This is a genomic window from Rhodococcus sp. NPDC003382 (assembly GCF_053589135.1).
This window is the reverse complement of sequence record NZ_JBSFRH010000047.1, coordinates 1-50,709: the sequence shown is the minus strand read 5'-3', so window position 1 is coordinate 50,709 and position 50,709 is coordinate 1. Positions and strand designations below refer to the sequence as shown.

General features: G+C 68.5%; 44 protein-coding genes and 1 pseudogene. 26 read left to right on the top strand and 19 right to left on the bottom strand.

All coding sequences use genetic code 11. The features are described 5' to 3' along the window. Positions 1 to 299: 299 nt before the first annotated feature. A complete protein-coding gene (locus tag ACWDUD_RS25005; protein ID WP_450111041.1) occupies positions 300 to 1,493 on the top strand; it encodes an aminotransferase family protein in 1,194 nt (397 codons plus the stop codon). A 20-nt stretch (positions 1,494 to 1,513) separates the two neighbouring features. On the opposite strand, the gene ACWDUD_RS25000 is transcribed toward ACWDUD_RS25005, so the two are convergent. Next, complete coding sequence (locus ACWDUD_RS25000) at positions 1,514 to 1,777, bottom strand: hypothetical protein (RefSeq protein WP_197254644.1); 264 nt, start codon at positions 1,775 to 1,777, stop codon at positions 1,514 to 1,516. A gap of 113 nt (positions 1,778 to 1,890) precedes the next feature. On the opposite strand from ACWDUD_RS25000, the gene ACWDUD_RS24995 reads away from it, so the two are divergent. Beyond that, positions 1,891 to 2,580 carry a hypothetical protein gene (locus tag ACWDUD_RS24995; RefSeq protein ID WP_248674755.1) on the top strand — a complete coding sequence of 230 codons (690 nt, stop codon included), beginning with the start codon at positions 1,891 to 1,893 and terminating at the stop codon, positions 2,578 to 2,580. Here ACWDUD_RS24995 and ACWDUD_RS24990 read toward each other — a convergent pair. Further along, positions 2,560 to 3,249, bottom strand: coding sequence for a PhzF family phenazine biosynthesis protein (locus tag ACWDUD_RS24990; RefSeq protein ID WP_450111038.1), 690 nt, complete (start codon positions 3,247 to 3,249; stop codon positions 2,560 to 2,562). The genes ACWDUD_RS24995 and ACWDUD_RS24990 overlap by 21 nt on opposite strands. A gap of 83 nt (positions 3,250 to 3,332) precedes the next feature. Between ACWDUD_RS24990 and ACWDUD_RS24985 the strand changes: the two genes are divergently transcribed. Together ACWDUD_RS24985 and ACWDUD_RS24980 are read left to right on the top strand one after the other, a co-directional pair. After that, the gene (locus ACWDUD_RS24985; protein WP_197254638.1) at positions 3,333 to 4,253 is read left to right on the top strand and encodes a hydrogen peroxide-inducible genes activator; all 921 of its coding nucleotides are present in this window, start codon (positions 3,333 to 3,335) and stop codon (positions 4,251 to 4,253) included. A 69-nt stretch (positions 4,254 to 4,322) separates the two neighbouring features. Further along, complete coding sequence (locus ACWDUD_RS24980; RefSeq protein ID WP_450111037.1) at positions 4,323 to 4,700, top strand: VOC family protein; 378 nt, start codon at positions 4,323 to 4,325, stop codon at positions 4,698 to 4,700. A gap of 9 nt (positions 4,701 to 4,709) precedes the next feature. Here the strand turns inward: ACWDUD_RS24980 and ACWDUD_RS24975 are convergent, their stop codons facing one another. Beyond that, a complete protein-coding gene (locus ACWDUD_RS24975; RefSeq protein ID WP_450111036.1) occupies positions 4,710 to 5,255 on the bottom strand; it encodes a twin-arginine translocation pathway signal in 546 nt (181 codons plus the stop codon). After that, positions 5,252 to 5,947, bottom strand: a complete 696-nt coding sequence (locus tag ACWDUD_RS24970) for a hypothetical protein (RefSeq protein ID WP_450111035.1) — start codon at positions 5,945 to 5,947, stop codon at positions 5,252 to 5,254. The genes ACWDUD_RS24975 and ACWDUD_RS24970 overlap by 4 nt, the downstream gene beginning before the upstream one ends. 896 nt (positions 5,948 to 6,843) lie before the next feature. Between ACWDUD_RS24970 and ACWDUD_RS24965 the strand changes: the two genes are divergently transcribed. Further along, entirely contained in the window at positions 6,844 to 7,446 is a 603-nt protein-coding gene (locus tag ACWDUD_RS24965; RefSeq protein ID WP_231611186.1) for a hypothetical protein, read from the top strand. Positions 7,447 to 7,533: 87 nt separating this feature from the next. On the opposite strand, the gene ACWDUD_RS24960 is transcribed toward ACWDUD_RS24965, so the two are convergent. The 3 genes from ACWDUD_RS24960 to ACWDUD_RS24950 are packed head-to-tail and all read right to left on the bottom strand — an operon-like array spanning position 7,534 to position 10,074. Then, on the bottom strand, positions 7,534 to 8,907 hold the full coding sequence (locus ACWDUD_RS24960; RefSeq protein ID WP_450111034.1) for a cytochrome P450: 1,374 nt from the start codon (positions 8,905 to 8,907) through the stop codon (positions 7,534 to 7,536). A gap of 55 nt (positions 8,908 to 8,962) precedes the next feature. After that, a complete protein-coding gene (locus ACWDUD_RS24955) occupies positions 8,963 to 9,154 on the bottom strand; it encodes a ferredoxin (protein WP_197254630.1) in 192 nt (63 codons plus the stop codon). A gap of 59 nt (positions 9,155 to 9,213) precedes the next feature. Continuing rightward, positions 9,214 to 10,074: a mycofactocin-coupled SDR family oxidoreductase gene (locus ACWDUD_RS24950; RefSeq protein WP_450111033.1), complete on the bottom strand. Its 861-nt coding sequence runs from the start codon at positions 10,072 to 10,074 to the stop codon at positions 9,214 to 9,216. A gap of 586 nt (positions 10,075 to 10,660) precedes the next feature. Here ACWDUD_RS24950 and ACWDUD_RS24945 point away from each other — a divergent pair. From ACWDUD_RS24945 to ACWDUD_RS24920, 6 genes are all read left to right on the top strand, one after another. Beyond that, positions 10,661 to 11,497, top strand: coding sequence for an SDR family NAD(P)-dependent oxidoreductase (locus ACWDUD_RS24945; protein ID WP_450111032.1), 837 nt, complete (start codon positions 10,661 to 10,663; stop codon positions 11,495 to 11,497). A 214-nt stretch (positions 11,498 to 11,711) separates the two neighbouring features. Next, positions 11,712 to 12,359: a TetR/AcrR family transcriptional regulator gene (locus ACWDUD_RS24940; RefSeq protein WP_450111031.1), complete on the top strand. Its 648-nt coding sequence runs from the start codon at positions 11,712 to 11,714 to the stop codon at positions 12,357 to 12,359. A 50-nt stretch (positions 12,360 to 12,409) separates the two neighbouring features. Beyond that, the gene (locus tag ACWDUD_RS24935) at positions 12,410 to 12,604 is read left to right on the top strand and encodes a ferredoxin (protein WP_197254618.1); all 195 of its coding nucleotides are present in this window, start codon (positions 12,410 to 12,412) and stop codon (positions 12,602 to 12,604) included. Between the two features lie 26 nt (positions 12,605 to 12,630). Continuing rightward, on the top strand, positions 12,631 to 13,872 hold the full coding sequence (locus tag ACWDUD_RS24930) for a cytochrome P450 (protein WP_248674761.1): 1,242 nt from the start codon (positions 12,631 to 12,633) through the stop codon (positions 13,870 to 13,872). Between the two features lie 93 nt (positions 13,873 to 13,965). Beyond that, the gene (locus tag ACWDUD_RS24925) at positions 13,966 to 15,135 is read left to right on the top strand and encodes an amidohydrolase family protein (RefSeq protein WP_197254615.1); all 1,170 of its coding nucleotides are present in this window, start codon (positions 13,966 to 13,968) and stop codon (positions 15,133 to 15,135) included. A gap of 51 nt (positions 15,136 to 15,186) precedes the next feature. Then, the gene (locus ACWDUD_RS24920) at positions 15,187 to 17,634 is read left to right on the top strand and encodes a CoA transferase (protein ID WP_450111030.1); all 2,448 of its coding nucleotides are present in this window, start codon (positions 15,187 to 15,189) and stop codon (positions 17,632 to 17,634) included. A gap of 64 nt (positions 17,635 to 17,698) precedes the next feature. Here the strand turns inward: ACWDUD_RS24920 and ACWDUD_RS24915 are convergent, their stop codons facing one another. Beyond that, positions 17,699 to 18,901 (bottom strand): cytochrome P450, encoded by a 1,203-nt coding sequence (locus ACWDUD_RS24915; RefSeq protein ID WP_450111029.1) that lies wholly within the window; start codon positions 18,899 to 18,901, stop codon positions 17,699 to 17,701. A 271-nt stretch (positions 18,902 to 19,172) separates the two neighbouring features. Between ACWDUD_RS24915 and ACWDUD_RS24910 the strand changes: the two genes are divergently transcribed. From ACWDUD_RS24910 to ACWDUD_RS24870, 9 genes are all read left to right on the top strand, one after another. Further along, positions 19,173 to 19,778, top strand: a complete 606-nt coding sequence (locus tag ACWDUD_RS24910; RefSeq protein ID WP_197254611.1) for a TetR/AcrR family transcriptional regulator — start codon at positions 19,173 to 19,175, stop codon at positions 19,776 to 19,778. 298 nt (positions 19,779 to 20,076) lie between these two features. Next, positions 20,077 to 20,790 (top strand): MlaE family ABC transporter permease, encoded by a 714-nt coding sequence (locus ACWDUD_RS24905; protein WP_231611185.1) that lies wholly within the window; start codon positions 20,077 to 20,079, stop codon positions 20,788 to 20,790. Between the two features lie 6 nt (positions 20,791 to 20,796). After that, positions 20,797 to 21,642 carry an MlaE family ABC transporter permease gene (locus ACWDUD_RS24900; protein WP_248674763.1) on the top strand — a complete coding sequence of 282 codons (846 nt, stop codon included), beginning with the start codon at positions 20,797 to 20,799 and terminating at the stop codon, positions 21,640 to 21,642. Positions 21,643 to 21,652: 10 nt separating this feature from the next. After that, a complete protein-coding gene (locus ACWDUD_RS24895; protein WP_450111028.1) occupies positions 21,653 to 22,903 on the top strand; it encodes an MCE family protein in 1,251 nt (416 codons plus the stop codon). Then, positions 22,903 to 23,925 (top strand): MCE family protein, encoded by a 1,023-nt coding sequence (locus ACWDUD_RS24890; RefSeq protein ID WP_450111027.1) that lies wholly within the window; start codon positions 22,903 to 22,905, stop codon positions 23,923 to 23,925. Before ACWDUD_RS24895 ends, ACWDUD_RS24890 begins: the two co-directional genes overlap by 1 nt. 1 nt (position 23,926) lies before the next feature. Continuing rightward, positions 23,927 to 24,958 (top strand): MCE family protein, encoded by a 1,032-nt coding sequence (locus ACWDUD_RS24885; RefSeq protein WP_450111026.1) that lies wholly within the window; start codon positions 23,927 to 23,929, stop codon positions 24,956 to 24,958. Continuing rightward, positions 24,955 to 26,199, top strand: coding sequence for an MCE family protein (locus ACWDUD_RS24880; protein ID WP_450111025.1), 1,245 nt, complete (start codon positions 24,955 to 24,957; stop codon positions 26,197 to 26,199). Before ACWDUD_RS24885 ends, ACWDUD_RS24880 begins: the two co-directional genes overlap by 4 nt. Further along, a complete protein-coding gene (locus tag ACWDUD_RS24875) occupies positions 26,196 to 27,329 on the top strand; it encodes an MCE family protein (RefSeq protein WP_450111024.1) in 1,134 nt (377 codons plus the stop codon). The genes ACWDUD_RS24880 and ACWDUD_RS24875 overlap by 4 nt, the downstream gene beginning before the upstream one ends. Further along, positions 27,329 to 28,798: an MlaD family protein gene (locus ACWDUD_RS24870; protein WP_450111040.1), complete on the top strand. Its 1,470-nt coding sequence runs from the start codon at positions 27,329 to 27,331 to the stop codon at positions 28,796 to 28,798. Before ACWDUD_RS24875 ends, ACWDUD_RS24870 begins: the two co-directional genes overlap by 1 nt. 26 nt (positions 28,799 to 28,824) lie before the next feature. On the opposite strand, the gene ACWDUD_RS24865 is transcribed toward ACWDUD_RS24870, so the two are convergent. The 5 genes and pseudogenes from ACWDUD_RS24865 to ACWDUD_RS24845 all read right to left on the bottom strand — a co-directional run bounded on the left by ACWDUD_RS24865 (position 28,825) and on the right by ACWDUD_RS24845 (position 35,826). After that, on the bottom strand, positions 28,825 to 29,508 hold the full coding sequence (locus ACWDUD_RS24865) for a LysR family substrate-binding domain-containing protein (protein ID WP_450111039.1): 684 nt from the start codon (positions 29,506 to 29,508) through the stop codon (positions 28,825 to 28,827). Positions 29,509 to 29,721: 213 nt separating this feature from the next. After that, a pseudogene (locus ACWDUD_RS24860) lies at positions 29,722 to 31,047 on the bottom strand (amidohydrolase family protein); the annotation flags it as partial. 3 nt (positions 31,048 to 31,050) lie between these two features. After that, positions 31,051 to 33,555, bottom strand: coding sequence for a DEAD/DEAH box helicase (locus tag ACWDUD_RS24855; protein ID WP_248676609.1), 2,505 nt, complete (start codon positions 33,553 to 33,555; stop codon positions 31,051 to 31,053). 92 nt (positions 33,556 to 33,647) lie between these two features. Beyond that, positions 33,648 to 34,685, bottom strand: coding sequence for an alpha/beta fold hydrolase (locus tag ACWDUD_RS24850; protein WP_248676608.1), 1,038 nt, complete (start codon positions 34,683 to 34,685; stop codon positions 33,648 to 33,650). Positions 34,686 to 34,884: 199 nt separating this feature from the next. Then, on the bottom strand, positions 34,885 to 35,826 hold the full coding sequence (locus ACWDUD_RS24845; RefSeq protein ID WP_197250962.1) for a proteasome assembly chaperone family protein: 942 nt from the start codon (positions 35,824 to 35,826) through the stop codon (positions 34,885 to 34,887). Between the two features lie 137 nt (positions 35,827 to 35,963). Between ACWDUD_RS24845 and ACWDUD_RS24840 the strand changes: the two genes are divergently transcribed. Beyond that, positions 35,964 to 36,722 (top strand): sensor domain-containing protein, encoded by a 759-nt coding sequence (locus ACWDUD_RS24840; RefSeq protein ID WP_248676607.1) that lies wholly within the window; start codon positions 35,964 to 35,966, stop codon positions 36,720 to 36,722. Positions 36,723 to 36,896: 174 nt separating this feature from the next. After that, entirely contained in the window at positions 36,897 to 38,018 is a 1,122-nt protein-coding gene (locus ACWDUD_RS24835; RefSeq protein ID WP_450111023.1) for a DUF4192 domain-containing protein, read from the top strand. A gap of 2 nt (positions 38,019 to 38,020) precedes the next feature. Here ACWDUD_RS24835 and galE read toward each other — a convergent pair whose 3' ends face one another. Together galE and ACWDUD_RS24825 are read right to left on the bottom strand one after the other, a co-directional pair. After that, positions 38,021 to 39,016, bottom strand: coding sequence for a UDP-glucose 4-epimerase GalE (gene galE / locus ACWDUD_RS24830; RefSeq protein WP_450111022.1), 996 nt, complete (start codon positions 39,014 to 39,016; stop codon positions 38,021 to 38,023). A gap of 53 nt (positions 39,017 to 39,069) precedes the next feature. Then, on the bottom strand, positions 39,070 to 39,756 hold the full coding sequence (locus ACWDUD_RS24825; RefSeq protein WP_450111021.1) for an iron dependent repressor, metal binding and dimerization domain protein: 687 nt from the start codon (positions 39,754 to 39,756) through the stop codon (positions 39,070 to 39,072). A 102-nt stretch (positions 39,757 to 39,858) separates the two neighbouring features. On the opposite strand from ACWDUD_RS24825, the gene ACWDUD_RS24820 reads away from it, so the two are divergent. Then, a complete protein-coding gene (locus tag ACWDUD_RS24820) occupies positions 39,859 to 41,133 on the top strand; it encodes an acetoin utilization protein AcuC (protein ID WP_450111020.1) in 1,275 nt (424 codons plus the stop codon). Continuing rightward, positions 41,126 to 43,873: a bifunctional acetate--CoA ligase family protein/GNAT family N-acetyltransferase gene (locus tag ACWDUD_RS24815; RefSeq protein ID WP_450111019.1), complete on the top strand. Its 2,748-nt coding sequence runs from the start codon at positions 41,126 to 41,128 to the stop codon at positions 43,871 to 43,873. Before ACWDUD_RS24820 ends, ACWDUD_RS24815 begins: the two co-directional genes overlap by 8 nt. 97 nt (positions 43,874 to 43,970) lie before the next feature. Here the strand turns inward: ACWDUD_RS24815 and ACWDUD_RS24810 are convergent, their stop codons facing one another. The 3 genes from ACWDUD_RS24810 to ACWDUD_RS24800 form a co-directional block, all read right to left on the bottom strand. Next, positions 43,971 to 44,933: a sigma-70 family RNA polymerase sigma factor gene (locus ACWDUD_RS24810; protein ID WP_450111018.1), complete on the bottom strand. Its 963-nt coding sequence runs from the start codon at positions 44,931 to 44,933 to the stop codon at positions 43,971 to 43,973. Positions 44,934 to 45,128: 195 nt separating this feature from the next. After that, positions 45,129 to 46,607: a DUF7782 domain-containing protein gene (locus ACWDUD_RS24805; protein WP_450111017.1), complete on the bottom strand. Its 1,479-nt coding sequence runs from the start codon at positions 46,605 to 46,607 to the stop codon at positions 45,129 to 45,131. A gap of 77 nt (positions 46,608 to 46,684) precedes the next feature. Further along, on the bottom strand, positions 46,685 to 47,053 hold the full coding sequence (locus ACWDUD_RS24800; RefSeq protein ID WP_197256697.1) for a DUF3099 domain-containing protein: 369 nt from the start codon (positions 47,051 to 47,053) through the stop codon (positions 46,685 to 46,687). Between the two features lie 58 nt (positions 47,054 to 47,111). On the opposite strand from ACWDUD_RS24800, the gene ACWDUD_RS24795 reads away from it, so the two are divergent. Beyond that, on the top strand, positions 47,112 to 47,348 hold the full coding sequence (locus ACWDUD_RS24795) for a DUF3039 domain-containing protein (RefSeq protein ID WP_197256695.1): 237 nt from the start codon (positions 47,112 to 47,114) through the stop codon (positions 47,346 to 47,348). On the opposite strand, the gene ACWDUD_RS24790 is transcribed toward ACWDUD_RS24795, so the two are convergent. Next, a complete protein-coding gene (locus ACWDUD_RS24790; RefSeq protein ID WP_450111016.1) occupies positions 47,321 to 48,697 on the bottom strand; it encodes a YhjD/YihY/BrkB family envelope integrity protein in 1,377 nt (458 codons plus the stop codon). The two genes, ACWDUD_RS24795 and ACWDUD_RS24790, sit on opposite strands and share 28 nt — an antisense overlap. A gap of 218 nt (positions 48,698 to 48,915) precedes the next feature. Between ACWDUD_RS24790 and ACWDUD_RS24785 the strand changes: the two genes are divergently transcribed. Continuing rightward, positions 48,916 to 50,640 carry a DEAD/DEAH box helicase gene (locus ACWDUD_RS24785; RefSeq protein ID WP_450111015.1) on the top strand — a complete coding sequence of 575 codons (1,725 nt, stop codon included), beginning with the start codon at positions 48,916 to 48,918 and terminating at the stop codon, positions 50,638 to 50,640. The last annotated feature ends 69 nt before the right edge of the window (positions 50,641 to 50,709 follow it).

Below are 50,709 nucleotides of genomic sequence, written 5' to 3'. Positions count from 1 at the left end.
GGTGTGGGACACGGTCGAGCCCGCAACATCGCACGATGGTGTGGTGGGTAGCCGTGAGGGACGTGGATCTTCACCGCCTGCCACGCCAGTGGCAGAAAGTATCAGATTTACGTAGACGCTTCCGGGGACTCGATGCCGAGTACGTTGACGGAGAACCGGAATCCGGTCATGTGTTCCAGCGTGGCGCACGCATGTCCCGCGCGCCAGAATCGTTTGCCGGTACGTACGATGGCCGACGGGCACCGAACGGACGTGGACAGGAGTGGATCGTGGGCGCGTTGTGGCACGGATTTGCCGACATGGGCGCGATCGAACGCGACGGAGCGTTCGTCGTCGCTCGCGGTGAGGGCGCCTACATCTGGGACGACGCCGGCACCCGCTACCTGGACGCGACCGCGGGCCTGTGGTTCGCGAACATCGGGCACGGCCGCACCGAGATCGGCGAGGCCGTGGCCGCGCAGCTCGCAAAGGTCGCGCACTACTCGAACTTCGGGGATCTCGCGCTCGAGCCGACGGTCGCGCTCGCCGAACGACTCTCCGCGATCGCGCCCGTCCCGGACAGCAAGATCTTCTTCACCTCCGGCGGCTCCGATTCGATCGACACCGCCGCGAAACTGGCCCGCCGCTACTGGCAGGAGATGGGCCGGTCCACCAAGACGCTGCTCGTCGGACGGCAGAAGGCGTATCACGGCATGCACATCGGTGGCACGTCGCTGGCCGGGATCCCCGTCAACGGCGAGGGCTACGGGCAGTTGTGGGACGACACCGCGACGGTGCCGTGGGACGACGCGAAGGCGCTGCTCGAGCTCATCGAGTCCGTCGGTGCGGACACGATCGCCGCGTTCTTCGCCGAACCGATCATCGGCGCCGGTGGGGTGTACCTGCCGCCGGAGGGCTACCTCACCGAGATCCGTGACATCTGCCGCGACCACGACATCCTGTTCGTCGTCGACGAGGTGGTCACCGGATTCGGCCGCATCGGTGGATCGTGGTTCGCGTCGTCACGGTTCGATCTGCAGCCCGACATCATGACCACCGCAAAGGGTCTGACGTCCGGCTACCTGCCGATGGGCGCCGTGTTCGTCGCTCCGCGGGTGGCCGAGCCGTTCTTCGCCGGTGGGGTGTGGTGGCGCCACGGCTACACCTACGGCGGACACGCGGGGTCGGCCGCGGCGGCCCTGGCGAACCTCGACATCCTCGAGAACGAAGGGCTGCTCGACGAGGCCGCGCGGCTCGAGACCACATTGCACACCAAGCTCGCACCGCTCGCGGATCACCCCCGCGTGGCGGAGATCCGCAGCGGTCTCGGTGCGGTCGCCGCGGTTCAGCTCGCCGACCCGACCGAGGCGCCGGGATTCGTGAAGGCGCTGCGCGCACAAGGTATTTCGGGTCGCGCGGCGGGTCAGGGTGCGATGCAGATCTCGCCGGCGTTCGTCATGACCGACGAGCAGGTCCAGGATCTCGTCGACGGATTCGCGGTCGCACTCGGCTGACCTGCCCCAGGGCCGATCCGTCAGCGGCGGCGAAGCAGCCGGCGCAGTGCCCGGCGCAGCCGGGTGACCGGTGTCGCCGGAATCTCCGTCAGCGGTACCTCGCCCGCGGAGTCGTGCGCGGCCGTCGCCTGCGCATACCGCTCGTGCAGCACCGAGCGCACCTCGTCCGGCGTGTAACCCCGCCGCTTGCGTTCGGCACGCACCGCGACCGCGCCGGTCGCCGCGACGCCGACCACACCGGCCAGTCCGACCAGCTTCCACCACTGCCTGCCCCGAAGTGCCATGGCCCCGACCCTAAGGGACGACGATGTCTGTCGTCCGGCCCACCCGCCTACCCGGCCACCCCGGCCGGACCGGTCGCGGGAGCCGGTCACCGTGGCATGGAAGGCTGTCGGGCATGGAGCACAGCGCGACACGATCCCGGATCACGCTCGACGAGGCGGTGGCGATCACACGCACCGGTGACCTGTGGATCTTCCGGGGCAGCAGCGGAGCCGACCGTGCGATCCAGGCGTTGACGAACGCGCCGGTCAATCACGTCGGGATGGCGGTCGTCCTCGATGACCTGCCGCCGCTGATGTGGCACGCCGAGCTCGGAAAGAGCCTGCCCGACATGTGGACCGGCCGGCACCAGCGCGGCGTGCAGTTGCACGATCTGCGCGGTGCGGTGCAGGTGTGGAGCGCCCGGTACGGGCAGCGGGGCTGGCTCCGGCAGATCTCCACGCAGATCAGCCCGGAGCAGGAGGACCAGTTGCTGCGGTCGATCGCGCGGCTCGACGGCACGCCGTTCCCGTCCACCGCGAAACTGACGGGCCGCTGGTTCGCCGGTCGCCTGCCGCGGCTCCGGAAGCCGTCGGACGTGGGCATCGAGAGCGCCTACTGCGCCGAGGTCGTCGGTATGACGATGGAGGAGATGGGGCTGCTCGAACAGCGGCGGCGGGGCAGCAACTGGTACGACCCGGGTCGGTTCTGGAGCGGGGACCGCCTTCCGCTGGCACCCGGAGTCGAGTTCGGGAGGGAAATCGAGGTCCTCCTCAGCGAGGAGGATCTCGCGGCCGGGCGGCGGTCAGCGGGCGAGGGAGCGTGACTCGCAGCGTTCGACGCGACCGCCGACCTCGACGCGCCCGTCCGACAGCCAGCCCGTCCGGATCCGCGATCCGCGTCCCTGGGTGATGTCGAGGTCCCGGCCGAGGTGGGCGGTGAGCCGGACCGCGGCGGCTCCGGTCGCCTCGTCCTCGGGAATGCCGAACGCGGGTGCGAACATCCGCGCCCGGACGGTTCCGGCCGTTTCCCCGGTCCAGGCCCACACGTACCACTCGGCTGCATCGGCGAAGTCGCCGGAGCTGCACCGGTCCACGTCTTCTGGGGCCGGCCGCTGATCGAGTACGAACGGCGGTGCCCAGTCCGCACGCGCACCCACCCAGGTGACATCCCCGTCGTAGCGCACCGCGACCGGCCCGGCCGGGACCTCGAGGGTGTCGATCGGGGTTCCGCGATCGCGGAGCCACCAGGACAATCCGACCGTGGGGTGACCGGCGAACGGAAGTTCCTTCGCGGGAGTGAAGATTCGGGCCTGGGCGCGCGTCCCGCCGGGTCCGGGCGGTCGGACGAAGATCGTCTCGCTGTAGCCGAGTTCGGCCGCGATCCGCTGGCGGTCGGCGGCGTCGACGTCCTGGTCGAGCACGATGCCGAGTGGGTTGCCGTGTTCTCCGCGGTCGTCGGTGAAGACCCGGACGACGCCGACCTGAATCGTCATGGAGGAAACAGTAACCCCCGGTGTATTCGTTCGTCGCGACCAAGTCTAAAGGGAAATCTATCGGTCGGGATATACTCATAGGCGTGTCCGATCAGCAGTATCAGCCGACCCTGTCGCAGCTCCGTGCCTTCGTCGCGGTTGCGACCCACCGTCACTTCGGGACGGCGGCTGCCCGCCTGCACGTGAGCCAGCCGACGCTGTCCCAGGGTCTCGCGGCCCTGGAATCCGGTCTCGGCGTGCAGTTGATCGAACGCAGCACCCGCCGCGTGCTGGTGACTCCGGACGGTGCGCGCCTCCTGAGCCAGGCCAAGGCCATCGTCGACGCGGCCGACGGGTTCGTCGCCGCTGCCGCGGGCGTCACCGATCCGCTGACCGGACCACTGCGTCTCGGCCTGATTCCCACCGTGGCGCCCTACGTGCTGCCGACGCTGCTGCCCGAACTGCGGACCCGCATGCCGTCGCTGTCGTTGCACGTCATCGAGGACCAGACGGCCCGGCTGCTCGAGTCGCTGCGCGCCGGGACCCTCGACGTCGCGGTGCTCGCGCTACCGTCCGGATCGACCGGCCTGATCGAGATACCGCTCTACGCCGAGGACTTCGTGCTCGTCGTCCCCCCGGACCACGCGCTCGCCGGTCGGGACGACGTACCGCTGACCGTGCTCGACGAACTCCCGCTGCTGCTCCTCGACGAGGGGCACTGCCTTCGGGACCAGACTCTGGACCTGTGCCGCTCCGTGGACGCGCATCCGCTCTCCGGCGACACCCGGGCGACCTCGCTCGCCACGGTCGTGCGCTGCGTCGCCGGCGGACTCGGCGTCACGCTCATTCCGGCGTCGTCGGTCGCGGTCGAGTGCGCCACCGGCGATCTCGCGGTCGCGCGGTTCGCCGAACCGGTTCCGGGCCGCACGATCGGCCTCGTGTTCCGTTCGTCGAGCGGGCGCGCCGAGGACTATCGCGCGCTCGCCGATGTGCTTCGGGAGGTTGCCCCGGAGGGGGTCCGGTAGCGAGGCGCCGGAGCGCTCCCTTCTGCCGAACAGCTGCGGTCCGGCGGCGCGGGGGAGCACCATGGCGGCATGTCACGCCCCGAGATCGGTCTGCAGGTGTTCGTGCTCGACACTCCCGACCCGCGCGGTCTGGCCGCGTTCTACGCCGCGCTGCTGGGCTGGGAACTCGATTCCGACGCCACCGACGACGACTGGGTTCAGCTGCGGGCACCGGCCGGAGGGGGACTGGCGTTCCAGCGGGCACCCGGACACGTCCCGCCGAGTTGGCCCGCCGAGACCGTACCCCTGCGTGCCCACCTCGACCTGCAGGTCACCGACCTCGAGGCCGCGGAACGCTGGGCGCTGCAGCACGGCGCGGTCCGCGTGATCGGACCGAATCCGAGCCCGACGTTCCGCACCTACCGCGACCCGGGTGGCCATGTGTTCTGCCTCGTCGTCACCGGATGAGCAGACCGGTCACACCGGATCGAACGCGGAGATGAGCCACCTGCCGTCGACCTCGGTCAGCGACACGAGCACGCTGCTCGACATCGCCGTCGGGTCGGGCCTGTCGGCGCTGGTGGTCACCTGATTCGTGAAGACCAGCACGGTGGCCGCATCCGCCTGCAGGTCCGAGACCGCCGCTCGCACCACCGAGGCGGTCGCGGTCACCGACTTCTCGCGCGCGGCCGGCGCGACGACCCGATCGGTGAAATCCGTGTAGTACGCGAGGAAGTCCCCGGTCAGATACGACTTGGCGGTCTCGAGATCCGCGTCGATCGTCTCCGGAGAGTAGGACAGCAGTGCCTCCGATCCGGCGGTGGCAGCATCGAGCGCCGCGCGCGCCACGTCGTCGCCGGTGCGGGCATCCGTCCGGTACAGGCCGACGTACAGCCCCGACGCGACCGCGACGGACACGATCGCGAGAAGCGGCAGCACCGTCCGTCCGGAGACGAGCCGCCGCAGCGTCCCGGCCGGGGTGCTCGCGCGGGCGGCGGAAGGATCCTCGAAGTCGTTGTTCACGGCACGAACTCCACTTTCGACATCTTCAGCCGATCACCGTCACGGATGACGGTCACGCTGAGCCGCCACACCCGCGGCTCCTGATCGGCACCGGCCGCGTTGGTCACCTTCGAGGTCGCGGCGACCAGCACGACCGCGGAGTCGTCGGTCATCGACTCCACCGCGGCCGCGTCGACCGTGCCCTCGGTCGCGACATTCGACTGCTCGATGACGTCGACGAAGTCCTGGGCCCGGTTCCGGAAGTCGTCGTGGAACTCACCGGTCGAGTTGTCGAGGACCCGCTGAACATCGGCGTCGGCGTTGTCGAAATCGAGCGTGGTCAGGGTGACGACACCCTGCCGTGCCGCTGCCTCGAACTCCGCCGCGCGGCGGTCTCGATCGCTCGCCCCGGCGTGATGCCGGAGCATGTAGGCGCAGGCCACGACGGCCGTGCAGATCACCGCGCTCGCGGCCACGGCCGCGAGAGTCCGTCGGCGGCCGCCGGATCCTGTGCACCCAGCGTCGGTCGATACAGCTTCGGTCGATACAGCCTCGGTCCCTTCGCCGGAGTCGTCCGAACCGGCCGTGCGCGCCTGCCGACGAAGGCGCGCGGCGCGAGCGCGAGCTTCGGCTGCGACCGCTTCGGCTTCGGCTTCCTCGGCGGCGAGGAGCAGGGACTCGGCGTCGGTCGACGACGGCGCGCGGTCCGGCATGTGTACCTCCTTGGCTCGAGTACCGGGCTCGCTTCGAGCATCGTGCGATCCTCGGCTCGGCACGGGCGTTCCGCCTGTACGCTTCCGCATTCTCGGGGTCGGCGTCAACGTCCGGCCCCAGGGATGTGTCTCGCCGACATCCCACATGTCAGCACGAAATGATCCGGAACGCACGGGGAATCGCACTCGTGCTGTGATGTGCCACAGTCGGGGACGGTCCCATCGGATACCGGAACGCGCACCGATACGCGAATATTATTGGACAGCAACGTGATCGGGCATGAATCTCGGTGACCGAGATGCGACCGCCCGCCCGGTTCCGTCATTCGGCTGTGGGTGCGTGTCGAAAGTGTCACTGCTGTAGTTCTATTCGTGGGACGTCGGTGTCGAACGAGTGGGCGACCGTCCGGACATGGTCCCTCTGCGAACCGGCCCGCGCAGTGGCCGATGTGCCGCCGGGCGGAGGGTGGTCGAGTTCCGGTCTGTCCGCGCTGCGCCGGCGATGGGCATCGTTGCCGCTTTCGAACGCTCGTAAAGCGTTGTTGCGGGCTATGGTTGGAGCTTCAACCTTGCCCGGGAGCCGGCCTGGTATGCGACCGGGTCGGCTCGGCCGCGGGCGTGACGAGGTGCCGAAACAGTCTCGAATGAGACCCTTGTCACATCTGTCAAACCAACCTACTGTGTGTTTACTAGGTTCTCGGTCCGCAGGGGGTTGCCGTGCCACACCGTTGTCGTGCGACGCGCACGGGGGTGCGCGTGTCGCCGAGGACCGGCGGGGATGCAGTTCGGAAGTACCCGGGACACCGAGGTCGATGGAGTGCGCTGCGTCTGTCGGCAGGCGTCGGACCGTTCGGTCGTCACGGTAATTCGGTCTCGTCAGGCAGAAAGGAACTTCCATGACAGCTCGGCAGTTCGACACGGCTCACCGGAAGGGCTCGGGGGGCGAGGGGTCGGGAGAGAACGGGTCGTCAGGGGAATCCGGAACCGTCGACTCTCGATACCGCCTCGACGTCGTCGCGCTGAACACTGCGGACGTCGTCCGGTTCGCCGGCGGTTGGCTGTTCGATCGCGTCATGGCCGGATGGAACGTCACGGTCTTCGTTCAGGATGCATCGGATCCGCGCCCGTTGCGGATCCTGGGGGTGGGCACGGGTGATCTCGAATCCGTCCTGACGACTCGCCGCAAAGGGTTGTACCCGCACACCGTCGCCGTCGAGGCGGACCTGTACAGCTCGGACACCCGGGTCCGGGACGGGGTCCACGCCGCTCTGGGGCACCACCCCACGGAAGTGACGCTGTGGGGCGATCGCATTCCGCCCGAGCTCGACAGCGAGGTGCGGCTCGTGCAGCACCGCCTGAGTCTGGCTGCGAGGGCGTTCAAGGCCCAGGCGCTCGTCGCGGCAGGCGCGAGCGCAACCGACGTGGCCGCCGCCGAGACGTTCTGCACCGGACGGCTGTCGCGGCCTCGCGTGCGATCGGACCTTCTGCCCGCCGGGTGATTCCCGCCCGCCGCCGTCGCCTCGACCATCTCCGGAGGAGTGGTCGAGGCGACGACGGCAGTGTGCTTGTTCAGTCCGGACGGTTGATCACTGCGGGTCACCGATCTTCGCCGCGTCGCGGCGTACCGTCACCGGCTCCGCGAGACGCTGCTCGTCGCACAGACGCTGGAGCTTCTCGAGCGTTTCGTCGAGGCCGGGACCCAGCTGTGGTCCCGGCGTGAAGGTGGCCGGCAGATTGCGCATGCCCTGGATGACGCCGATCGTCTCGTAGTGGACGGTGCCCTCCGGATCACACCGGTAGTCGGGCATGCGATCGAGGACCGCGGTCACCATCGACTTGAACACCGTGCGCGCCACATTGGACCCGATGCACCGATGGATCCCGAGTCCGAAACTGAAGTGGCGATTGGCCTTGCGGTCCATGATGATTCGGTTCGGCTCGGGGAACAGGGACGGGTCGCGGTTGGCCATCGCCCAGGACAGCCACAGACGCTCACCTTCCTTGAACTCGGTGCCGGCCGCTTCGAAGTCCGCCGCGATCGTGCGTCCGTCACCGGGGGCGGGGGTGAAGTAGCGCAGGAACTCCTCGGTCGCGGAGTCGAGTAGAGAGTCACGTTCGCGGCTGAGTTCGTCGCGCTGTTCGGGATTCTGGGACAACCATTCGAGGGCGTGCGCGGTGAGCGCCGTCGTGGTGTCGAAACCGCCGCCGATGATCAGCCCCAGCATCCCGAGCAGTTCGAGGTCGGGTGCGGGCTCACCGTCGATGCGCAGTTCGAGGAGCGCGTCGACCAGTCCCGGCCGCGGATTCTGGCGGATCTCGTGCATGTTGGTGAGCAGGTCCAGTCCCATCGCCCGGTGCATCTCGGCGACGCGCGGGGCGTCGGGCGAATTCTCCGGTGTGTACACCGCCGCGTGGACCGGTTCGCTGTAGATCGACCACTGCTTCAACGGAATCCCGAGCATCGCCAGGGTCAGCACCGCAGGCACGACATTGGCGAGGTCGTCGACGAAGTCGATGCGGCCCTGCTCGATCTTCTCGTCGAGGCTCGCGCGGACGACCTCGTCGATGAACGGCTTCCACCGCTGCACCGCGGCCGGCGACAGATAGGGATTGAGCACCGAACGGTATTCGCGGTGTTCGGGGTCGTCCATCTCCAGGATGCCGCCGCGCACGAGTGACGCGCGCTGGGCGGTCGGGATCGAGATGCCCTTGTAGCCCTTGCGTTCGTTGTTGATGTCGTGATCGTTCGAGATGTGCGGGCAGCGGGCCAGTTCGAAGACCGCGGCGCTGCCGGCCGCGACCCAGTGGCCGTCGTAGGTGTCCGTCCAGGCGACGGGGCAGGTTTCGTGCATCTCCTGGGTGATCGATTCGAACCGATGCCGGTACTCGGGTGTGTGGCGGTCGAATTGGTATCGGTTCTTCTTGCGATCTTCGTCGGTGACGATGTTCTCGGTGGTCACGGTGTGGCTTCCCTCGGTTGGTCGCGGTTCACGGCGCACGTCTGTTCGGGCGGGGTCAGGAGATGGAGACGGCTTGTTCGGGGCACGATCGTGCCGCCTCGCGCACCTGCTCCTCCTGATCGGCCGGGACCCGGTCGTACACCGCGGACGCGTGACCGTCGATCTCACTCAGTTCGAAGGCGCCCGGGGCGCTCATCGCGCAGAGCGTATGACCCTGGCAGCGTTGCGAATCGACTTTCACCTTCATTGACCTGTCCTTCGAGTTGTCGTGAATCCGTGCCCCGCAGGGGAGATGAGCAGGGGAGATCAGACGTGGTAGTCGTACCACTTGAGGTAGCCGCCGCCGTCCACCCGCAACTGCACACCGGTGACGTAGCGGGCTTCCTCGGAGACGAGGTAGACGATCGCGTTGCTGATGTCCTCGGGTTCGACGTACGGGATGCGCATCGCCTGCTGGACCCCGAAGGCCGGTTCGGCATCCGCGCGGGTCGGGTGCTCGAGGTCGGGACGGAAGGAGCGGTACATCGGCTCGCTCTGCAGCATCGCGGTGTTGCAGTTCGTCGGGTGGACGACGTTCGCGCGGATGCCGCGCGGCGCGAGGTGGGTGGCCAGGTCGTAGACGTAGTGCGTCAGTGCCCGCTTCGAGTGCACGTAGGCCATGCCGCCCAGGTCGGCGCCCGGGTTATCGACCTTCGAGGTGTCCATGAGGGCTGCCGTCGACCCGGTGGCGACGATGGCGGCGCCGTCGCCGAGATGGGGGAGCGACACCTGGATGGCATTGATCGTGCCGATCAGGTTGGTATCGATGACATCGCACCAGGCCTGGATCTGAGGCTCACCCTTCATTCCTGCGACGCCGGCCTGCGCGACGACGATGTCGAGCTTCCCGAACTCGGCGATGCCGGCGTCGAGCGCCGCACGCAACTGCGCCACATCGCGTACATCCGCCTGCGCGGTCACGATTCGGCGTCCGGTCTTCTCGACGAGCCGGGCCGTTTCCTCGAGATCCTCCGGGCGGGCCATCGCGTACCCGATCGTCGGGATGTCCTCGCACAGGTCGACGGCGATGATGTCCGCGCCCTCTTCGGCCAGGCGAACCGCATGGCTCCGGCCCTGTCCGCGCGCGGCGCCGGTGACGAACGCAACCTTGCCTTCAACTCGTCCCACGATCTTTCCCTCCTGTGTCTGTGGTCTCGCGGGCCGTCGGCCGTGGCGCCGGACGGAACCGGAGGATGCTGCTCGGTGTCGGTCGTGTGCCCCGAGAAATGCGGATGTCCGCCGCGCGGTCGTGAAAGGAATCTGTGTGGGGCATGCCCCGGTTGAATCGCCTTTGCCTCGGAACAGAATGATAATTCCGAGTGACGAGAATCATACTCTGCATACGGGAGCTCGGGCAAGGATTCGGACATTCGTCCCCGTCCGGGTTCGGCGGCGGAGTCCGAAATATGGCCGGTCCCACATTCGTTCGCGCAGCGAATGGTCTCGGTGGCGTGGAAGCGGAAGGTCGCGCCGTCGACGGTCGAATGTCTGCGAAAGACCGGATTCCCCGTTCCCCGGAACATTCTTTCCCGTACCCTCGCGGCCGGTGGGGCTCTGCGTCGCGTCCAGGGATCGATGCAGGTGGAATTCGCCTCCGGCGCCGGCGCATGTCAGCGGCGTTGCGGTCTCGGCGATGCGAGGTGCTCCCGAGGTGGTCGGATCGCTGCGAATGTGCGTCCAGGGCGCTCTTCCGAATCGAAAGGGAATCGAATCGATGGTCAACGAACTGACCGGCAAGGTCGCCGTCGTCACCGGTGGAGCATCGGGGATCGGCCGCGCGATCGTCGAGCGGTACGTCGCCGAGGGTGCTCGTGTGGTCGTCGCGGACGTGGAACGTGAGCGCGCAGAGGAGCTGGTCCGAGCCTGTGGCCCGGCGTCGGTGTTCCGGTACACCGACGTCGGGGACGTCGAGCAGGTCGCGGCCACGGTCGAATTCGCGATCGAACGCTTCGGCAAACTCGACGTGATGTGCAACAACGCCGGCATTCCGGGCAAGATGCACAAGAGTTTCCTTCACGACGACCTCGCCGACTTCGGCAGGGTCATGGCAGTGAACCTGCTCGGTGTCATGGCAGGCACTCGGTACGCGGCGTCGTTCATGGCCGAGCACGGCGGCGGGTCGATCGTCAACATGTCCTCGATCGGCGGGATCCAGGCCGGGGGTGGCGTGATGACCTACCGGGCGTCCAAGGCCGCGATCGTCCAGTTCACGAAGTCGGCGGCGATCGAATTGGCGCAGTACGACATCCGTGTCAACTGCATTGCGCCGGGCAGCATACCCACGGCCCTGCTCACCACGTCCATGAGTGCGATGGCCGACGAGCGCAGTGAACGGCTCACGCGCGCAGTTCGTGCCTCGATGCAGACGGATCGGCCGCTCGAACGGGACGGGACCCCGGAGGACGTCGCCGAAGCCGCGCTGTATTTCGCCGGGGATCGCTCGCGTTATCTCACCGGGACGGTGCTTCCCGTCGACGGTGGCACCACCGCGGGAAAACCGTTGCGCAGGAAGCCTGCTCCCGCACCGGCCGCTCCCACGCCGACGTCCTGAGCGGAGACCGGCGGGAATCACGCCTGCGGATCGGCAATTTAAATCAACTGCTTGACTTAACCGTGCCCGTCGGATTTACTGTGACGGGGATCACGGGGGATGGGATCGAGGGGCCACCCGAGTGATGGCTCGGGTGGCCGCCCCCGATCGCAACGTCCTCACCCGGAACGAGAGCCGACGCCTCGCTGGGTGGGGCACACAAGGAGCGGATGCGATGACCACCGCGAATCGAACAGCTCGCGCCGAGCGTGTCAGCGCGACCCGGGGGGCGATTCTCGCGGCCGCCGAGCGGTTGTTCGCCGAGCGGGGCATCGCGTCCGTCTCCAACCGGCAGATCAGCGAGGAAGCCGGACAGGGCAACAACGCCGCTGTCGGATACCACTTCGGAACCAAAGCCGACCTGGTCCGGGCCATCGTGCGCAAGCACAACGCGCACGTCGAACGACTCTGCCATCAGATGGTCGCGCAGGTCGGCGACTCCGCCGATGTGCGGGACTGGGTGACCTGCCTGGTGCGCCCGCTGACCGAGCATCTCGATTCGCTCGGAAATCCCACGTGGTACGCACAATTCAGTGCACAGCTCATGCCCGACCCCGCGTTCCGTGACGTGGTCTCGGAGGAGTCGCTGACCTCCCGGTCACTGCTGACCATCATCGCGGGACTGGAACGGTCGTTGCCGGACCTGCCGCCCGACGTCCGCCGTCAACGCTTCGCGATGGCCCGCCTGCTCATCGTGCACACGAGCGCCCAGCTCGAGCGCACCCTCGCAGACGGTGGCACCGGCTCCGACTGGACCGCGACCGGCACCAGCCTGATCGACGCGATCACCGGCCTGTTGCTGGCACCCGTCACGACCGGCTGACCTCCGGTTTCGGGCGCCACCGCCCACACGTACCCACGAAGGAAGACGCCATGAAGGTCTACGTGGACCAGGACAGATGCATCGCCGCCGGGCAGTGCGTCGCGCACGCCGACGAGGTGTTCGACCAGCGGGAGGACGACGGCATCGTCGTGTTGCTCGACGACAGCCCTTCGGAGGACCTCGCCGACGGTGTGCGCGAGGCCGCGTCGATGTGCCCTGCACTGGCCATCCGCATCGAGGAATGACCCCACGACCGATCACGAGGAGCGCGATGTCCGACACGCTGGCAGGACCCGAAAGCGTCACAGCCGCAGACATTCCCGAGTATCCGATGGACCGGGCCGCGGAATGCCCGTTCGCTCCTCCGCCGCAGGTGCTGGACATGGGCGCGCAGCGCCCGCTCAGCCGGGTCCGTATCTGGGACGGCAGCACGCCGTGGCTGGTCACCGGCTATGCCGAACTCAAGGAGCTGATGTCCGATCCGCGCGTCAGCGTCGACGACCGCAAGCCGGGCTTCCCGCACTGGAACGAGGGCATGCTCTCGACGGTGCACAAGCGCCCGCGCTCGGTGTTCACCTCCGACGGGGAGGAACACACACGCTTCCGGCGGATGCTCACCAAGCCGTTCACGCTCAAGCGGGTCGACGCGCTGCGCCCCGCGATCCAGCGGATCACCGACGAGCACATCGACGCGATCCTCGCCGGCCCCCAGCCCGCGGATCTCGTCACGGCCCTCGCACTCCCGGTTCCGTCCCTGGTCATCAGTGAGATGCTCGGTGTGCCCTACGAGGACCACGAGTTCTTCCAGGCACACGCCACGATCGGAGTCGACCGGTACGCGACCGCCGAGCAGGCCGCCGAAGGCCGGACCGGGCTGGCGAAATACCTCATCAAGCTGATCGAGGCGAAGATCGACGCACCCGCCGAGGACGTCGTGTCCGAACTCGGCGAACGCGTCCGGGCCGGGGAGATCAGCATGAAGGAGGCTGCGCAGCTCGGCACCGGGCTGCTCATCGCCGGGCACGAAACCAGCGCCAACATGATCGCTCTCGGCACACTGGCGCTGTTGCGCAACCCCGAGCAGCTCGCCGTCGTCCGCGACACCGACGACAAGAAGGTCCTGGCCAACGCGGTCGAGGAACTGCTGCGCTACCTGAGCATCATCCAGAACGGACAGCGCCGCGTCGCGGTCGAGGACATCGAGATCGCCGGCGAGACGATCCGCGCGGGGGAGGGCATCATCGTCGACCTCGCACCGGCCAACTGGGATGCCAAGGCGTTCCCCGAACCGGACAAGCTGGATGTGCACCGGCCGGCTCGCCTGCACGTCGGGTTCGGGTTCGGGCCGCACCAGTGCGTCGGACAGCAGCTCGCGCGGGCGGAGCTGCAGATCGTCTACAGCACGCTGCTTCGCCGTATTCCGACTCTGCGCCTGGCGATTCCGTTCGAGGACGTCGAATTCAAGCACGATCGTCTGGCGTTCGGCGTCTACTCGCTGCCGGTCGCGTGGTGATCACCGGTCCGGTCCGACGAAAACTCGACGGGCATCACGCCGATGTCGCGTCGCGAAATGTGTGAACCAATCGATCCGAAACGGAGGGTCACGATGCCGGTTCCGAACACGAGCTCGTTGCTGTATCCGCCCGAGGGATTCGGTCCACCGAAGGACCGGCGCGGTCACGCCGCGGGCGGGGTGGGATTGCCCGCCGGGACGAAGGTCTTCTCGGCCGACAACCACATCTCGCTCGCCGACGACATCTTCTTCGAGCGATTTCCCGAAGAAATGAAGGACCGGGCGCCGCGCGTCTGGTACGAGGAAGGCGCGTACCAGCTCGGGCGTAAGGGAAAGTCCTTCCTCCCGGGCGATTTCAGTCACGTACTCATGCAGTACGACCCGCTGGACGGGTCCGGAAGCACGAACCTCGAAGCCCGGATTCGAGATCTCGGCGAGGACGGCATCGACGTCGAGCTCGCCTTCCCCAATGCGCTCCTCGCGCTGTTGTTCTACCCGGACAAGGAAGTTCGCGAACTGTCCTTCCGGATATACAACGAATACATCGCCGAGCTGCAGGAGCGGTCGAACGGCCGGTTCTACGGGGTCGGACTCGTCAACTGGTGGGACGCGGACGGTGCCCGGCGCACGCTTGCCGAACTGAAGTCCCTCGGCCTGAAGACCTTCCTGCTCCCACTCTCGGCGGGCAAGGACAACGACGGCAACCAGATCGACTACGCCAGCACCGCGATGATCCCGGTCTGGGACGAGATCGAGGCGTCCGGGGTTCCGGTCTCGCACCACATCGGCGAAGCGCCGCTGTCGAGCCCGTGCGAGGTCAACAGCGTCGCGGTCGGCATGATGCACAACGTCGCCCCGTTCCGGGAGATGTTCGCCAAGTACATCTTCAGCGGCATCATCGATCGTCATCCGGCACTGCGGATCGGCTGGTTCGAAGGCGGGATCAACTGGGTGCCGGCCGCCATCCAGGACGCCGAGCACCTGCTCGCCTCGTTCCGGCACATGCTCGACCGTCCCGTCGAACACGACATCCGGCACTACTGGGACGAGAACATGTGGGCCTCGTTCATGGTGGATCCGCTGGGACTGTCGATGGCCGACGAGATCGGAATCGACAAGATCATGTGGTCGTCCGACTACCCGCACAACGAGAGCACGTTCGGATACTCGGAAAAGTCTCTCGCCGCCGTCGTGGACGCGGTCGGCCCGGACGCCGCGGCCCGCATCGTCAGCGGGAACGTGATGGATTTCCTCGGTCTGTGACGGTGCCCGAACGGCCCAGTGTGTCGAGACCGAAGGAGGACCGAGGGATTCGTGGACGGGAACGATGAAGGCGAGGCCGGCTCGGCACCGCTGAGCGGATACGTCGTGGTCGAGTTGTCGACCGGCATTGCCGGTGCCTACTGCACGAAGATGCTGGTCGACGCCGGCGCCGACGTGGTGAAGGTCGAACCACCCGGCGGCGATCCGCTGCGGACCTGGAGCGCCTCCGGCGCCCGGATCGAATCCGGCAGCGACGGAGCCCTGTTCGCGTTCCTCGCGGGAGGCAAGCGCAGCGTCGTCGCGGACCCCGACCTGGAGGACGACCTCGACACGATCCACGCGCTGCTCGAGACCGCGGACGCGGTGGTGTGGTCACGTGAATCGGCGGTCGCCGAACACCCGTCGCTGCGACCCGAGCAACTCCGGCAGGCGTATCCGCACCTGACCGTCACCGCGATCACCCCGTTCGGTCTGGACGGCCCGTGGAGCGACCGGCCGGCCACCGAATTCACCGTCCAGGCGTGGTCCGGCGGGATCATCGGGCTCGGGCGCGGTGCTCCCGACCGCGCACCGGTGCACATCGGCGGCAGGATCGGGGAATGGCTGACCGGTGCGACGGCCGCGGCGGCCACGCTGGCATCGCGGGCACGCACCCGGCTCACCGGCGACGGAGAACTCGTCGACGTGTCCATGCTCGAAACCGAGATCCTCTGTCTCACCTACCATCCGGTCTCGTTCTTCGACGGACTCGATCGCCCGTTCCGCACCGAGCGGCGGCTGACCGTTCCCGGGGTGGCCACCGCGCAGGACGGTCTGGTCGCGCTGGGGTGCGGAACCGCGCAGCAGTGGTTCGACCTGTGCGTCATGGTGGGGCACCCCGAATGGATCGACGAGGAATCACCGCTGTCCATCACCGAACAGGCCATCAAGATGGCCCCGGAGATCCGGGCGTGGATCGCGGAGCGGTCCGTCGAGGAGATCCTCGACTTCGCCGCGGCCCTGCGGATTCCGAGCGGTCCGGTCGGCAACGGGGAGAACGTCACCGGAATCGATCACTACCGCATCCGGGGGACGTTCACGGACAACCCCCGCGGAGACTTCGTCCAACCGGTTCGCCCGTACCGCATCGAGCCCGGCGCGTTGCCCGGACCGCGACCGTCGCCCGCCCTCGGGGAACACACGCGGGATCGGCGCCTGCGAATCGGGACGCCGCGGCCGGCGGACAACGGCGCCGCCGGTTCGGCCGGCTCTCGTTCGGTTCGGCCGTTCGACGGCCTGCGCGTGCTGGACATGACGAGTTTCTGGGCCGGACCCTCCTGCACCCACGTCCTCGCGATGCTCGGCGCCGACGTCATCCACCTGGAATCGGCGTCGCGCCCGGACGGTACCCGGCTGATCGCGGGAGTGCCGGTCTCCGAGGACGACTGGTGGGAGAAGTCGCCGATCTTCGCCGCCCTGAACACCGGCAAGCGGAGCCTGGCCCTGGATTTCCGCACCGAACGTGGTCGTGAGGTGCTCCGCCGGCTGATCGCGACGTGCGATGTGATCGTCGAGAACTACACCCCACGTGTACTCGACCAGATCGGGCTGGACTTCGACACGGTTCGTGCCCTGCGTCCGGACGCGATCCTGGTTCGCATGCCGGGATTCGGCCTCGACGGTCCGTGGCGCGACAACCCGGCCTTCGCCTACGTCATCGAGGACAGTTCGGGCCTGAGCTGGCTGACCGGTCATCGCGATCAGAATCCAGTGGAGCCCTATTCGGTCGGCGATCCGAACGCCGGTGTCCATGCGCTCGTGGGGTTGCTCGTGGCGCTCGAACAACGCCGCCGCACCGGTGAGGGCGCACTGGTGGAGGCACCGATGGTCGATGCGGCGCTCAACATCGCCGCGGAGCAGGTGATCGAGTTCTCCGCGTACGGAACGCTTCTCGAGCGTGACGGGAATCGTGGTCCGGTCGCTGCGCCGCAGAACCTGTACCGGACCGAGGAGCTCGACGAGTTCGGGCGACCCGACTGCTGGGTGGCCGTCGCGGTCGAAACCGACGAACAATGGTCGTTCCTGCGTACTGCGCTGGGCGATCCCGGGTGGGCGGCGGATCCCCAGCTCGGCACCGCCGAGGGGCGGCGTCGCCACCACGATCTTCTCGACGACCAGCTGGCGCGGTGGTGCCGGAGCCGGACGGCGGACGAGATCGTGGAGGTGCTGTGGGGTGCCGGTGTGCCGGTGGCGAAGGTGATGCAACCGCACCGGCAGAGCGAGATACCGCAGCTCGCGCACCGGGGATTCTTCGAAGAACTCGACCATCCGGTGTTCGGCACGGCGCGGTACAGCACGATGGCGGCGCGATTCTCGGAAGGGCCGACCGACGTCCACGTCCGCCGCGCACCGCTGCTCGGCGAGCACAACCACGAGATCCTTGCCGAACTCGGATTCGACGACGGGGCGATCGTCGCGCTCGAAGACGACGGTGTCCTCGGGCGCGCACCCGTGTGGTGACAAGACGATGAACCCCGGGCACGACGAAACGCCGCCGGAACCGGCAGCGTTCCGCGGCCGGACGTCAGGGAACGAAGGTGGGCAGAGTGTCCCAGCCCCGCACCGTCGATGTCGGCGACAGCGCGGCGTTCGCCGCGTCGACCTCCCACTCGGGGAAACGCTTCAGGATCTCCTCGAGCGCGACCCGGCCCTCGAGCCGCGCCAGTGCCGAACCGAGACAGAAATGCGTGCCGACACTGAAGGTCAGATGCCGACGGGGCTCGCGATGGATGTCGAATGTGTCGCTGTCGGGACCGAACTGGCGGTGATCGCGGTTGGCGGCGCCGATCAGGAACATCATCACGCTGCCCTCGGGAACGGTGGTGCCGTGGAACTCGACGTCCCGGGTCACGTACCGCGCGACATGCGGTGCCGGCGGCTCGAACCGCAGCAGTTCCTCGATGGCCTTGGGGATCAGCGTCGGATCCTCGACGAGCTGTCGTCGCTGGTCGGGGTGTTCGGCGAGCACCTTGCCGGCCCAGCCGATGAGCCGCGTGGTGGTTTCGTTGCCGGCCCCGGATACGACGTTCACGTAGGTCAGGAGTTCGTCCCGGGTCAGCCGACGAACCGTTCCGGTCTCGTCCTCGAACTCGACCTCGAGCAATTCGGTCATGATGTCGTCCGACGGATGCTCGGCGCGCCAGTCGATGTATGCGCCGAAGATGTCGCCGCTGACCATGCCGTCGGATGCGGCCTTCATCTTGCCGCCTTCCTCGGTCCGCATCTGCTCGTTCGCGAAGTCACGGATCGCTTCCTGGTCCTCCTCCGGGATGCCCAGGAGCATGCCGATCGTCCGCATCGGCATCTGTGCGCCGATGTCGGCGACGAAATCGAGCCGGCCCGATCCGACATGGGGGTCGAGCGCCTCGGCGCAGAACTGGCGGATTTTCGGTTCGAGTGCCTGGATCTTGCGCGGAGTGAACATCCGCGCCAGCAGTTTTCGGTGGATGTCGTGGATCGGCGGATCCTCGAAGAGCAGCACGCCCGGCGGAATCGCGATGTTCGCCTTGATGAGTTCGAGAATCGCACCGCGAGCGGAGCTGAACGTCTGGTAGTCGACGAGTCCCTGGTCGACGTCCGCGAAGCGGCTCAGCGCATGGAAATCGTGGGTTTCGTTGTAGTAGAGGGGCGCTTCTTCGCGGATACGCTTGAACATCGGGTAGGGATCGGCATTGATCTCGCCGTCGTACGGGTCGTATCGAATGTCGCTGGCTGCGCTGGTCGTCACAGGTCTACCACCTTTCGGAGGATTCGTATTCGCGTGCGCGCTGGGCAGGACTGCAGTCGGAACGATCTCATCGACTGCTACCAGTGTCGGGCTCCGAGTCTTGCGATGCAAGCATTATTCTCTGATTCTGAGAGTAGAATTCTCATCCAGCACCGGATCGGGGCGGGGAGGCCTGAAAGGTGTGAGACGACAACGATTTCGGAATGCAGCGTTTTCGGAGTGCGGCATTCCCGTGATCCCCCGTGGGTCCGACCATCGACCGGAGGGTGCTGTGCAGGTCACGAGGTCCTACGACGCGCTCCTGTCCAAGGGGGAGGATCGCCGGCTGCAGATCGTCGCCGCCGCGCAGCGCATCCTCACGCGCAACGGCTGGCGCGGTACGACGCTCGCGCAGATCGCACAGGAGGTCGGGGTCACCCCCGCCGGTCTGCTGTACCACTTCTCGTCGAAGGAGCAACTGCTGCACGCGGTACTCGACGCGCGTGACGCGGACGATCACGCGCGCGCCGATCCGGCCGGGGATCTGGCCGAGGAGATCCGGAAGACGGCCTGCCGCATCGAACAGTCGCCGGAGCTGGTGGGGACGTTCGTGGTGATGCTGGTCGAGAACCTGATGCCGGACGCACCTCTGCACGGTCGACTGCTCGACAGGTGGCGCCTGTCCGTCGACATCGTCGCCGAGACGATTCGCACTCACCAGCGTTCGGGTCGGTACCGGGATGACATCGACGCGTCGGTGCGGGCGGTCGAGATCATCGCGTTCATCAACGGAATGGAGATCTCCTGGCTGCTCGATCGGACGATCCCGCTCGGTGACGTCTTCGCCGAGTACTCCCGTTCGCTCGATCGGGATCTTGCCGCGGTCGTGGTGAAGTGAGCGCCGGACGCTGTCACCGCAGCGGTGCAGTTCGTGGGATCAGTTGTGCGCCACAAGCGTTGCTCGCAACTCGCGTAACCTCGGTCCTTGAGTTCTGACGAATCAACTGTAAGCTTTACGGCAATCGAGAATATCGTTCGCAGATGGGGCAAAGATGCGATCCGAAATCAGAGAATCATCCTGGGAACGGGGTGTCTCCGGCGCGCCACGAGAGTGGCCTGTGCCGAGCGGATGGGTACGCGGCCTCCTCTCGGGCGATCGGTCGGGTCCGGTTCGTGCGGTCGGGGGACTGTTCGCGATGTCCGCCGACGCGGTGAAGTTCTTGTTCCGCAGGCCTTTTCAAGCACGTGAGTTCCTGGAGCAGTCCTGGTTCGTCGTCCGGGTGTCGCTGCTGCCGACGCTGCTCGTGGCGATTCCGTTCACGGTGCTCGTGAGCTTCACACTCAACATCCTCCTGCGCGAGCTCGGCGCCGCCGACCTGAGCGGGGCGGGTGCGGCTTTCGGTGCGGTCACGCAGGTCGGGCCGATGGTGACCGTGCTGATCGTTGCGGGCGCGGGAGCGACCGCGATGTGCGCGGATCTCGGCTCGCGCACGATCCGCGAGGAGATCGACGCTATGGAGGTTCTCGGAATCGACCCCGTCCAGCGGCTCGTCACACCGCGGATGCTCGCGTCCGGTCTCGTGGCGATGCTGCTCAACGGACTGGTCTGCATCATCGGGGTGATGGGCGGCTACACCTTCTCGGTGTTCGTCCAGGACGTCAATCCCGGAGCCTTCGCCGCCGGAATCACCCTGCTGACCGGCATCGACGAGGTGATCATCTCCTCGGTCAAGGCGCTGCTGTTCGGTCTCATCGCCGGACTGGTCGCGTGCTATCGCGGGCTGACGGTCTCGGGCGGTGCGAAAGCGGTGGGAAACGCCGTGAACGAAACGGTGGTGTACGCGTTCATGGCACTGTTCGTGGTCAACGTCGTGGTGACGGCCATCGGAATCCAGCTGACGGCCAGGTGACGACACGTGCCTCCGAGTTCCGAGTACGCGCGCACGGTCGCCCTGCTGCGGCGTCCCGTCGACGGACTCGGCCGGGTCGGCGATCACGCGATCTTCTACGTCCGTGCTCTCGTCGGCGCCCCTGTCGCGGCCTGGCGCTATCGACGGGAAACCCTGCGTCTGATCGCCGAAACCAGCATGGGCGCAGGAACTCTCGCGGTGATCGGCGGGACCGTCGTCATCGTCGGGTTTCTCACCCTGGCGACCGGCGGCACCCTCGCGGTGCAGGGTTACAGCTCGCTCGGGAACATCGGTATCGAAGCGCTCACGGGCTTCCTCTCCGCGTTCATCAACGTGCGGATCTCCGCGCCGGTCGTCGCCGGGATCGGTCTCGCCGCGACCTTCGGTGCCGGCGCCACCGCGCAACTCGGCGCGATGCGGATCAACGAGGAGATCGACGCACTCGAATCGCTGGGCATCGAACCGATCGCCTACCTCGTCGGCACGCGCATCGTCGCAGGCCTGATCGCCATCACCCCGCTCTACGCACTGGCCGTCGTCGCCTCGTTCCTCGCGAGCCGATTCACCACCGTGTTCCTGCTCGGTCAGTCCGCCGGACTCTACGACCACTACTTCGCGACGTTCCTGAATCCGATCGATCTGCTGTGGTCTTTCCTGCAGGCGTTCCTCATGGCGTTGACAATCCTGTTGATACACACGTACTTCGGGTTCTTCGCCGCCGGTGGGCCCTCGGGCGTCGGTACCGCCGTCGGGAACGCGGTCCGCACGTCGCTCATCGCGGTCGTCTCGGTCACCCTGCTCGTCTCGCTGGCGGTCTACGGCGCCAACGGCAACTTCAACCTGTCCGGATAGCGAGGTGGAAATGGGACCGAAGGTGCTCCGGCCCCTCGCCGGGCTCGCGGCGATCGCGGTGCTCGCCGGCATCGTCGCCGGTGCGGCCGCCCTGTTCGACGGGCGTTTCACCGGCAGTGTGCCGGTCACGGTGCTCTCGCCCCGCGCCGGGCTGGTGATGTATCCCGACGCGAAGGTGAAGATGCGCGAGGTGACGGTGGGCAGGGTGGACTCCGTCACGGCCCGTCCGGACGGCCTGGCCGAGATCACCCTCGCGCTCGATCCCGCACAGACGCAGGCGATCCCGTCGAACGTCTCCGTCGACATCGCGTCGACCACCGTGTTCGGAGCGAAGTTCGTGCAGTTCCTCCCGCCGGCCGACCCGTCTCCGGTGCCCCTGCAAGCGGGCCGGGTTCTCGAATCGGAACACGTCACCGTCGAAATCAACACCGTCTTCGAACAACTCGTGAACGTCCTCGACCGGATACAGCCGGAGAAGCTGAACGAGACTCTCGGCGCGGTCGCCGCCGCGATGAACGGTCGCGGCGACCGGTTCGGGCAGATGCTCGTCGACCTCGACTCCGTCCTCGGCGCGATCGAACCGGCCCTGCCCGCGCTGGTCACGGACCTCGCGCTGGCGCCGGCGGTGGCTTCCACCTACGCGGACACCGCACCCGACCTGATCACGACCGGTGCGAACGCCGCATCCATCGGCGACACCGTCGTCGACGAGGAACACAATCTCGACGCCTTCCTCCTCGGGATGATCGGGCTGTCCGACGCCGGGCAGCCCGTGCTCGCCCGGAATCGGGACGGGCTGACGACGCTGCTCGATCTGCTGGTGCCGACCACTACACTCACCGACGAGTACAACGAGGCGCTGACCTGTTCCCTGACGGGCCTGGCCTTCCTCGCCGATTCGAAACCGGTGGACGTGGAAGGGCTCGGCTTGTCCGCGAACTTCCTGTGGGGCACCGACCCGTATCGGTATCCGGAGGACCTGCCGAAGGTCGCCGCCTCCGGTGGACCCCAATGTTCGGTCCTGCCGGTGCCATACGAAGGCCGCCCGCCGTTCGTGGTCGCCGACGTCGGTGCCGACCCGTTCGATTCCGGACGCCAGGCGGTCACCGTCGAAGGGCTGTCGGAGGCGCTGCTCGGGCGGGTCGCCGGACCGGCAGAGCCGGATCCGGCACCCCCGGTACCGTTCGGCATCCCGGCCCTGCCGAATCCGATTCCCGCCCTGCCGAACCTGTTTCCCGCGCTACCGGACCGGGGGCCGTGATGAGTACCCGGAACGGCCCGATCCTCCGATTCGGCGCCTTCGCCGCCGTGATGCTGGCGCTGTCCGGCCTCCTCGTCCTCGTCTTCGGGGAATACCGGACCGGCGCGACGACCATCTATTCGGCGGTGTTCGAGGATTCGTCGGGCCTGCGCTCCGGCGACCCGGTGCGGATCGCCGGTATCCGCGTCGGCACCGTCTCCGACGTGGCGTTGCGCGACGACCACTCGGTCGCGGTGACATTCGACGCGGACCGCGAACTCGTGCTCACCACCGGCACAACGGCGGCGGTTCGGTACCTGAACCTGGTGGGGGACCGCTACCTCGCGCTCCACGAAGGACCGGGGTCGACGCAGATTCTCCCCGCCGGCGCCGAGATCCCGGTCGAGCAGACCGCACCGGCCCTGGACCTCGACCTGTTGCTCGGCGGATTCAAACCCGTCATCGACAGCGTCGATCCGACCGAGGTCAACGCACTCACCTCGTCGTTGCTGCAGATCCTGCAGGGTCAGGACGGCACCGTCGAGTCACTGCTGGCGCGGACGTCCTCGTTCTCGAACGAACTCGCGGCGAACAGCGAGCTCGTCCAGAGCCTGATCGACAATCTGAACCGGGTGATGACCACGCTGTCCGACAGCGGCGGCGATTTCACCGCGACGATCGACCGCCTCGAACGGCTCGTGGGCGAACTGTCGGCGGAACGCGACCCCATCGGTGCCGCGATCGAAGCCCTCGACACCGGCACGGCGTCGATGACGGACCTGCTCACGCAGGCACGGCCCCCGCTCGCGGGCGCCGTCGACGAACTCGCGCGGCTCGCACCACTTCTCGACGACGACAAGCAACGTCTCGACTCCGCGCTCGAGAAAGCTCCCGAGAACTTCCGCAAGCTCGTGCGGGTCGGCGCGTACGGAAACTTCATCCAGTACTACATCTGCGCCATCTCGGTGCGGGTGACCGACGAGAACGGCGAGACGGTCCAGTTGCCGTGGATCGAACAGGACTCGGGAAGGTGCGCTCCCTGACATGCTGCGCTATCGATCTGCCAACCTGATCCGGAACGGCATCATCGGGACCGTCCTGATCACGTGCATCCTGCTCGTGGGGCTGCAGGCGCAGGCGTTCGTCACGGCGGCGACCACACTGCCGTACCGCGCGAGATTCGTCGAAGCCGGTGGGCTCCGGGCCGGCGACGACGTCGTCGTCTCCGGTGTCGAGGTCGGCACCGTGTCGAAGGTGTCGCTGCTCGACGGTGATGCGCTGGTCGAGTATTCCGTCGATTCGTCGGTGCGGCTCGGATCGGCCACCACCGCCCACATCAAGACCGGCTCGTTGCTCGGCAAACGGATCCTGACACTGGTGTCGGACGGGCCGGGCCTGCTGCGCCCGAACGAGGTGATCCCCACCGACCGCACGTCGTCGCCGTATTCGCTCACCGATGCGGTCGGGGACCTGACGACGAACGTGTCCGGCATCGACACCGACGCGGTGAACCGCTCCCTGGACCTGCTGTCCACGACCCTCGAGCGCATCGAGCCGCAGCTGGGCCCGACCTTCGACGGACTGACGGAACTGTCGCGCTCGCTCAACGACCGCAACGAGTCCCTGCGCGACCTGCTCACCGCGACGCGCGATGTCACCGGCATTCTGGCCGACCGCAGCGCGCAGGTGAACACCCTGATCCTCGACGCGAACACCCTGGTCGCCGTCCTCGCCGAACGAAGGCAGGCGATCGTGGACCTGCTCGCGAACACCGCCGCGGTGTCCGAGCAGTTGTCGAGCCTGGTCGCCGACAACGAGGCCGAACTGGCCCCGACGCTCGACCGGCTGAACTCCGTCGCGGCGCTGCTCGAGGAGAACCGGGACAACATCGCCGCGGCGCTGCCCGGACTCGCGAAGGTCGCACTGACCCAGGGCGAGGCCGTCTCCGGCGGCCCGTTCTACAACGCGTTCGTCGCCAACCTCGTCGACGGGCACATGATCCAACCGTTCGTCGACCAGGCCCTCGGCGTCGATCCGCCGGCCGTGTTCCCCGTCCCCGGTCAGGAGCCGCGATGACACGCCGCACGATCGTTCTGCTCGCCGCAGCCGTTCTCGTCTGCGGCATCGCCGTCGCCTCCGCGATCGGGTACCGAGAGCTGTTCGGCCCCAGAACGATCCGTGCGGTGTTCACAACCGCCACCGCGATCTACGAGGGCGACGGGGTGCGTGTCGCGGGCGTCGAGGTGGGGCACATCGTCTCGATCGAGCCTCGCGGTACCACCGCCGAGATCGTGATGGCCGTGGATCGGCGTGTCCCGATACCCGCGGACGCGAGCGCGGTGATCGTGGCCCAGAGCCTGGTCGCGGCCCGCTACGTCCAGTTGACACCGGCCTACCGCAGCTCCGGTGAGACGATGGCCGACGGCGCCACGATCCCCCTCGAACGCACCGCGGTTCCCGTCGAGTGGGACGAGGTCAAGACCGAGCTCACCCGTCTCGCGGCGGAACTCGGCCCGGACGGCGACCTCTCAGCCAGTGCGGTGGGACGATTCGTCGACAGCACCGCCGACGCGCTCGCCGGCAACGGCGACAAGCTCCGCAGCACCATCGAGCAATTATCCGGTGCCGGAAGGGTTCTCGCCGACGGTAGCGGCGACATCGTGGACATCGTCGCGGCGTTGCAGACCTTCGTGACGACCCTGCGGGACAGCAACGTGCAGATCGTCAGTTTCGAGAACCGGCTCGCCACGTTGACCAGCGTGCTCGACGACAACACCACCGACCTCGACGCGGCGGTGACGAACCTGTCCGTCGCGGTCGGCGACGTGCAGCGGTTCGTCGCGAACAACCGCGACCGCGCCGGTGAACAGATCGAGCGTCTGGTGAACGTGACGCAGAATCTCGTGGACAACAAGGACGACGTCGAACAGTTGCTGCACATCTTCCCGACGAGCATGGCCAACTTCTACAACATCTACAATCCCGATACCGCTACCGAGGCAGGGGTTTTCGTCGTCAACAACTTCTCGAACCCGATCCAGTTCGTGTGCGCCGGGATCGCCGCCGTCGAGAACTCGACCTCGCAGGAATCGGCGGACAAGTGCGTCCGGTACCTCGGCCCGCTGCTGAATCAGCTGACGTTCAACTATCTTCCGACCCCGATCAACCCGGTGAAGGGACCGTCCGCGCGGCCCGAGAACCTCATCTACACCGAACCCCACCTGATTCCGGCCGGCGGGGGAGTGAACGCCCCGGCCGCGACGCCCGCGTCGAGCCTGCTCGACCTGTTGCTTCCCGGAGGAGGAACGCCGCGATGAGATCTCGAACATCCGCCGTCCCGCGGGGTACGCCCGCGATGCTCCTGGCTGCCGCAGTTGTCGCGTCGACGGCGTCCGGCTGTGCGTGGGACGGGGTGAACTCGCTGCCCCTGCCGGGAACACCGGGTCGCGGCGAGGGCTCGTACACCTTCACCGTCGAGATGGCCGATGTGGGCACCCTCGAATCGAATTCGCCGGTCATGATCGACGACGTCGTCGTCGGCAGCGTCGGCCGCATGGTCGTCCACGGCTGGCACGCGGACATCGAGGTATCCGTGGAGAAGGACGTCGCCGTCCCCGCGAACGCGGTCGCCACCGTCGGGCAGACCAGCCTGCTCGGCTCGAGCCACCTGGCGCTGAACGCCCCGGCCGGTTCACCACCCGAAGGGCGACTGGCCCCCGGTGCCACGATCGGCCTCGATCGCTCGGCGACGTACCCGTCGACGGAACGCACCCTCGCGGCCGCGGCGGTGGTCCTCAACCGGGGTGGTCTCGGCCAGATCGGCGACATCGTCACCAACCTCAACGACGCGCTCGGCGGGCGCGAGGACGCGGTACGCGACCTGCTCACCCGGCTCGACACCTTCGTCGGCACGCTCGACACCCAGCGCGCCGACATCGTCGCGACCATCGACGGGCTCGAGCGCCTCGCCGGCACCGTGTCCGGGCAGCGGGACGTGGTCGCGGACGTGCTGGACCGGCTGCCCGCCGCCCTCGAGACACTGCTGCGGGAACGTCCGGCGTTCACCACCGCGCTCGACAGGCTCCGGACGTTCAGCGACACCGCGACCGGCGTCGTCACCGACACCCGGCAGGATCTGGTGACCAACCTCGAGCACCTCGAGCCGACACTGCGTGCCCTCGCCGACGTCGGCGCCGACCTCGACAAGGCCCTCGCATACGCGACGGTCTACCCGTACGGCCAGTCCGTGATCGACCGGGCGGTGCGCGGCGACTACCTGAACCTGTTCGCGACGGTCGACCTCACCGTGCCCCGGCTCCAGCGCGAACTGTTGCTCGGTACACCGTGGGGTGATCCGAACGCGGTGGTGCAGGCGGCGGTCGGTGATCCGGGTTATGCGCAGCCGACCCGCGATCCGCTCGGGGCCGCGGTGGGAGGCACCCGATGATCCTGTCGCGCTTCGTCCGGTTCCAGCTCGTCGCGTTCGCGGTGCTCGGGCTCGTCGGGCTGCTCGTCACGACGTTCGTCTACATCCAGGCTCAGTCGCTCGTCGGCGTCGGCCGCATCCGGGTCACCGTCGACCTGCCGTCCGCCGGCGGCCTGTACCGGTTCGCGAACGTCACCTACCGCGGCGTCGAGGTCGGAAAGGTCACCGCCGTAGACCTGACTCCGGGCGGAGTTCGGGCGACACTCTCGCTCGACGACGACCACGACATCCCGGCGGACCTGGAAGCGCACGTTCGGAGTGTGTCCGCGGTGGGGGAGCAGTACGTCGATCTGCGACCGCGCAGCGACAGGGCGCCCTTCCTCGAAGACGGTGCCGTGATCGACGCGGCCGACGCGATCGTGCCCCAGCCTGTCGGTCCCATGCTCGACAACCTCAGTGCGCTCGTCGGGAGTATCCCGACCGGTAAACTCGACGACCTGCTCGACGAGATGCATGCCGGTGTGGGCGCAGTCGGCTACGACCTGGGTTCGCTGCTGGATTCGTCGTCGACGCTCGCGGCAGACGCGAGCGGTGTCGCGGACCGCGCCCGGACGCTGATCGAGGACACGGTGCCCCTGCTCGATTCGCAGGTGCAGAGCCTCGACGCGATCGAGAAGTGGACCCGCAGTCTGGCGGGGGTGACCGGACAGGTCGTATCCGACGACCCGCAGCTGCGCACGGTGCTGCGAACCGGCCCGGGCTTCGCGCAGGAAACCGCTGCCCTGTTCGACACGGTCGACCTGACCCTGCCGGTGCTGCTGGCGAATCTCACCACCGTCGGCCAACTCGCTGTGACCTACAACGCGGGACTCGAACAGCTGCTCGTGCTGTTGCCGCCGGCGGTGTCGATGATCCAGGCCGTGCAACCGTCGAGAAACGCCTCGGGTCTGGGGCTCGGGGACTTCCGGATCGGCGGGATCTCCGATCCGCCCGCCTGCACTGTCGGCTTCCTGCCGCCGTCGCAGTGGCGACCGCCGTACGAAACCGACACCGTCGACACCCCGGAGGACCTGTACTGCAAGCTCCCACAGGATTCGCAGATCGCCGTCCGCGGCGCCCGAAACATCCCTTGCGCCAACAATCCCGACAAGCGCGCGGCGACCGCCGAATTGTGCAACAGCGATCAGGAATTCGTGCCCCTCGCCACCGAGCAGCCGGTCGTCGGTCCCTATCCGTACGACCCGAACCTGGAAGCGCAAGGGCTGCCGCAGGATTCGCGATACAACCCCGACGGATCCCTCGTGGCGCCCGAGGCGTCGCTCCCACCGATCCCGAGCGCGCGCGGAGCGGAGTCGGAATCGGAACCTGCTTCGGCGCAATACGATCCGCACACCGGACGGTACTTCGGCCCGGACGGGCAGTTGTACCGGCAGGGTGATCTGGCCGCCGGTGCCGAGCCGGCCACGTGGCAGGACATGATGCCTCGCTGAAACGTGGCCGCCGGTCCGGGCGATGCTCAGCCGCGACGCTTCCGGACCCGGCCGGCGCTCTTGGGGCGCCCGGCGTTGCCACGCCGCGTCTTCGGCTTCTTGTCGCCCACGACCTTCCGGGGCTGTGAACCCTGCCGTTCGCCGCGCCGCTTCGCCTTCTTGTCGGGCTCGTCCTGCCGTCCCCGCGAGCTGTTCGCGGTACGGCCGCGCACGATCCCGACGAACTCGTCGACGAGATCGGTGGTCCGGTCGGTCAGCCACACGAGACCGACCTGGGACTGCGGAGCGTCCACCACCGGGCGGTACGTCAGGTCCTTGCGGTGATGCAGCCGGGCCAGCGACTGCGGGGTGACGAGAACCCCGACCTCGGAGGCGACGTGCGAGATCGCACCCTCGGTGGTTTCCGGACGTTCGAAGGCCTCCTCGCCCGGAAGCTTCGCCCAGTCCAGCACGTCGTCGAGCGGATGCAGGACGGTCTCCTCCTCGAGGTCGGCGACCGAGACCTCCTCGACCGCCGCGATCGCATGCTCGGCCGGAACCACCACGACCGAGACCTCGGTGTAGAGGCTGATCACCGACAGGCCGTCGCGTTCGAGGGGCAGCCGCAGCAGCGCGGCGTCCGCCTGGTCCTCGCGCACGCACGCGGCACCGGACGTGGACGGGACCGGCACCAGTTCGATCGGGATGTCGGGCATCCGCTCGGTCCACACCCGCACCCACTTCGCCGGGGTGACCCCCGGGACATAGGCCAGCCGGAACACCTGCGGAGACTCGTCACTCACCCGGTCAGGGTACCGTCGTGGGGGTTCAGTTCTCGCAGAGAGGCCCGTAGGTCCAGCGGCCGCCGAGCATCGTGCCCCACACCGGGTCTCGGCGAGTGCTGCCCCGGTCGCAGGAAGCGCGTCGGCGTTCAGCACCACCAGATCGGCGACATCGCCGGCCGTGACCCGCTCCCGGCCGCCGGTGGACGCGGCGAGCGCGACCGGCCACGGCAACTCGTGCTCCCGATGCCACACCCGTCCGTCGGGGAGCGTGCGGTCGACGGCGGCGGCCAGCGTCAGCCACGGATCGAGCCGTGCGACCGGGGCGTCCGAACCGAGCGAGAGCGTCGCGCCCGAGCCGAGCAGCGTGCCGTACGGGAACGCGCGGGCGGTGCGACCCGCCCAGTACCGGTCGGCGAGTTCGGCGTCGTCGTGTACGTGCGCGGGCTGGATGCTCGCGGTGACTCCGAGCTGCGCGAAGCGGGCGAAGTCCGCGTCGGCGACCAGCTGTGCGTGCTCGACGCTGCCGCGCGTCCCGGTCGTCTCGAAGCAGTCCAGCACGTGCTCGCACGCGCGGTCGCCGATCGCGTGGATCGCGGAATCGATGCCGTGGTCGCGTGCCCGCGTCATCCACCGCGCGAGCTCGTCGGGCGGCACGGTGAGCACCCCGTGGTCTCCGTCGGGATACGGATCGTGGCAGTAGGCGGTGCGGGTGCCGAGCGACCCGTCGACGATCACCTTCATCGGCCCGACCGTGGCCAGCCCGCCGGTGCCCGGGATCTCGTCGCCGGTGCGCCATCCCGCGTCGATCGTGGCGTCGAGCCACTGCGGCCAGATACCGCAGCGCACCCGCAGCCGGTCGGTCCCTGCAGTGATGCGCCGCGACCACGCGGTGATGTTGTCCGCGATCTCGAAGTCGACGATTCCGACCACCCCGCGGGCGGCGACCGCGCGGGCGGCCTCGTCCACCCACCGGTCGAGCACGTCGGGGTCGACGCGCTGGAGCTCGTTCATCAGCGGCATGAACTCGGCTTCGCGCAGCAGGCCGGTCGGATGCGGAGCGAGCGAGAAATGCTGCAGGGCAGCGGTATTGAGCCACGCACTGTGTAGATCGGCACTGACCGCGACGAGCGGCCGGTGCGGCGCGATCGCGTCGAGCAGCGCAGCGTTCGGCTCGTCCGGCCACAAGCCGTCCCGAAACCCGTGCGCCACCACCACATCCGGTTCCGGTTCCTCGAGACGGGTCGCGAACAACGCAACCACCTCCGCGGCCGAGCGCGCACCCGACAGATCGAGCGCGGCCTGCGACAGCGCCCACTGGTCGAAATGCACGTGCGAATCCCACAGCCCGGGCAGCACCAGGCGGCCGCCGAGATCGACGACCTCCCCGGCACCGTCGTCCCCGGCACTGCCGCCGACACGGCCGTCGTGGATCCGCAGGTCGGCCGGGTCCGCGCCGGGAGCGAGGCGGGCCTGACGAAGCAGCATCGTTCAGCCCTCGACGATCTCGAACTCGTCGAACACCACCTCGCCGGAGGCATCCGACTCGGCCAGGTTCACCTCGCCGATCAGCGCCCAGCCGTGATCGCCCGCGGGATCGGCGAGCGTCTGCCGGACCCGCCACAGCGTCGGTTCCTCCACGACGGAGAACAGCCCCGGACCGCGTGCGTCCGGTCCGGTGCCGATCTCGTCGTACTCGTCGAAGTACAGCTCGAGCAGATCCGCCCAGTCCTCGGCCTCGAGTCCGTCACCGAGCTCGGCCAATTCGTCCCACCGCTTCCGGGACGCGAGTTCGACCCGCTTGAACATCGCGTTGCGCACCATCACCTTGAACGCGCGGGGGTTCGCGGAGATCGGGCGCGGCGTGTCCGCGCCGAAGGCGAGCTGCTGGTCGTCCGCCTCGACAGCGGGGTTGGCGAGCTGCTCCCACTCGTCGAGCAGCGACGAATCGACCTGGCGGATCAATTCCCCGAGCCATTCGGTGAGGTCCTCGAGTTCCTCGGTGCGCGCCGAATCCGGCACGGTCTGGCGCAGCGCCCGGTACGCGTCCGCGAGATAGCGCAGCACCAGCCCTTCGGAACGGGCGAGGCCGTAGTGCGAGACGAGTTCGGAGAACGTCATCGACTTCTCGACCATGTCCCGCACCACCGACTTCGGTGACAGCGGCGTTTCGGACACCCAGGGATGCCCGGCCCGGTAGGTCTCGAAGGCCGGCTCGAGCAGCTCCGCGAGGGGCTTGGGCCAGGTGACCTCCTCGAGCAGCTCCATGCGCTCGTCGTACTCGATCCCGTCCGCCTTCATCTGCGCGACCGCCTCGCCGCGCGCGGCGTGCTGCTGGGCGAACAGGATCTGCCGCGGGTCGTCGAGGGTCGACTCGATCACCGACACGACATCGAGCGCGTAGGTGGGGGATTCCATGTCGAGCAGTTCGAGGACGGCGAGCGCGAACGGCGACAGCGGCTGGTTCAACGCGAAGTCACGCTGCAGGTCGACGGTCAGCCGCGCCCAGCGGCCGTCCTCGTCGGGGGAGTCGAGGCGTTCGACGATCCCGGCCTGCAGCAGACCCCGATACAGCTCGATCGCGCGCAGGATGTGGCGGCGCTGTGCCTTGCGGGGCTCGTGGTTGTCCTCGAGCAGGTGACGCATCGCGTCGAAGCAGTTGCCGGGACGGGCAATGACGTTGAGCAGCATCGAATTGGTGACGCGGAAGCGCGAGACCATCGGCTCGGGCGGTGCGGCCACGATCTTCTCGAACGTCGCCTCGCCCCAGGACACGAAACCCTCGGGTGCCTTCTTGCGCTGCACCTTCCGCTTCTTCTTGGGATCGTCGCCCGCCTTGGCGAGCGCGCGATGGTTCTCGATCTCGTGCTCGGGTGCCTGCACGACCACCGTGCCCATCGTGTCGAACCCGGCGCGTCCGGCGCGTCCGGCGATCTGGTGGAATTCGCGGGCCTTGAGCTGGCGCATGCGGGTGCCGTCGAACTTGGTCAGGCCCGTCAGCAGGACGGTGCGGATCGGAACGTTGATCCCCACGCCGAGGGTGTCGGTCCCGCAGATCACCTTGAGCAGTCCGTCCTGGGCGAGGCGCTCGACGAGTCGCCGGTACTTCGGCAGCATGCCCGCGTGGTGCACACCGATGCCGTGGCGCACCAGCCGTGACAGCGTCTTGCCGAAGCCCGTCGAGAAGCGGAACGCGCCGATGGCCTCGGCGATCGCCTCCTTCTCCGCCTTGCTGCACATGTTCACGCTCATGAGTGCCTGGGCGCGTTCGAGTGCGGCGGCCTGCGTGAAATGCACGACGTAGACGGGAGCCTGATGTGTGGTGACGAGTTCCTCGATGGCCTCGCCGATCGGCGCGAGCGAATACGAGTACGTGAGCGGCACCGGACGTTCGGCGCCGGAGACTTCCGTGGTGGGCCTGCCGGTGCGGCGCGTCAGATCGTCCCGGAACCGGCTGACGTCCCCGAGCGTCGCCGACATCAGCAGGAACTGCGCGTGCGGAAGTTCGATCAGCGGAACCTGCCACGCCCAGCCGCGGTCCGGTTCCGAGTAGAAGTGGAACTCGTCCATGATCACCTGACCGATATCCGAGTCCGCGCCCTCCCGCAACGCGAGGTTCGCGACGATCTCCGCGGTCGCGCAGATGATCGGCGCACCCGAATTCACCGAGGCGTCACCGGTCATCATCCCGACCAGGTCGGCGCCGAACACCTCGCACAGCGCGAAGAACTTCTCGCTGACCAGTGCCTTGATGGGTGCGGTGTAGAAGGTGCGCTTGCCGGTGGCGAGGGCGAAGAAGTGCGCACCGAGCGCCACCATCGACTTTCCCGAACCCGTCGGCGTCGCCAGGATCACGTTCGAGCCGGCGACGATCTCCATCAGCGCTTCCTCCTGCGCGGGATAGAGCGTCAGGCCCCTGTCCGTCGTCCAGGAGGTGAAGGCGTCGAACAGCGAGTCCTCGTCGACGGGGTCGGGGATCAGATCCGGCAGCAGCACCGTTACAGGCTAGTCGGCCTTCACCCGACAGCGGGCCACGGTCCGTGTCCGGACAGCGGGCCACGGTCCGTGTCCGGGTGGCGCCGCGCTCGTCAGGTGGCGCTGCGCTCGTCGGCGCCCATCGCGTCGAGGACGGCCATACGGGTTTCGGGACCGCCGCCGATCTGGCTTTCGCTGACACCGGCGATGAGCAGCTGCCGCCAGCGTTCGGCGTCGAATTCGAGCGGGGCAGTGGTGGTGAGGAACTCCTCGACGACTCGCAGGAACCGGATCGGATCGTCGCGGAACGGGAAGTGCCCGGCACCGCGGAAGATGTCCAGCCGGGAGCCCGGCATCGCGGAATGGGCGAGATAGCCGTGGCCGACCGGGATCACGCTGTCGCGATCGCCCCAGATGAGCTGGACCGGCAGGTTCTCGGTCAGGTAACAGCGGTCGAGCATGGTGACGACCTGCCCGCGCCAGTCCACGACCGCGCGGAGGGTACGCAGGTACGCCTCGTAGGCGGTGGGATCGGGCAGTTCGCTGAGAACCCGAACAAGATCGGAGGTGTCGTGCAGCAGTGCGCCCGGACGCAGGGGGGTGCCATGCAGCCGGCTCAGCACGTTGCCGGTGAGCTTGACCGCGGGCAGGGCGCCGGGCAGCCGCAGCAGCTTGAGCACCTCGGCGAACACCGGCATCGAGACCAGACGCAGGACCGGATGCACGTCCTTGGTGACGCCGCCGGAGGAGACGAGGATGAGGCGGTCGACCATGTGCGGGAACTGGTAGGCGAACTGCATCGCGACGCCGCCGCCGAGCGAGTGCCCGATCACGGTGACCTTGTCGATGTCCAGGACCGACAGCAGATCGCGCATGCCGTTCGCGTACGCGGCGACCGAGTAGTCGGCGCGCGGCTTGTCGGAACGGCCGTGACCGAGCAGGTCGGGGGCGATGACGGTGTAGTTCTCCGCGAGGTGGGGGATCACCTCCTGCCACGTCGACGAGTTGTCACCGATCCCGTGGATCAGCAGCAGCGCGGGACCGCTCCCGGCGAGCCGGAAGGCGCGGCGGTAACCGTGGATCGTGCGGAAGACCAAACGCGGTTCGGAATCGGGAACCGGGCGGAGTTTCCGCGTGCGCGCTGTACCCATGAACGTCTCCTGACGACGTCGCGAGGATCCGGGGTCACGAGGACCGTCGGAAGGCCGGCCGGTGTTCCTACCGCCTGCCCACTCTTGCATGCTCGGTGAGCGTACCGACTGTATGTGGCCCGAACAACACGAAGAGTAACAGCAAAGTAACCGCGCGGTAATCGCCGCAGGTCCGACCGCTGCCGGACCGTAACTTCGCCTACGGCGTCGTGCCCGGATCGTCGTCTCGACGCTCGTACTCGGCCAGGAACCGCTCGAACTCCGCACCCAGTTCCTCGCCCGTCGGCAGGCTCTCGTCGGTGGGCAGGGGAGACGCCTGCTGCTCCTGCGCGGCCACGTAGCTGTCGTACTGACGTTCGAGCGCGCGGACCACCGTCTGGACCTCCTCGTTGTCGCCGATGTGCTCGTCGACCTGCTCGCGCACCCGCGCCGCGGCCTGACCGAGCGCCTCCAGCGGCAGCTTCAGATCCGCGACCTCCGCGACCTGCTCGAGCAACGTCTCGGCTGCGGCCGGGTAGTCCGTCTGCGCGAGATAGTGGGGAACGTGGACGGAGAACCCGACGGCCTCGTGCCCGTGCTGCGCCATCCGCAGCTCGAGCAGCGACGACGCCCCGGCCGGCACCCGCAGCTCGCCGGACCAGCGATGGTGGTCGGCGATCAGATCCTTGTTCGTCGAATGGGCCGTGACCCCCAGCGGGCGGGTGTGCGGGATCGCCATCGGAATCGCGTTGATCCCGATGGTCCGGCGCACCCCGAACTGCTCGGCCAGCAGCCGCACCGCGGTGATGAACCGCTCCCACTTCAGGTCCGGCTCCACGCCGGCGAGCAGCAGGAACGGAGTCCCGTCGGTGTCGACGAGCGCGTACAGGTTCAGCTCGGGCGCGGCGTAGTCCGAGAAGTGATCGGACTTGAACGTCATCAGCGGCCGGCGCGAGCGGTAGTCGATCAGCTCGTCGACTGCGAACGACGCGACCAGTTCGGTCTCGAGGCTCTCCCGCAGATGCGTCGTCGCCAGCCGCACCGCATGCCCGGCGTCGGCGAACCCTTCCAGTCCGTGCACGAGCACTGGACCCCGACCATCCGCCGACGTCAGGCGCGGAGCGGGGAACTCCAGCTCGTACATGCGGGACTGCTCGTCCATGCAAACACTCCGATCGTCTGAACCACCCGCGAGACCCGAAGGCACGCGACGTGGCATGGTGGACAACGAGTCTAGTTGAACCGGTGAACGGCTCATGCCCGGGCACGGGACCGGGTCGTCGAGCGTCGGAGGTCCCAGTGGCAGGGCACGATCGTCGAGAATCCCACTCGCGGGGCCGGTTCCGGCGCGCACGATCGGCGGCGGTCGCGGCACTGCCGGCGCTGCTCGTCGTCACCGCGTGCGCGACCACCGTCCCGGGTGCGCCCCTTCCGCAGGCGTCCTCGGTCGACGGTCTTGCGGCGACCGCACCGGCGACACAATCGTCACGGCCTCCGGCGGAGCTGCTGCTGCCCCCCGAGGAATTCCCCGAGCCCTACGTGGCCGTCGTCCTGCCACCGCAGGCCGTCGCACAGGCCGCCCCGGACCTGACCGGTGTCCCGGTCGGTGCCAAGGTGAACCCGCCGGGGTGCCTGCCACCCGCCCAGGACTACGGGCCGGACGGCACCGCCATGGTCGTGGGCACCGACAACGACCGGCGGGCCACCATCAGCGTCGAACTCGTCGCGGGCGCAGCCCCGCTCGAGAACCTGCGCACCTACCTCGCGGATTGCCCGGAGATCGACACCACCCACCGCGGGGCCACCGCGACCGTCACGACGGTGCCCGAATCCGCGCCGCCGTCCCCGGCGGCGGGGGTCGAGACCCTCGAGCTGTCCCGCACGGTGCGATCCGGGAGGGGAGACGACGCGGTCACCCAGTCGATGCGCACCCGCATCGCGCAGATCGGGGACCTCCGGCTGCTCGTGACCTACATGTCGTTCGGGGCCGACGACCCCGACCTCGACAACCTCGGCATCGTCTACGACGCCGCGGTCGCGCGAATCCTCGCGGGGTGACTCGGCCCCGGTAGCCCGACGCGCTATCAGCCGGGTCCGACAATCCCGGCTCCAGGGGTGCCTGATCACCGCAGTGCGGCGAAAGTTGTCCACAGGCGCCCGATCCATCCCCAGATTCCGCGATTCCCGTCGTCGGCCCGCCCGAGCGGCCCACGGATCGGGGAAGGTCGGCGCATGACCACATTCGCCTCGTCCTCCCGCCCGCTGCGGCTGACCGAACCCGGTGAACTGATCGCCGCGATCCCCGCCCTCCTCGGGTTCACCCCGGCCCGCTCCGTGATCGTCGTGAGCCTGAGCCCGTCGCGCGACACCCCGGGTACCGCCGCGATCGGTGCCGTCATGCGGCACGACCTGCTGCTCCCGGACGGCGACGAACCGGTCCCCGAGCTGATGGGCTCGGCGTTCGCCCGCTTCGGCACGGTGTGTGCGCGTGACGGGGCCGAAGCGGTTCTCGTCGTCCTCGTCGACGCCCTGCTGGACCGGCCGGACAGCCCGGCGGTGGACCGTGCCCGCCGGGTCGTCGACGCCCTGATCGCGGAACTGGCGCACCACGGCATCGACGTGGCCGGGGTGCACGCGGTGCCGGAGATCGGCAGCGGAAGCGAATGGTTCGCCCTCGGCCGCGAGGCGCGACGCGGAACGGTGCCGGATCCGACCGCCTCTCCGGTCGCCGTCGCCCGCGTCTACGAGGGCGGGCTCATCCGGCGATCACGTACCGAGCTGGCGGAGGTACTCGAACCGATGCCGATGCCGGTGCGCAGTCGCGTCGCCGGGTACATCGACGAGGCGGTCGACTCCCGCGACCTGGCCTACGAATACGCGGTCCGGGCGGGTGGCCGCGACCACGCGGACCGGATGGAACTGGAAACGGTCCTGGACCGTATCGCCGATCACGACAACGGAATCGAGCCACTCGCGCCGGAGATGGCGGAACTCGCTGTGCTGCTGTCGAATCCGACGGTCCGCGACGCCGTGCTGGCGCTCGCGGCCGGCCCGTACGCGGATGCGGCCGAGCGCCTGTGGATCACGCTGACGCGGTCGCTGCCCGACCCCGAGCGCGCCGAGGCGGCCGCGCTCGTCGGATTCGGAGCGTACATCCGCGGAGACGGGCCCTTCGCCGGCGTCGCGCTCGGGGTGGCTCTCGAGGCGAACCCGCGGCACCGGCTGGCCGACCTGCTCGATCAGGCGTTGCAGGCGGGTCTGCGCCCGGAGACCGTGCGTGGTCTCGCCGATACGGGATTCGAGATCGCGGCGCGGCTCGGTGTCCCGCTACCGCCACCGGATCCCGCGGGGTGACCTCAGCGCCGCGCGGCGTGCGAGCGGTCGCCCAGATCGCGGAGGTAATCCCATGCGTCCGAGACGATTTCGTCGAGGTCGGTGTGCTTGGGTTCCCATCCGAGTTCCTCGATGGCGCGGCGGCTCGACGCGACGAGCACGGCCGGATCGCCGGCGCGGCGCGGCGCGTCCACCGCGGGGATCGGCAGACCCGTGACGCGTTCGCAGGCCGAGATCACCTCGCGGACACTGAATCCCTCTCCGCTGCCGAGGTTGTAGATCGTGTGCGTGCCCGGCCGCGCCGAGTTCAGGGCCAGCAGATGCGCGTCGGCGAGGTCCTTGACGTGGATGTAGTCGCGGACCGCGGTGCCGTCCTTGGTGGGCCAGTCGGTGCCGAACACCGAGATGTGGTCGCGCTGCTTCAATGCCACCTGCAGCACGAGCGGAATGAGATGGGTTTCGACGACGCGGTTTTCGCCTGCGCCGTGATAGGCGCCGGCGACGTTGAAGTACCGCAGGCTCGTCGCGGCCAGGGCGTGTGCATGCGAGTACGACGAAATCGCATGGTCGATCGCGAGTTTGGAAGCGCCGTACGGATTGGTGGGCCGGGTCGGCGCGTCCTCGGTGATCGGAACCTGTTCGGGCTCACCGTAGGTCGCGGCCGTCGACGAGAACACCAGACGCGGCGTCCCGGAGAGCCGGATGGCCTCGAGCAGTGCGAGTGTCGTCACGACATTGCCCTGCCAGTACTTCTCGGGAACCTCGACGGATTCGCCGACCAGCGACTGCGCGCCGAAGTGCAGCACCCCGTCGAACCGCGGCGTGTCCGCGCCCACGCCGAGAACCTCGGCGGCGACCTTCCCGATGTCGCCCTCGACGAACTCCGCGCCCGCGGGCACCGCGTCCGCGTTCCCGGTCGACAGGTCGTCGACGATCACCACCTCGTGACCCTGTTCGAGCAGGACGGTGCTGCACACGCTACCCACGTATCCGGCACCGCCGGTCACCAGAAGCTTCACGATCGTCGACCCCTCTTCGCCGGCCCGGTACCCGCCGGCGAAGAGGACCTCGATCAGACCTGCTTCACCTGAACGGCATGAGCCATTTCGTCGGACAGTTCGAAACCCTCGTGGCCGGCGACCGTGATGATCACCGACCCGGGCTTCGTCTCGACTGTAACGCGCGCGTCCGGAACGACTCCGGCCTCCCGCAGTCGCGCGATCACGTCGGGATCGGACTGCACGTACTCGGCCAGTCGTCGCACGACCACCGCGGTCGGCTTACCGGGCGGGATCTCGGTCAGCCGCACCAGCTTCTCGTCCTCCGCTGCGGGACGGTTCAGTCCGAGCTGCGCCAGCCCGGGGATCGGGTTGCCGTACGGGGAGGTCGTCGGATTGTTGAGAACCTCCACGAGGCGACGTTCGACCTCTTCGCTCATGACGTGTTCCCAGCGGCACGCCTCGGCGTGCACGTTCTCCCAGTCGAGTCCGATCACATCGACCAGCAGCCGCTCGGCCAGGCGATGCTTGCGCATCACCGACACCGCGAGGTCGCGGCCCTTCTCGGTCAACTGCAGATGGCGGTCGCCGGCCACGCGCAGGAGACCGTCGCGCTCCATCCGCGCAACGGTCTGGCTGACGGTCGGCCCACTCTGCTCGAGGCGTTCGGCGATGCGCGCCCGCAGGGGCACCACGCCTTCCTCCTCCAGGTCGTAGATCGTCCGGAGATACATCTCCGTGGTATCGACCAGGTCCTTCACTCTCACACCCCTTCGTCTGCGGCCGATTCTAGCCGGACGAAACGTGCGGTGGGGCCGCGCGGTGCTCGCGTCGACCAGGGCCGCGCAGTAGCGTCTGCAGGCATGACCACCACATCCACCGCGACCGGCGGTTCGGCACATCTGGACGGCGATCGCGTTGTGGTGTGGAGCCCGGACTATCTCGGCTACCGATGGGGCCCGACCCATCCGATGAACCCGACACGACTCGATCTGACGATGGCGCTGTCCCGGAACATCGGGTTGCTCGACGGCGTCGAAACCGTCCGGCCCACAGCCGCAACCGACGCCGAGCTGTTGCGGATCCACACCCCCGGATACGTCGAGGCGGTGAAACGCGCCGGTGCGCAGCAACCGGATTCCGGGCACGTCGAACCCGATGCCGCTCACGGCCTCGGCACCGAGGACAATCCGATCTTCCCGCACATGCACGAGGCCGGTGCGATCCTCGCGGGCGGCACGCTGGCCGCCGCGCGCGAGATCGCCGCCGGGCGCGCCGTGCGCGCGGTGAGCATCGGGGGTGGCATGCATCACGCCATGGCCGACTGGGCCGCCGGATTCTGCGTGTACAACGACGCGGCGATCGCGATTTCGTGGCTGCTCGACCAGGGTTACGACCGCATCGCCTACATCGACGTCGACGCCCATCACGGCGACGGTGTCCAGCACGCCTTCCTCGGCGACCCCCGGGTGCTGACCGTGTCCATCCACCAGCATCCGGCCACCCTGTGGCCGAACACCGGATGGTCCAGCGAGATCGGCTCCGGTGCCGCCGAGGGCACGGCCATCAACATCCCGGTGCTGCCCGGCACGGTGGATTCGCTGTGGCTGCGCGCATTTCACGCCATCGTTCCCGGTGCGATCGCGGCTTTCCGGCCGCAGATCCTGATCAGCCAGTGCGGGGCGGACAGCCACCGCGAGGATCCCCTCGCCGACCTGTCGCTGACCGTCGACGGGCAACGCGCCTCCTATCTTGCGATGCGCGACCTCGCCGACCGGTACTGCGAGGGCCGCTGGCTCGCCGTCGGCGGCGGCGGATACGGCCTCGTGCGCGTCGTGCCCCGCGCGTGGACCCACCTGATCGCGGCGGCACTCGATCGGGAGATCGATCCGGCCACCGCCGTTCCCGAGGAATGGCGCGAACGGGTCGCGACGATCGCACCCGGGGTGGATCTGCCGACCACGATGGGGGAGGGCGGCGACGTGTCCTATCTGAAATGGGACGGTCCCGGCGGCACCCCGGAGACCGGCATCGCCTCCCTCGATCGAGCCCTGACCCGGATCGATTCGGCGATCATCGCCACGCGACGTGCCACCTTCCCCCTGCTCGGCCTGGATCCGGAGGACCCCCGTGACTGATCCCGACGGCACGCCCGCTGTTTCGGAGGCGGACGCGGCGAAGGCCGCAGCAGAAGCGGAGAAGAAGGCAGCCCAGGAGCGCGCGATCGAGGTCGCGCGAAACTTCCCCCGTCACTGGGTCGCCGACGTCCTGGCCTCCGACGGCGGGGCCGTGCACCTGCGGCCGATCGTCCCGGAGGACGCCGAACGGCTCCTCGAGTTCCACTCCAAACTCTCCGATCGCACGCGGTATCTGCGCTATTTCGGTCCCTACCCGACGATCTCGAAGAAGGATCTGTTCAACTTCACCGTCGTCGACCACCACAAACGGGTCGCCTTCGTCGCGGTGCTCGGCGACGAGATCATCGCCGTCGGCCGGTACGAGGGGCTGCCCGGTGAGGGAGACGGCAGATCCGCCGAGGTCGCGTTCACGGTCGCCGATGCGCACCAGGGACGCGGGCTCGGACCCATCCTGCTCGAGCATCTCGCCGGGGCGGCCGCGGAGAACGACATCCACCGGTTCGTCGCGGAGGTCCTCGCCGAGAACCGCAACATGATCACAGTCTTCCGTGAGGCCGGATACCAGGTCAGCCGCAGTTTCGAGGGCGGTGTGGTCCGCCTCGAGTTCGCGATCGACCCGACCGAGGCGCTGGTGTCGGTGCGCAACGCCCGCGAACGTGCCGCCGAGGCGCGCAGCGTCCGCAACCTGCTCAGCCCCCGCAGCGCCGCGGTCATCGGCGCCTCCACCGACAGCCGGAAGGTCGGCAACACCGTGCTGGTGAACATGCTGCGCAGCGGATTCACCGGACCCGTCTATCCGGTCAACGCGGAACACCGTTCGGTGCGCGGCGTGCGCGCCTACCCGACCGTGCGGGACATTCCCGACGAGGTGGATCTCGCCATCGCCGCGGTGCCTGCCGAGGCCATCGACGCCGTGCTCGACGACTGCCTCGCCAAGGGCGTCAAGGCCCTGCTCGTGGTGTCGTCCGGGTTCGGCGAGACCGGTCCGGAGGGCCGCGATTCCGAACGTCGCCTCGCGCACGCGGCGCGGGCACACGGCATGCGGCTGATCGGGCCGAACGCGCTCGGTGTCGCGAACAACGACCCGACCGTGCGGCTCAACGCGACCCTCGCTCCGGTGCTGCCGGCGGCCGGCAACGTCGGCTTCTTCTGCCAGTCCGGCGCGCTCGGCATCGCCATCCTGGACGAGGCCGCCAAGACCGGTGTCGGGCTGTCGTCGTTCGTCTCGGCCGGTAACCGCGCCGACCTGTCCGGCAACGACCTGCTGCAGTACTGGGACACCGATCCCGCGACCGAAGTCGTGCTCCTCTACCTGGAGAGCTTCGGCAACCCGCGCAAGTTCTCGCGCATCGCCCGCCGGGTCGCCCGGAGCAAGCCGATCGTCGCGGTCAAGAGCGGCCGCCACGCGGTGCCGCCGGCGCTGGCCGCGAACACCGGGGAGATGGACGACACCATCGTCAAGGATCTGTTCGAACAGGCAGGTGTCGTGCAGGTCGACTCCATCGCGCAGCTGTTCGACACGGCACTGTTGTTCGGCTACCAGCCCCTGCCCGCGGGCCCGCGCGTCGCGGTCGTCGGGAACTCGACCGCGCTCGGGATGCTGGCGGTCGACGCCGCCCGCAGCGAGGGACTGCAGCCGGGAACCCCCAACGACCTGGGTGCGCAGGCCAGCCCGCAGGAATTCGCCGACGCGGTCGCGAAGGCCGTGCACGCGCCCGACGTCGACGCCGTGATCGCGGTGTTCGTGCCGCCGGTCGCCGTGACCGTCGAACCGTACGCGCAGGCGCTGCGCGACGTCGTCGCCGGTTCCGAGAAGCCCGTGGTCAGCACGTTCCTCGCGACCGAGGGCATCCCGGACGTGCTCGCGGTCCGCGACGCCGAGGGCAACCCGATCCGCGGGTCGGTGCCGTCCTATCCGGGGCCGGAACGCGCGATCCGGGCCCTGGCCCGGGCGTGGCGGTACGCGAAATGGCGCAGTCGCCCCACCTCCCAGGTGGTCCGTCCGTCCGGCATCGACCCGGAGCGGGCGCGTGGCCTCGTCGACGGCTGGCTCGCCAATTCTCCCGACGGCCGGTGGCTGTCCGACTCCGAAGCGGCCCTGCTGCTGTCCTGCTATGGGGTGCACGTCGCCGACTTCCGGGCCGTGACCACCGCCGACGAGGCCGTCGCGGCGGCGGACGAGATCGGATACCCGGTGGCGGTGAAGGCCACCGGCGCCCAGTGGCGGCACCGGCCGGATCTCAGTGGCGTGCGCCTCGACCTGCTCGACGGCGAAGCGGTCCGGGTCGCCTACCGCGACCTGGCGGCGGCGTCCGGTGAACCGCTCATGCACGTGCAGAAGATGGCCACCAAGGGCATCGGCTGCGTCGTGCGCGTTCAGGACGACCCGTCGTTCGGGTCGCTGATCTCCTTCGGGCTCGCCGGGGTCATCTCCGATCTGCTCGGCGACCGCGCCTACCGGGTCCTGCCGCTCACCGAGGACGAGGCCGCAGAACTCATCGACGCGCCGAAGGCCGCTCCGCTGCTGTCCGGGTACCGCAACGCCGCTCCCGTCAGCAAGGCCGCACTGGTCGATTTCGTCCAGCGCATCTCCGCGCTCGCCGACGACCTACCCGAGGTGCGGGAGATCGCGTGCGAACCGGTCCTTGCGTCGGCGATCGGCGCCGAACTGACCGACGCGCATCTGCGGATCGGTCCCGAGCCGCACCCGCTGGATCTCGGGCCCCGCCGGTTGCGCTGACCGACACCCCACCCGGGGGAGTGCAAGAAGCCCCGAATACCACGATCCCCGAGAACCCAGCCCGGTTCTCGGGGATCGTCGGCGCTGACTTGCCCGGTCAGCTGGCGTAGGCGCGGAGGCGTTCTGCTCGATCGCCCTCGCGGAGTTTGCCCATCACTTCGCGTTCGATCTGCCGGACCCGTTCCCGGGACAGGCCGAACAGCTTGCCGATCTGGTCGAGGGTGCGCGGCTGCCCGTCGTCGAGCCCGTACCGCAGGCGGATGACCTGCTGTTCACGCTCGTCGAGGGTGGCCAGCACACTGCGGACGTCGCTGTGCAGCAGACCCGCGATCACGGCGCTCTCGGCGGAGGTCGCCTCGGCATCCTCGATGAAATCGCCGAGCGGCGCTTCCTCGTCGTTGCCGACCGGCATGTCGAGGCTCACCGGGTCGCGGCTGTGGTCGAGCAGGTCGGCGATCTTCTCCACGGGGATACCCGATTCGGCCGCCAGTTCCTCGTCGGTGGCCTCCCGGCCGAGTTGCTGGTGCAGTTCCCGCTTGATGCGGGCCAGCTTGTTGACCTGCTCGACGAGGTGGACGGGGAGTCGGATCGTGCGGGACTGGTCGGCCATACCGCGGGTGATGGCCTGCCGGATCCACCAGGTCGCGTAGGTCGAGAACTTGAAGCCCTTCGCGTAGTCGAACTTCTCCATGGCGCGGATCAGGCCGAGGTTGCCCTCCTGGATCAGGTCCAGCAGCGGCATGCCGCGGCCGGTGTAGCGCTTCGCGAGCGACACGACCAGGCGCAGGTTCGCCTCGAGCAGGTGGCTGCGCGCGGCCTGGCCGTCGCGGACCAGGAGGGCCAGGTTCTGCTTCTTGGCGGCACTCAGGCGCTTCTTCGTTTCCAGCAGATGCTTCGCGTACAGGCCGGCCTCGATCCGCTTGGCCAATTCCACCTCGTCCGCTGCAGTCAGCAGGGCCGTCCGGCCGATGCCGTTCAGATAGACGCGGACCAGGTCCGCGGCCGGGCTCTGGGAATCGAGGTCGGAATCGACTCGAGCGTAGGTGTCGGGGCGTGCCATGACGTGCCTCCTCATCGGTGGTGTCTCACAGCGTTCAACGTCGGGGCGGGCACGGAAGTTCCCGAGGTTCCCGAGCGCTGATGCTGCTGACCTGCGCCGATGGGGGAGTGGTCCTGAGAAGTTGCTGAGAAGATCTGCGGCGGGGAACCGAGGGGGAACCGGTGACGGCACCCCCGCGGCGCCCCTGTCACGCCCTCACACCGGCTCGATCAGCCCGTGCCTCACCAGTCCGTGGACGAGCGGGATCGCCTGCTCGGCGAGCGCCTCCTCGTCCTCACCGTGTGCGACCGCCAGCAGCGCGAGAAGTTCCTCCAGCACCAGTCCGTCCGGGCGCATGCCGGCGAGCAACGCCGCGGCGAGATCGTCGACCTCGTGCTGCCAGGCCGGTCCGTCACCGCGGTGCACCCGCGCCACGACCTGCCGCCAGCCGTCCTCGCCGGGCAGGTACACCCTCTCCAGCGCGGTGTCCGCGCGCACCGCGAACCGGGCCGTGAGGACATCGTGGTCGCGCAACCAGGCCAGCCGCTCGAAGTAGGCGAGCGCCTCCGCCCCCAGCGGATCGGCGAAACCGTGCCGCAGGTCCTCGGCGAGCACGTCCGACGGCTCGTTCGTGCGGCGCAGGTACACGAACCCGAACCCGACGCCTTCGACGCGATGGTTGTCGAAATGATCGAGCCACGCCTCCGCCCGATCGGCGACCGCGGGGTCGCGCGGATCGGCGTCGCCGTCCTGCAGCCACGTGCCGACGTACAGGGCGGGGTCGGCCACGTCACGCTGCACGATCCACGCGTCGACACCGTGGGCGGGCAGCCACGACGCGACGCGTGCCCGCCAATCCTCGTCCTCCACGTGCACCCACGACGCGAGCATCGCGGCGGTCCCGCCGAGTTCGAGATGGTCGACGGCCTGCGACACCATGAGCTTGCTCGCACCGTCCAGATCCAGACCCGAATCGCGGTAGCTGTGCTCGATGCGTCCGGCGCTCACCACGAACGGGGGATTGGCGATGATCCGGTCGAAGCGCCGGCCCGCGACCGGTTCGAACCACGAACCTTCGAGCAGTTCCAGCTCGACTTCGTTGAGCGCGGCGGTGACCTCCGCCAGCGCCAGACAGCGGGGGTTGACGTCGGTGGCGGTGACCTTCTCGGCGAAATCGGTGGCCCGCACCGCCTGCACGCCGCAGCCCGTGCCCAGGTCCAGTACGGTCCCGACCGGCTCGGCCGGGATGGCTCGCAGCAGCGACAGCGACGCCTGCCCGACGCCGAGCACATGGTCCGGACGCGTCGGGACCGGGCGGATCGCGCCGTCGAGATCGGACAGCATCCACCGGGTTCCGGTGCCCGCGTCGAGCGGACGCAGGTCCAGGGCGGCGCGCACGCCGTCACCGTCGTGCTCGAGCAGTCCCGCCGCGACCGCGGTGTCGATCGCGACCGGTTCCAGCGCCGCCGCGACCTCCTCGGACGGGCACGTGTCGCCGAGCAGGAACAGCCGGATCAGCGTGCCCAGGTCGCCGCCGCGCCGGGCCGCGCGGCGGACCGGCACCGGCTCGCTGCGGCCGAGCGCCGCGTGCGCGTCCGGCCCGAGCAGCTCGAGCATGGTGTCGGTGTCGTACCGGCAACGGAGCAGCGCAGTTCGCAGGGGGGAACAGATCGACAGCAGCAGGTCACGGTCCACGCCCTGCATTCTCGCAGCAGGCGGGCAGGCCGACGGTTTCGAGGGTCGGCCCGCCGACGCGGCGAGGGGGTGACGCGTCAGCCGTCGATGACGTGCGGTTTGGGGGCTTCCAGGGCTTCGGTCGCGGCAATATCTGCGCGTCGACCGTCCCAGCGGCTCGGCTCGTCCTTCGAGCGCGGCGGCCTGTCGTTGGCGATGAGCACCGCGATCCACGGCAGCGGAATGGACACGCCGATGATCGCCATCGAGATCCACGGATTCTCGAACGCGCCGTAGGCCAGCGCCGCCAGAATCAGCGCCGGAATGCGAAAAGCCATGATGGTCATGTACTTGCGGACCCTTGCCCGGTGCTGGTCCTCGAGAGACGTGGCGGCCTCGGTGATCAGAATCGGGTTGTCGGGTGATCCACTCTCGTGGGATCCACCGAAACCTGGAGTTCTCGCCATCCCTCTACTGTCCCACTCCGCCGTGTCGAATGCACACGCGGTGCGGCATCATGGAATCGTGAGCACCCAGATCAAGGAACGGCCCGACACCACCACCGACGAGTCGACCGGTGACGACACTCCCAAGTTCTTCCACTACGTGAAGAAGGACAAGATCGCCGAGAGCGCGGTCATGGGGACCCACGTCGTCGCCCTGTGCGGTGAAGTGTTCCCGGTCACGCGGTCGCCGAAGCCCGGTTCGCCGGTGTGCCCCGAGTGCAAGAAGGTCTACGACGGCCTTCGCAAGGGCGACTGAGGCAACGAAGAAGCGGTAGAGCCGGCCTCCGGAGTCCCGGCCCGGACGATCGGGTCGGGACTCGGTGCCTGCCCGGTGTCCTCCACCGGGTTCCCCAGCACGGGGGTCTCACGCGGTGGGGCGGGGTCGTGCGAGGGGGCCTGCGGTCCGGACGTGCCCGGCGGGAAGCCCTCCGGTGAGGCGTCGACCGGCCCTGAGGCCCCCGTCCGCAAGTCCTCCGACTGCACGTCCTCCGATCCGGTGCCCTCCGATCGCGCGTCCTCCGGCTTGCCGTCGATCGGGCACGAATCCGGAGTCCGGTCGCCCGGGCGGAGCAGATCCGACAGGCGCACCGGATTCGTGGTCAGCCGGCGGGTCAGGTTCGTCACCGGTCCGAGTTCCGGCGACGGCTGCTGCGCGGCCTGCTGCGCCAGCCACTCGCGCCACTGCTCGAGCCGGGTCGCCCGCGCCGGCCAGAACTCCTGCACGGTCGCGTTGAACTCGGCGCCCAGTACGACCGCGAAGCCGAGGAAGAACGTGAACAGCAGGAAAGCGATGGGCGTGGCGAGCGCGCCGTAGGTGTAGCCGGTGCCGGCGATCCAGCTCAGATACCAGCGCAGGCCCTCGCTGGCGGCCAGGAAGAAGGCCCCGGCGACGAGGGCACCGCCGAGCAGCCGATGCCACGGCAACGTCTTGGGCAGCGCCACCTTGTACAGCGTGGTCAGACCGACCAGCAGCAGCAGGCCCACCGCCGGGTAGTAGAACGTGTCGACGATCCGGGACCCGAGGTCGTACCAGGACTCGGGCAGCGCCCGGCCGATCAGATTCGGTCCGAGAGCCACCAGCGGCAGTGTGAACACCGCGAGGATGAGAAACATCACGTAGAGGATCAGTGCGAAGAAGCGCTGCCACACCGGGTGCCGATGCTCCTGCTGACCGTGCGCCTCGACGATCGAATCGACGAACGTCGAGATCGCCGACGAGCCCGCCCACAGCGACAGCAGGAAGCCCAGCGACATCAATTCCGGGCGTCCCCGGACCAGCACATCGGTGGCGGTCGGGCTGATGATGCCGTCGACGACGTTCTCGCTGAAAATGGTCCGGCTGAAGGTGATGGTCTTGGACAGGATGATGTCGACGGTGTCCGGTCCGAACCATCCGCCCACGTAACCGAGGGTTCCGATCAGCCCGAGCACCAGCGGCGGCAGCGACAGCGTCTGCCAGAAGGCAGCGGTCGCCGCTTTGCTGAAGATCGAGTCGTCCCACGCCTTGGCGGCCGTTCGACCGATCACCCGAAGCGCGACCTGCACCTGCCGCGGGACGCGTCGGTGAGCAGTCCGCGGTGTGGGGGATCCGGATGGCTCGCTCATGTACTTCCAGCATTCCTGACGACGCGCAAGGACGTGCATCCGCGGTCGATGTGTGCGCGTCGAATTCTGCCACGATCGGGCACGAAACCCCGGTCGCCGGGCGGTTCGCGGCGGGGAACGGCCGCCGGAGACGATAGGCTGCCACACGGTCGGCGGAAGGTCGGGACGACGCAGCGGCAGCCGGCCGATCGTGAGCGGAGAAGGAGCACAAGCAACAGGTGAGCACCGAAACCGTAGGCCCTGCCACGACTTCCGCCCCTGCAGGGCAGCTGCGCGCATGGCAGCGGCGAGCCCTGACCAAGTATCTGGCGACCGGACCGCGGGACTTCCTGGCCGTCGCGACGCCCGGTGCAGGCAAGACGACATTCGCACTGCGCGTCGCCGCCGAGCTGCTGCGGGACCGCACCGTCGACCAGATCACCGTCGTCGCGCCCACCGAGCACCTCAAGCACCAGTGGGCGGCGTCGGCGGCACGCAGCGGCATCGCACTCGACTCGAACTTCACCAACTCGATCGGACAGACATCGAGCGACTACCAGGGTGTCGTGGTCACCTACGCGCAGGTGGCGTCGCACCCGTTCAAGCATCGCGTGCGCACCGAAGCGCGCCGGACGCTGGTCATCCTCGACGAGATCCACCACGGCGGCGACGCGAAGAGCTGGGGCGAGGGCATCCTCGAGGCCTTCGGTGACGCCACCCGGCGGCTCGCCCTGACGGGAACGCCCTTCCGCAGCGACGACAGCGCCATTCCGTTCGTGACGTACGAGCCGAACGACGAGGGGCTCATGCAGTCCAAGGCGGACCACTCGTACGGATACTCGGACGCGCTCGCCGACGGCGTCGTCCGGCCGGTCGTGTTCCTCGCCTACTCGGGTGAGGCGCGGTGGCGCACGAGCGCAGGGGAGGAGTTCACCGCGCGTCTCGGGGAGCCGCTCAGCGCCGAGCAGACGGCGCGGGCGTGGCGCACCGCGCTCGATCCGGCCGGTGACTGGATCCCTGCGGTCCTCGCCGCCGCCAACACGCGGCTCGAGCAGCTGCGCGCGGGTGGGATGCCCGACGCCGGTGGCCTGGTCATCGCGACCGATCAGACGGTGGCGCGCGCCTACGCGAAGATCCTCGAACAACTCACCGGCGAGATGCCGGCCGTCGTGCTGTCCGACGACCCGACCGCCTCCGATCGCATCTCCCGGTTCAGCGACGGGGACCAGCGGTGGATGGTCGCCGTGCGAATGGTGTCCGAAGGCGTCGACGTTCCGCGGCTCGCGGTCGGGGTGTATGCGACGAGCGCGTCGACGCCGCTGTTCTTCGCCCAGGCCATCGGCCGGTTCGTGCGCTCACGGCGCAAGGGCGAGACAGCCAGCGTGTTCCTGCCGTCGGTGCCGGTGCTCCTCGACCTGGCTGCCCAGCTCGAGGCCCAGCGCGACCACGTGCTCGGCAAGCCGCACCGGGAGAAGGAAGGTTTCGACGACGAACTGCTCGCCGACGCGAACCGCCGCAAGGACGAACCGGGCGAGGAGGAGAAGGCCTTCACCTCCCTCGGCGCGGACGCCGAACTCGACCAGGTCATCTACGACGGTTCCTCGTTCGGAACGGCCACGTTCGCCGGCAGCGACGAAGAAGCCGACTATCTCGGGCTTCCGGGGCTGCTCGACGCCGACCAGATGCGCGCGCTGCTGCGCCAGCGCCAGGAGGAGCAGCTCAGCAAGCCGCGGAAGGCGGCACCCGAACCGCCGCCGCAGGTCGTCGAGCGGGTCACCACCGCCGACACCCTCGCCCAGCTGCGCCGGGATCTGAACTCGCTCGTGGCGGTCGTGCATCACCGCACCCGGAAACCGCACGGGGTCATCCACGGGGAACTACGCCGCCAGTGCGGTGGCCCGCCGACCGCACTGGCGACGGCGGAACAGTTGCGCGACCGCATTGCAGTGCTGCGCAGCTGGTGACAACTCCCGGCCGCCACCCTGTGAACGACGAAGCGGGGGGGGCCGGGGGGGGGGGGGGCGGGGGGGGGG

Bases quoted from the DNA above. Each gene is read 5' to 3' on its own strand.
- ACWDUD_RS25005 (WP_450111041.1), top strand. From the start codon at position 300: ATGGGCGCGATCGAACGCGACGGAGCGTTCGTCGTCGCTCGCGGTGAG.
- ACWDUD_RS25000 (WP_197254644.1), bottom strand. From the start codon at position 1,777: ATGGCACTTCGGGGCAGGCAGTGGTGGAAGCTGGTCGGACTGGCCGGT.
- ACWDUD_RS24995 (WP_248674755.1), top strand. From the start codon at position 1,891: ATGGAGCACAGCGCGACACGATCCCGGATCACGCTCGACGAGGCGGTG.
- ACWDUD_RS24990 (WP_450111038.1), bottom strand. From the start codon at position 3,249: ATGACGATTCAGGTCGGCGTCGTCCGGGTCTTCACCGACGACCGCGGA.
- ACWDUD_RS24980 (WP_450111037.1), top strand. From the start codon at position 4,323: ATGTCACGCCCCGAGATCGGTCTGCAGGTGTTCGTGCTCGACACTCCC.
- ACWDUD_RS24970 (WP_450111035.1), bottom strand. From the start codon at position 5,947: ATGCCGGACCGCGCGCCGTCGTCGACCGACGCCGAGTCCCTGCTCCTC.
- ACWDUD_RS24965 (WP_231611186.1), top strand. From the start codon at position 6,844: ATGACAGCTCGGCAGTTCGACACGGCTCACCGGAAGGGCTCGGGGGGC.
- ACWDUD_RS24955 (WP_197254630.1), bottom strand. From the start codon at position 9,154: ATGAAGGTGAAAGTCGATTCGCAACGCTGCCAGGGTCATACGCTCTGC.
- ACWDUD_RS24945 (WP_450111032.1), top strand. From the start codon at position 10,661: ATGGTCAACGAACTGACCGGCAAGGTCGCCGTCGTCACCGGTGGAGCA.
- ACWDUD_RS24940 (WP_450111031.1), top strand. From the start codon at position 11,712: ATGACCACCGCGAATCGAACAGCTCGCGCCGAGCGTGTCAGCGCGACC.
- ACWDUD_RS24935 (WP_197254618.1), top strand. From the start codon at position 12,410: ATGAAGGTCTACGTGGACCAGGACAGATGCATCGCCGCCGGGCAGTGC.
- ACWDUD_RS24930 (WP_248674761.1), top strand. From the start codon at position 12,631: ATGTCCGACACGCTGGCAGGACCCGAAAGCGTCACAGCCGCAGACATT.
- ACWDUD_RS24925 (WP_197254615.1), top strand. From the start codon at position 13,966: ATGCCGGTTCCGAACACGAGCTCGTTGCTGTATCCGCCCGAGGGATTC.
- ACWDUD_RS24905 (WP_231611185.1), top strand. From the start codon at position 20,077: ATGTCCGCCGACGCGGTGAAGTTCTTGTTCCGCAGGCCTTTTCAAGCA.
- ACWDUD_RS24895 (WP_450111028.1), top strand. From the start codon at position 21,653: ATGGGACCGAAGGTGCTCCGGCCCCTCGCCGGGCTCGCGGCGATCGCG.
- ACWDUD_RS24890 (WP_450111027.1), top strand. From the start codon at position 22,903: ATGAGTACCCGGAACGGCCCGATCCTCCGATTCGGCGCCTTCGCCGCC.
- ACWDUD_RS24885 (WP_450111026.1), top strand. From the start codon at position 23,927: ATGCTGCGCTATCGATCTGCCAACCTGATCCGGAACGGCATCATCGGG.
- ACWDUD_RS24880 (WP_450111025.1), top strand. From the start codon at position 24,955: ATGACACGCCGCACGATCGTTCTGCTCGCCGCAGCCGTTCTCGTCTGC.
- ACWDUD_RS24875 (WP_450111024.1), top strand. From the start codon at position 26,196: ATGAGATCTCGAACATCCGCCGTCCCGCGGGGTACGCCCGCGATGCTC.
- ACWDUD_RS24850 (WP_248676608.1), bottom strand. From the start codon at position 34,685: ATGGGTACAGCGCGCACGCGGAAACTCCGCCCGGTTCCCGATTCCGAA.
- ACWDUD_RS24845 (WP_197250962.1), bottom strand. From the start codon at position 35,826: ATGGACGAGCAGTCCCGCATGTACGAGCTGGAGTTCCCCGCTCCGCGC.
- ACWDUD_RS24835 (WP_450111023.1), top strand. From the start codon at position 36,897: ATGACCACATTCGCCTCGTCCTCCCGCCCGCTGCGGCTGACCGAACCC.
- ACWDUD_RS24820 (WP_450111020.1), top strand. From the start codon at position 39,859: ATGACCACCACATCCACCGCGACCGGCGGTTCGGCACATCTGGACGGC.
- ACWDUD_RS24810 (WP_450111018.1), bottom strand. From the start codon at position 44,933: ATGGCACGCCCCGACACCTACGCTCGAGTCGATTCCGACCTCGATTCC.
- ACWDUD_RS24800 (WP_197256697.1), bottom strand. From the start codon at position 47,053: ATGGCGAGAACTCCAGGTTTCGGTGGATCCCACGAGAGTGGATCACCC.
- ACWDUD_RS24790 (WP_450111016.1), bottom strand. From the start codon at position 48,697: ATGAGCGAGCCATCCGGATCCCCCACACCGCGGACTGCTCACCGACGC.